Origin of the sequence: Pseudomonas graminis (assembly GCF_013201545.1) — a bacterium.
GTDB lineage: Bacteria > Pseudomonadota > Gammaproteobacteria > Pseudomonadales > Pseudomonadaceae > Aquipseudomonas.
In genome coordinates this window covers 3,477,843-3,535,513 of the sequence record NZ_CP053746.1, presented here as the reverse complement: position 1 = coordinate 3,535,513, position 57,671 = coordinate 3,477,843, and the positions used below count along the sequence as shown (strand labels likewise).

At 60.7% G+C, this 57,671-nt stretch carries 48 protein-coding genes and 2 pseudogenes (2 of these 50 cut by a window edge); 18 read left to right on the top strand and 32 right to left on the bottom strand.

From position 1 onward, the window contains the following. Both FX982_RS15720 and FX982_RS15715 read right to left on the bottom strand, forming a co-directional pair. Positions 1 to 519, bottom strand: the 5' portion of a protein-coding gene (locus tag FX982_RS15720) for a glutathione S-transferase family protein (protein ID WP_122535146.1). The gene continues 84 nt to the left of window position 1, outside the view; the window shows 519 of its 603 coding nt (coding positions 1-519); its start codon is at positions 517 to 519; its stop codon lies off the left edge, out of view. A 60-nt stretch (positions 520 to 579) separates the two neighbouring features. Then, positions 580 to 1,746 carry a PLP-dependent aminotransferase family protein gene (locus tag FX982_RS15715; protein WP_172613070.1) on the bottom strand — a complete coding sequence of 389 codons (1,167 nt, stop codon included), beginning with the start codon at positions 1,744 to 1,746 and terminating at the stop codon, positions 580 to 582. 81 nt (positions 1,747 to 1,827) lie between these two features. On the opposite strand from FX982_RS15715, the gene FX982_RS15710 reads away from it, so the two are divergent. Together FX982_RS15710 and FX982_RS15705 are read left to right on the top strand one after the other, a co-directional pair. Beyond that, positions 1,828 to 2,271 carry a MarR family transcriptional regulator gene (locus FX982_RS15710; RefSeq protein ID WP_172611549.1) on the top strand — a complete coding sequence of 148 codons (444 nt, stop codon included), beginning with the start codon at positions 1,828 to 1,830 and terminating at the stop codon, positions 2,269 to 2,271. A gap of 128 nt (positions 2,272 to 2,399) precedes the next feature. Further along, entirely contained in the window at positions 2,400 to 3,590 is a 1,191-nt protein-coding gene (locus tag FX982_RS15705) for a benzoate/H(+) symporter BenE family transporter (protein WP_172611548.1), read from the top strand. A gap of 38 nt (positions 3,591 to 3,628) precedes the next feature. On the opposite strand, the gene FX982_RS24840 is transcribed toward FX982_RS15705, so the two are convergent. The 3 genes and pseudogenes from FX982_RS24840 to FX982_RS15695 form a co-directional block, all read right to left on the bottom strand. Beyond that, the gene (locus FX982_RS24840) at positions 3,629 to 4,333 is read right to left on the bottom strand and encodes a methyl-accepting chemotaxis protein (protein ID WP_438826332.1); all 705 of its coding nucleotides are present in this window, start codon (positions 4,331 to 4,333) and stop codon (positions 3,629 to 3,631) included. A 204-nt stretch (positions 4,334 to 4,537) separates the two neighbouring features. After that, positions 4,538 to 4,627, bottom strand: a pseudogene (locus tag FX982_RS24835) (HAMP domain-containing protein); the annotation flags it as partial. 1,137 nt (positions 4,628 to 5,764) lie between these two features. Further along, complete coding sequence (locus FX982_RS15695) at positions 5,765 to 6,694, bottom strand: S66 peptidase family protein (RefSeq protein ID WP_172611546.1); 930 nt, start codon at positions 6,692 to 6,694, stop codon at positions 5,765 to 5,767. 585 nt (positions 6,695 to 7,279) lie between these two features. Here FX982_RS15695 and FX982_RS15690 point away from each other — a divergent pair. From FX982_RS15690 to FX982_RS15680, 3 genes are all read left to right on the top strand, one after another. Continuing rightward, on the top strand, positions 7,280 to 9,049 hold the full coding sequence (locus FX982_RS15690) for a GmrSD restriction endonuclease domain-containing protein (RefSeq protein ID WP_172611545.1): 1,770 nt from the start codon (positions 7,280 to 7,282) through the stop codon (positions 9,047 to 9,049). A gap of 439 nt (positions 9,050 to 9,488) precedes the next feature. Beyond that, positions 9,489 to 10,097, top strand: coding sequence for a hypothetical protein (locus tag FX982_RS15685; protein ID WP_172611544.1), 609 nt, complete (start codon positions 9,489 to 9,491; stop codon positions 10,095 to 10,097). Positions 10,098 to 10,452: 355 nt separating this feature from the next. After that, entirely contained in the window at positions 10,453 to 12,180 is a 1,728-nt protein-coding gene (locus FX982_RS15680; RefSeq protein WP_172611543.1) for a hypothetical protein, read from the top strand. 275 nt (positions 12,181 to 12,455) lie between these two features. On the opposite strand, the pseudogene FX982_RS15675 reads toward FX982_RS15680, so the two are convergent. From FX982_RS15675 to FX982_RS15665, 3 genes and pseudogenes are all read right to left on the bottom strand, one after another. Continuing rightward, positions 12,456 to 12,889: pseudogene (locus tag FX982_RS15675) on the bottom strand (GNAT family N-acetyltransferase). 151 nt (positions 12,890 to 13,040) lie between these two features. Next, the gene (locus tag FX982_RS15670; protein WP_172611542.1) at positions 13,041 to 13,679 is read right to left on the bottom strand and encodes a hypothetical protein; all 639 of its coding nucleotides are present in this window, start codon (positions 13,677 to 13,679) and stop codon (positions 13,041 to 13,043) included. A gap of 109 nt (positions 13,680 to 13,788) precedes the next feature. Continuing rightward, positions 13,789 to 14,181 (bottom strand): SseB family protein, encoded by a 393-nt coding sequence (locus tag FX982_RS15665; protein WP_254074805.1) that lies wholly within the window; start codon positions 14,179 to 14,181, stop codon positions 13,789 to 13,791. A 260-nt stretch (positions 14,182 to 14,441) separates the two neighbouring features. Here FX982_RS15665 and FX982_RS15660 point away from each other — a divergent pair, with 260 nt between their 5' ends. After that, the gene (locus FX982_RS15660) at positions 14,442 to 16,640 is read left to right on the top strand and encodes a TonB-dependent receptor (RefSeq protein ID WP_172611541.1); all 2,199 of its coding nucleotides are present in this window, start codon (positions 14,442 to 14,444) and stop codon (positions 16,638 to 16,640) included. 197 nt (positions 16,641 to 16,837) lie between these two features. On the opposite strand, the gene FX982_RS15655 is transcribed toward FX982_RS15660, so the two are convergent. Together FX982_RS15655 and FX982_RS15650 are read right to left on the bottom strand one after the other, a co-directional pair. Continuing rightward, positions 16,838 to 18,310 (bottom strand): mechanosensitive ion channel domain-containing protein, encoded by a 1,473-nt coding sequence (locus FX982_RS15655; RefSeq protein ID WP_172611540.1) that lies wholly within the window; start codon positions 18,308 to 18,310, stop codon positions 16,838 to 16,840. 91 nt (positions 18,311 to 18,401) lie between these two features. Continuing rightward, positions 18,402 to 19,163, bottom strand: coding sequence for an SDR family oxidoreductase (locus tag FX982_RS15650; protein ID WP_172611539.1), 762 nt, complete (start codon positions 19,161 to 19,163; stop codon positions 18,402 to 18,404). A gap of 267 nt (positions 19,164 to 19,430) precedes the next feature. Here FX982_RS15650 and FX982_RS15645 point away from each other — a divergent pair, with 267 nt between their 5' ends. From FX982_RS15645 to FX982_RS15635, 3 genes are all read left to right on the top strand, one after another. Continuing rightward, positions 19,431 to 20,435 (top strand): NADP-dependent oxidoreductase, encoded by a 1,005-nt coding sequence (locus FX982_RS15645; RefSeq protein ID WP_172611538.1) that lies wholly within the window; start codon positions 19,431 to 19,433, stop codon positions 20,433 to 20,435. A gap of 136 nt (positions 20,436 to 20,571) precedes the next feature. After that, complete coding sequence (pssA, locus tag FX982_RS15640; RefSeq protein WP_122624121.1) at positions 20,572 to 21,915, top strand: CDP-diacylglycerol--serine O-phosphatidyltransferase; 1,344 nt, start codon at positions 20,572 to 20,574, stop codon at positions 21,913 to 21,915. A gap of 5 nt (positions 21,916 to 21,920) precedes the next feature. Next, positions 21,921 to 22,577 (top strand): TetR/AcrR family transcriptional regulator, encoded by a 657-nt coding sequence (locus FX982_RS15635; protein WP_122535128.1) that lies wholly within the window; start codon positions 21,921 to 21,923, stop codon positions 22,575 to 22,577. A 229-nt stretch (positions 22,578 to 22,806) separates the two neighbouring features. Here FX982_RS15635 and FX982_RS15630 read toward each other — a convergent pair whose 3' ends face one another. The 4 genes from FX982_RS15630 to FX982_RS15615 form a co-directional block, all read right to left on the bottom strand. Then, positions 22,807 to 26,388: a molybdopterin cofactor-binding domain-containing protein gene (locus FX982_RS15630; protein WP_172611537.1), complete on the bottom strand. Its 3,582-nt coding sequence runs from the start codon at positions 26,386 to 26,388 to the stop codon at positions 22,807 to 22,809. Then, positions 26,385 to 26,903 carry a (2Fe-2S)-binding protein gene (locus tag FX982_RS15625; RefSeq protein WP_172611536.1) on the bottom strand — a complete coding sequence of 173 codons (519 nt, stop codon included), beginning with the start codon at positions 26,901 to 26,903 and terminating at the stop codon, positions 26,385 to 26,387. Before FX982_RS15625 ends, FX982_RS15630 begins: the two co-directional genes overlap by 4 nt. 139 nt (positions 26,904 to 27,042) lie before the next feature. After that, positions 27,043 to 27,501, bottom strand: coding sequence for a MarR family winged helix-turn-helix transcriptional regulator (locus FX982_RS15620; protein WP_172611535.1), 459 nt, complete (start codon positions 27,499 to 27,501; stop codon positions 27,043 to 27,045). Between the two features lie 228 nt (positions 27,502 to 27,729). Next, positions 27,730 to 28,779, bottom strand: a complete 1,050-nt coding sequence (locus FX982_RS15615) for a 2,5-dihydroxypyridine 5,6-dioxygenase (RefSeq protein ID WP_172611534.1) — start codon at positions 28,777 to 28,779, stop codon at positions 27,730 to 27,732. A gap of 344 nt (positions 28,780 to 29,123) precedes the next feature. Here FX982_RS15615 and FX982_RS15610 point away from each other — a divergent pair, with 344 nt between their 5' ends. From FX982_RS15610 to FX982_RS15595, 4 genes are all read left to right on the top strand, one after another. Then, a complete protein-coding gene (locus FX982_RS15610; RefSeq protein ID WP_172611533.1) occupies positions 29,124 to 30,272 on the top strand; it encodes an FAD-dependent monooxygenase in 1,149 nt (382 codons plus the stop codon). Beyond that, entirely contained in the window at positions 30,269 to 31,087 is an 819-nt protein-coding gene (locus tag FX982_RS15605; RefSeq protein WP_172611532.1) for an alpha/beta fold hydrolase, read from the top strand. Before FX982_RS15610 ends, FX982_RS15605 begins: the two co-directional genes overlap by 4 nt. A 35-nt stretch (positions 31,088 to 31,122) precedes the next feature. Then, positions 31,123 to 31,770, top strand: coding sequence for an N-carbamoylsarcosine amidohydrolase (locus FX982_RS15600; RefSeq protein ID WP_122624115.1), 648 nt, complete (start codon positions 31,123 to 31,125; stop codon positions 31,768 to 31,770). A 161-nt stretch (positions 31,771 to 31,931) separates the two neighbouring features. After that, positions 31,932 to 33,245 (top strand): MFS transporter, encoded by a 1,314-nt coding sequence (locus FX982_RS15595; protein ID WP_172611531.1) that lies wholly within the window; start codon positions 31,932 to 31,934, stop codon positions 33,243 to 33,245. A gap of 90 nt (positions 33,246 to 33,335) precedes the next feature. Here the strand turns inward: FX982_RS15595 and FX982_RS15590 are convergent, their stop codons facing one another. After that, positions 33,336 to 34,313, bottom strand: coding sequence for an aldo/keto reductase (locus tag FX982_RS15590; RefSeq protein ID WP_172611530.1), 978 nt, complete (start codon positions 34,311 to 34,313; stop codon positions 33,336 to 33,338). A 689-nt stretch (positions 34,314 to 35,002) separates the two neighbouring features. Here FX982_RS15590 and FX982_RS15585 point away from each other — a divergent pair. After that, positions 35,003 to 35,338, top strand: a complete 336-nt coding sequence (locus FX982_RS15585) for a hypothetical protein (protein WP_172611529.1) — start codon at positions 35,003 to 35,005, stop codon at positions 35,336 to 35,338. Positions 35,339 to 35,417: 79 nt separating this feature from the next. Here FX982_RS15585 and FX982_RS15580 read toward each other — a convergent pair whose 3' ends face one another. Further along, positions 35,418 to 35,759, bottom strand: coding sequence for a carboxymuconolactone decarboxylase family protein (locus FX982_RS15580; RefSeq protein ID WP_122624893.1), 342 nt, complete (start codon positions 35,757 to 35,759; stop codon positions 35,418 to 35,420). 112 nt (positions 35,760 to 35,871) lie between these two features. Between FX982_RS15580 and FX982_RS15575 the strand changes: the two genes are divergently transcribed. Next, on the top strand, positions 35,872 to 36,795 hold the full coding sequence (locus FX982_RS15575; protein ID WP_172611528.1) for an AraC family transcriptional regulator: 924 nt from the start codon (positions 35,872 to 35,874) through the stop codon (positions 36,793 to 36,795). An 8-nt stretch (positions 36,796 to 36,803) separates the two neighbouring features. Here the strand turns inward: FX982_RS15575 and ligD are convergent, their stop codons facing one another. Together ligD and FX982_RS15565 are read right to left on the bottom strand one after the other, a co-directional pair. After that, positions 36,804 to 39,479 (bottom strand): DNA ligase D, encoded by a 2,676-nt coding sequence (ligD, locus tag FX982_RS15570; protein WP_172611527.1) that lies wholly within the window; start codon positions 39,477 to 39,479, stop codon positions 36,804 to 36,806. Positions 39,480 to 39,539: 60 nt separating this feature from the next. Continuing rightward, positions 39,540 to 40,457, bottom strand: a complete 918-nt coding sequence (locus FX982_RS15565) for a Ku protein (protein WP_172611526.1) — start codon at positions 40,455 to 40,457, stop codon at positions 39,540 to 39,542. Between the two features lie 279 nt (positions 40,458 to 40,736). Between FX982_RS15565 and FX982_RS15560 the strand changes: the two genes are divergently transcribed. After that, positions 40,737 to 41,921, top strand: a complete 1,185-nt coding sequence (locus tag FX982_RS15560; RefSeq protein WP_254074804.1) for an MFS transporter — start codon at positions 40,737 to 40,739, stop codon at positions 41,919 to 41,921. Positions 41,922 to 42,022: 101 nt separating this feature from the next. On the opposite strand, the gene FX982_RS15555 is transcribed toward FX982_RS15560, so the two are convergent. Genes FX982_RS15555 through FX982_RS15505 form a run of 11 tightly spaced genes read right to left on the bottom strand, consistent with a single transcriptional unit; the run spans position 42,023 to position 53,012 of the window. Next, complete coding sequence (locus tag FX982_RS15555) at positions 42,023 to 42,193, bottom strand: hypothetical protein (protein WP_172611525.1); 171 nt, start codon at positions 42,191 to 42,193, stop codon at positions 42,023 to 42,025. Between the two features lie 33 nt (positions 42,194 to 42,226). After that, positions 42,227 to 42,817, bottom strand: coding sequence for an N-acetyltransferase (locus FX982_RS15550; RefSeq protein WP_240356720.1), 591 nt, complete (start codon positions 42,815 to 42,817; stop codon positions 42,227 to 42,229). A gap of 25 nt (positions 42,818 to 42,842) precedes the next feature. Next, the gene (gene metC / locus FX982_RS15545) at positions 42,843 to 45,596 is read right to left on the bottom strand and encodes a cystathionine beta-lyase (protein WP_172611524.1); all 2,754 of its coding nucleotides are present in this window, start codon (positions 45,594 to 45,596) and stop codon (positions 42,843 to 42,845) included. A gap of 31 nt (positions 45,597 to 45,627) precedes the next feature. Then, complete coding sequence (locus tag FX982_RS15540) at positions 45,628 to 46,224, bottom strand: cysteine dioxygenase family protein (protein WP_172611523.1); 597 nt, start codon at positions 46,222 to 46,224, stop codon at positions 45,628 to 45,630. Positions 46,225 to 46,263: 39 nt separating this feature from the next. Continuing rightward, positions 46,264 to 47,103: an amino acid ABC transporter ATP-binding protein gene (locus FX982_RS15535; RefSeq protein WP_172611522.1), complete on the bottom strand. Its 840-nt coding sequence runs from the start codon at positions 47,101 to 47,103 to the stop codon at positions 46,264 to 46,266. Beyond that, positions 47,090 to 47,878: an amino acid ABC transporter permease gene (locus FX982_RS15530; protein ID WP_172611521.1), complete on the bottom strand. Its 789-nt coding sequence runs from the start codon at positions 47,876 to 47,878 to the stop codon at positions 47,090 to 47,092. Before FX982_RS15530 ends, FX982_RS15535 begins: the two co-directional genes overlap by 14 nt. Further along, positions 47,868 to 48,602, bottom strand: a complete 735-nt coding sequence (locus FX982_RS15525; protein ID WP_172611520.1) for an amino acid ABC transporter permease — start codon at positions 48,600 to 48,602, stop codon at positions 47,868 to 47,870. Before FX982_RS15525 ends, FX982_RS15530 begins: the two co-directional genes overlap by 11 nt. Continuing rightward, positions 48,599 to 49,816, bottom strand: coding sequence for an aminotransferase class I/II-fold pyridoxal phosphate-dependent enzyme (locus FX982_RS15520; RefSeq protein WP_172611519.1), 1,218 nt, complete (start codon positions 49,814 to 49,816; stop codon positions 48,599 to 48,601). The genes FX982_RS15525 and FX982_RS15520 overlap by 4 nt, the downstream gene beginning before the upstream one ends. Continuing rightward, positions 49,813 to 51,252, bottom strand: coding sequence for an FAD-binding oxidoreductase (locus FX982_RS15515; protein ID WP_172611518.1), 1,440 nt, complete (start codon positions 51,250 to 51,252; stop codon positions 49,813 to 49,815). The genes FX982_RS15520 and FX982_RS15515 overlap by 4 nt, the downstream gene beginning before the upstream one ends. Before the next feature lie 16 nt (positions 51,253 to 51,268). Then, positions 51,269 to 52,117 (bottom strand): transporter substrate-binding domain-containing protein, encoded by an 849-nt coding sequence (locus FX982_RS15510; protein WP_172611517.1) that lies wholly within the window; start codon positions 52,115 to 52,117, stop codon positions 51,269 to 51,271. Between the two features lie 52 nt (positions 52,118 to 52,169). Continuing rightward, a complete protein-coding gene (locus FX982_RS15505) occupies positions 52,170 to 53,012 on the bottom strand; it encodes a transporter substrate-binding domain-containing protein (RefSeq protein WP_172611516.1) in 843 nt (280 codons plus the stop codon). 397 nt (positions 53,013 to 53,409) lie between these two features. On the opposite strand from FX982_RS15505, the gene FX982_RS15500 reads away from it, so the two are divergent. Then, positions 53,410 to 54,264: a LysR substrate-binding domain-containing protein gene (locus FX982_RS15500; RefSeq protein ID WP_122535107.1), complete on the top strand. Its 855-nt coding sequence runs from the start codon at positions 53,410 to 53,412 to the stop codon at positions 54,262 to 54,264. 23 nt (positions 54,265 to 54,287) lie between these two features. Here the strand turns inward: FX982_RS15500 and FX982_RS15495 are convergent, their stop codons facing one another. From FX982_RS15495 to FX982_RS15485, 3 genes are all read right to left on the bottom strand, one after another. Further along, positions 54,288 to 55,010, bottom strand: coding sequence for an alpha/beta hydrolase (locus FX982_RS15495; RefSeq protein WP_172611515.1), 723 nt, complete (start codon positions 55,008 to 55,010; stop codon positions 54,288 to 54,290). A gap of 126 nt (positions 55,011 to 55,136) precedes the next feature. Then, a complete protein-coding gene (locus FX982_RS15490; protein WP_172611514.1) occupies positions 55,137 to 56,462 on the bottom strand; it encodes an LLM class flavin-dependent oxidoreductase in 1,326 nt (441 codons plus the stop codon). A 15-nt stretch (positions 56,463 to 56,477) separates the two neighbouring features. After that, the gene (locus FX982_RS15485; protein ID WP_172611513.1) at positions 56,478 to 57,419 is read right to left on the bottom strand and encodes an aliphatic sulfonate ABC transporter substrate-binding protein; all 942 of its coding nucleotides are present in this window, start codon (positions 57,417 to 57,419) and stop codon (positions 56,478 to 56,480) included. A gap of 208 nt (positions 57,420 to 57,627) precedes the next feature. On the opposite strand from FX982_RS15485, the gene FX982_RS15480 reads away from it, so the two are divergent. Further along, on the top strand, positions 57,628 to 57,671 hold the start of the coding sequence (locus FX982_RS15480) for a hemerythrin domain-containing protein (RefSeq protein WP_172611512.1). The gene runs 400 nt beyond the window's last position; 44 of the gene's 444 nt are visible here — the first part of the coding sequence; it begins with the start codon at positions 57,628 to 57,630; its stop codon lies off the right edge, out of view.

Genomic DNA, 57,671 nt, shown 5'->3' with positions numbered 1-57,671 from the left:
GCCGCCCTGATCGGCCACGTGAGTGTAGGCATACAGCGCAATGTCGGCGATGGAGAAACTATCCCCTACCAGAAACGGCGTGCGCAGCAACTGCTGCTCCATGACTTTCAGGGCCTTATTACCGCGCCGGTGCAGCGAGTGGTATTCCTCCATCCGCTCTTCTGGCAGCCCCAGGTAAAACTGAATGAAGCGCGCCACCGCCAGGGTCGGCTCGTGGCTGTATTGCTCGAAGAACTGCCACTGCAGCATTTGCGTGCGCAGGCGCGGCTCGGTCAGCAGGTAAGGCGTGCCTTCGGCGAGGAAATTGAGAATCGCGTTGGACTCCCACAAGCAGGTGCCGTCCTCGAGCTCAAGCACCGGAATCTTGCCGTTCGGGTTCTTCGCCAAAAACGCTTCGGTTTCGGTCTCGCCCTTGAGGATGTCCACCGGGACCCACTCGTATTGAGTGCCGAGCAGGTGGAGCATCAGCTTGATCTTGTAGCAGTTGCCCGAGTTGTAATCGCCGTAAACCTTGTACATCAACCCTCTCCCCTCAATCGTGTGCCGTCAGTCGTGCCGGTCGTGCGTGTGCGCAATGTATCAGGCCGCCTGTGAAAGCTGTGTGTGCCGAATGACGGCGGCGAGTCGTTTCAAGCCTTCGTCGAGGCGCTCGGGGTCGATGTGACTGAAGTTCAGCCGCAGATAACCCGGGTTCGCGTCCGGATCGGCAAAGAACGGCTCGCCCGGCATGAACGCCACGTTCTGCGCCAGGGCACTGTCGAGCAACGTGCGGGTGTCGATTTTGTGCTTGAGCGTCAGCCAGAAAAACAGGCCGCCCTGGGGACTGTTCCACTCGGCCAGATCAGCAAAGTGCCGTTGCAGCGCGGCCTCGAACGCATCGCGACGGGTGCGATAAAAGCTGCGCAGTTCCAGCAGATGCTGCTCATAGTGCTCGCTGCCGATCCACTGCAACGCCTGCCATTGACCCACGCGATTGGTGTGCAGATCAGCCGATTGCTTGAGCTTGAGCAGATGCGGGAACAGATCAGGCGTGGCGATCAGGTAGCCCACGCGCAACCCCGGCATCAGGGTTTTCGACACGGTGCCGGTGTAGATCCAGCTGGCTTTTTTCAGGCGGCTGACGATGGGCCGGGCGCTGCCGCCGTCGAAGGTCAGCTCGCGGTACGGCTCGTCTTCGATCAGGGTGACGCCAAATTCGTCGAGCAACGCCGCTACCGCATCCCGCGCGGTTTCGCTGTAACGCACCGCCGACGGATTCTGGAAGGTGGGAATCAGGTACGCGAACGACGGCGAGTGCTGCTCCAGTCGCTGACGCAGTGCGTTGAGGTCCGGGCCTTCGGCGAGCAGCGGCACGGTCAGGCAGTCGGCGCCGAACAACTGGAAGATCTGCAGCGCGGCCAGATAGGTCGGCGCTTCGAGCAGGATCTCGGTGCCCTTGTCGATGTACAGCTTGGCGGCCAGATCCAGCGTCTGCTGGGAACCGCTGACGATCATCACCTGACTCGCGTCGCAGTCGATGCCCAACGCCCGCGCCTGAGCGGCCAGCGCCTCACGCAGCTGCGGCTCGCCTTCGCTCATGCCGTACTGGCCGATGCTGCGCGGCATGTCAGCCCACTCGCTCTTGGGCAACATGGCCTCGGCCGGCAATCCGCCTGCGAACGACATCATCTCCGGGCGCTGGGCGGCGGCGAGGATTTCGCGAATCAGTGAACTCTTCAAACGGGTAACGCGTTCGGAAAATGGCATCGGATCACCGCTGGCGGAGAGAAAGGGGAATACGTCAAACTGGTTGACCGAAATTACGATGCTGCGCACGGATACGTCAATATGCTTGACCTTAAAAATTCATCGACCCAGCAAATTGCCATGGAAGCGTTTTTCTTCGGCTACCAGGCGTTCACCGCCAAGGCCGATGAAATGCTCGACCGTCGTGGATTGAGTCGGGTGCACCAGCGCATTGTGTTTTTCATCGCCCGCTATCCGGGCCTGAGCGTGAAGGAACTGCTCGGCAAGCTGGGGGTGAGCAAGCAGGCGCTGAACACGCCGCTGCGGCAGTTGATCGAGATGGAGCTGGTGCTCAGCGTCGCGCCCGAGGACGACAAACGTAAGCGCCTGCTGGAGCTGACCGCCGAGGGACGCAAATTTGAAGAGTCGTTGCGCCGCGAGCAGGTCAAGCTGCTGCAGCGGGTGTTTGCCGAAGCCGGTCGCGAAGCGGTGGATGGCTGGATGGCGGTGAATCAGGCGCTGGGCAATACGATGGCCCGCGGCTGAACCGCCGGTTTACAGACCGCGGCCGAAACTGTGCCGACCATTGCGCCGATGGCTGTATTGCAACGGGGCATGACCACTGCGTATAGGCTGGCGGTTCTGTTCAACCGTTGCGCCAAGGATAGACCCGCATGACTGAAGTGCCCCTCGCGCCATTGCGACCGCTGACCGACTCTTCGCCCTCCGCCATCGTCGCCGGCTTCATCGCCATGATGACCGGCGTCACCAGTTCGCTGGTGCTGATGTTTCAGGCCGGTCAGGCCGCCGGGCTGACCTCGGCGCAGATTTCCTCCTGGATCTGGGCGCTGTTCATGGGCATGGCGGTGTGCAGCATCGGGCTGTCGCTGCGCTATCGCTCGCCGATCACGGTGGCGTGGTCGACACCGGGCGCTGCGTTGCTGATCACCAGCCTGGGCGGCGTCGCCTACCCCGAAGCGATCGGCGCGTTCATCACCTGCTCGGTATTGGTGATTATTTGTGGGGTCACCGGCAGCTTCGAACGGCTGGTCAAGCGCTTGCCCACATCACTGGCGGCGGCACTGCTGGCGGGGATTCTGTTCAAGATCGGCAGCGAAATCTTCGTCGCCGCACAACACCGCACCGGCCTGGTGCTGGGCATGTTCTTCACTTACTTGATCGTCAAACGTTACTCGCCGCGCTACGCCGTGCTGGTGACGTTGTTGGTCGGTGTCGCGCTGTCGGGCATGCTCGGCCTGCTGAATTTCAGCGGCTTCGCCCTGGAAGTGGCGATGCCGGTCTGGACCACGCCGTCGTTCTCTATCGCGGCGACCGTCAGCATCGGCATTCCGCTGTTCGTCGTCGCCATGACCTCGCAGAACATGCCGGGCGTTGCGGTCCTGCGCGCAGACGGTTATCAGGTGCCGGCCTCGCCCCTGATCACCGCCACCGGGATTATCTCGCTGATCACCGCACCCTTTGGCGCCCACGGCATCAACCTCGCGGCCATCAGTGCCGCCATCTGCACCGGCCCCCACGCCCACGAAGACCGCGACAAGCGCTACACGGCGGCGATCTGGTGCGGGATTTTCTATGCCACCGCGGGGGTGTTCGGCGCGACGCTGGCGGCACTGTTCGCAGCGTTTCCAAAGGAACTGGTGCTGTCGATTGCGGCTCTGGCGCTGTTCGGCTCGATCATCAATGGCCTGACCGTGGCCATGAACGAGCCGAAGGAGCGCGAAGCGGCGCTGATCACCTTCATGGTCACCGCATCGGGGCTCACGCTGTTCTCCATCGGTTCAGCGTTCTGGGGGATTGTCGCGGGGGTGTTGACGCTGCTGATTCTCAACTATCGCAACGCCTGAGGATCATGCCGTGCGGCCCGAAGAACGGGCCGCCGATTTCACAGTTTGAAATGCCCCACCATGCCTTTCAATTCCATGCCCAGCGACGCCAGCTCGATGCTGGAAGCCGCGTTGCCCTGCATCGCCAGCGCGGACTGGTCGGCACTGGCGCGGATGCTGGTGACGCTGCGGTTGATCTCTTCCGCCACCGAACTCTGTTCTTCCGCCGCAGCGGCAATCTGCTGGTTCATTTGCTGAATCATCGACACCGCCGCGGCAATGCTGCCCAGCGCGCTCTCGGTCTGCAGCGCATCGCTCACCGCCAGCTTGACCAGCTCGCCGCTGCTCTGAATCTGCGCCACCGACGCCTGGGCACCGCTTTGCAGACGGCTGACAAGGCGCTCGATTTCTTCCGTGGACTGTTGCGTGCGCTTGGCCAGCGCGCGGACTTCATCGGCCACCACCGCAAAGCCCCTGCCCTGCTCACCGGCCCGTGCCGCTTCGATGGCCGCGTTCAGTGCCAGCAGGTTGGTCTGCTCGGCGACGCTTTTGATCACGCCGAGCACTGTGCCGATGTTCTGGATTTCCGCGCTGAGGTTCTCGATGGAGTCGCTGGCGGAACGAGACGACGAGGCCAGCTGTTCGATCCGCTGCATGCTCTGGCGCACCACGGTCTGGCCCGAGTCGACCTTGGCGTCGGCGGTCTGCGCCGCGAGCGCCGCTTCTTCCGCATTGCGTGCGACATCGTGAACGGTGGCAGTCATCTGGTTCATCGCCGTGGCCACTTGCTCGGTCTCCTCCTTCTGGCTGCTGACTTCCAGATTGGTCTGCTCGGTCACCGCCGACAGGGAATGGGCGGACGTCGCCAACTGCTCAATGCCCGCCTGCAGGCCGCTGACGATGGTGCTCAACCCCGCGCCCATCTGCTGCATCGCTTGCATCAACTGGCCGATTTCGTCCTTGCGGGTGACATTCACGGTGCGGCTCAGGTCGCCGGCTGCAATCCGCTGAGCCGTGGCAATGACGCTGCGCAGCGGCGCGACGATCAGGCGCGTCATCACCAGCGCCGCGATCAGCCCGACCACCAGCGCCAGCACGGAAGAGGCGATGATCATCATCGAGTTAGCCTGCAACTCGCTCTGCATCGACTGGCCTTCGGCGTCGTAGGCCTGATTGACCTGCTGCACCACGGCTTTGGCGTTGCTCGCCAGTTGCTGCGAGACCTTCGCTTCCGACTCCAGCAGCCCGGTGTATTCGTTGAGCTTGTCGCTGAAATTGCTGATGTGCCCGCCCACTTCGGTCAGCACCGTGAGGTAACCGGCGTCCTTGATCACGCCCTTGAGCTGCTCGGCCAGTTCCTGCGCCTGAACCGCCTGCTCGATCTTGCCGGTCTTGACCTCCTCGCCCGAGCCCGTCTTGCGGCTCTTGTCGAGGCGCACCCGGGCCTCGTCCATGGCCTGCATCATCAGTTTGGACACCTGGCTGACCTGACCGGCCTGCTCGATGAACTCCGCGCCCTGCTGGCCCTGGGAATCCTTCAGCGTGTAGGCGCCATCATCGGCCAGCCCCGCCTGCAACACGTCGAGGTTATTGGCGACGCTGGACACCGACCAACTGGCCATTTCCAGCGCCAGGTCCTTGCTCTGACTGATGCTGACGAACTCGTCGAAAGAAGCACGATAGGCCGCCAGCGCCTGTTGCACCTGGCCCATCACCTGCTCGTTGATCGGCGCACCCGCCTTTAGCTGCTCCGCCTGGGCATTCAGGCCATCGAGCCCGGCGTGAACCTGATCGACCACCTTCGGATCGCCGTGCAAGGCGTAATCCTGCTCCAGCAGCCGCACGCGATTCACGTCACCGTTGAGAGTGGTCATCGCCTTCAGGCTGTCGAAATGCGCGCTGATCGAGCGCAACGACCAGACCCCGATGGCCGCGACCAGCGCCGTCAACAGCAGCACCAGCACGAACCCGATGCCCAGCTTCTTGGCCATCCCCAGATTGGCGAAACGCGTCTTCACGGCAGACATCATCAGTTTCCGCTCCACAGCTTGAGGGCGCACATGGCAAGGCCATCCGCGCGCGGCCAATCAATATCCGTGGAGATTCGCAATGCCCAAGGGGCAAAACAAGGTGTTGGCGCCTGAATGATGGCAAATAGCTAGAGCGAGGTCGCTTACAGAACGGTGATCGTCGTACTAGCGCGTGGCCGGGGCCACCGTCAGGGTGCCCGCCTCGGTGTCGAGCACCGCACGAGTGCCCAACGCCACCGCCAAGTTGCGGTCGCCATGGCCGATGGACAGACCGCCCAAGACCGGAATGCCCAGATCGCCCAGGCGCTCAATCAAGACATCGGGCGGCCGGATCGGGTTATTGCCGTGACCCGGCTCGCTGAACTGACCCAACGCGATGCCGCCAAGCCGTTGCAGAATCCCGCAATTGAGCAGATGGGTGATATTGCGATCAACCCGATACGCCAGCTCGCCAACGTCTTCGAGCAGCAGGATTGCGCCTTCCAGATCCGGCATGAACGGCGTGCCGATGCAGGTACTCAGCATGCTCAAGTTGCCGCCGAGCAGCACGCCCTCGACGGAGCCGGACGTGCGCACGCTGAAGGTGGGTTCTGCCGGGGCGGCATGGATGACGGAAGGCTCGGTGCTCATCAATGCCTGCTTGAGCGTGCTTGCGAAGATGCCGCCCTTCTCCAACTGCGCCGCCACCGGGCCGTGAACCGTGGCGAGACTCGTGTGGGTCCAGAGTGCGGCGTGCAAGGCAGTGATGTCCGAGAAGCCGACCACCAGTTTTGGATCACGAAGCACCGCGTTGTAGTCGAGTTGGCCGAGGATGCGTTGAACGCCGTAGCCGCCACGGTTGCACAGGACAGCGCGGATTTCGGGGTCGGCCAGGGCGTCGTTTAGATCGGAAATGCGATTGGCGTCGGTGCCTGCCAGGAACCCGATGTTGTCCAGAGCGTGGGGGTAGACGCGGGGGCGTAATCCCCAGGAGGTGAGTTCCCGTACGGCTGCCTCGACCCGGGCTGCGGCGACTGGGCCGGCTGGGGACACCAGCGCTACGGCGTCGCCAGCGCGAAGGACTTTAGGGTGGAGGGTTGGGCGGGAGGCAGGCATTTTTGGGGGCTCGGCGGGTGTTTGGTGATGGGTGCAATGTAGAGCACTGGGGGGAGTGAATCCAGTGGAGGGTGCGCATGTGGTGTGCAGGATAGGCTTGTCAAGGGGGAATTAATGGAGGCGCACCGTGGTGGTTTTTAAGGACTCACCGCTGTCGCCGCGTGTATTGAAGATCGCGGCACACAGCTTTATTGAGGGGGTTTAGATGAAGTACTGACGCTCTAACCACGCGCATGCCTGACTGATAGTTAGTGAAGACTCACGTCTCATAGATGCTTGGCTGGCGTACGGCGCGCAGCTGCTTTGCGACCCAATGCGAGCGGCAGCTATCGACCCATAGCAGCTCAACGACAACGGGAGAAATCGGACAGCAGATGGTCGTATTCACCTCTTACAGCAGCCATTGACACCGCGAAGTGCTTGCGTGATGGAACAGAAGGCGTGGTGGATATCGGCACTGGGCGGAGTGCCTGACCTACTGTCGATTAAAATATCTCGCTCCCTTCGGTACACGGTTGCCTTCACTCCATGATATTCACTATGCTGCGATACCCAGTCGAGAAGTATTTTTAAGGGCAAGGACGAATGGCAGACTTAGCTTCGCAACAAACCCCTATCCAGTCGGTTTATAATTGGTATCGGGAAGATAAGCTGTACGTAAATCGGCGATATCAAAGAAAGCTAGTTTGGACGCTAGAAGAGAAACAAAAGCTGGTAGAGTCAATCATCAAAAAGTACCCTATTCCAGCTATATTATTAGCCGAAAGAGAGGAAGAGCCAGGTACATACGAAATTATTGACGGACTGCAGCGCCTCCATGCGATAGTCTCGTTTATAGAGACAGCGTTCCCGACCCTTGAAGGGAATCATTTCGACCTTACTTACTTCCCTACCGCTAAAGCGCATGCGGATGCTGGCGATTTTACGCCCGAGGAAGCCCAGTCTTATATCGGGCAAAAAGAGATTGGTACATTATTAGATTATCCTTTGGCACTTTCAGTTATGCGCAAGGCCACGGATGCTGAAATCAATGACGTTTTCGACAGAATCAATACCTACGGTCATCGGCTAAGCGATCAGGAAAGGCGGCAAGCCGGCGTTCAGAATGATTTGTCAGATATGGTGCGCTTGGTGGCATGCAGTTTGAGGGGCGACGAGTCTTCAAACACTCTTGTGCTTCGAGCTATGCCTTCAATAAGTATTGATCTCCCTAAAACTAAGCATGGCTATGAGATTCAAGCTGATGAGGTTTTCTGGGTCGCTCAGGGCATTCTAAAGTCCACCGATCTACGCGATAGCATGGATGAACAATGCATAGCGGATGTGGCCGTTTGTATTGTGAGCCCTGCTTTGATTGAGAGATCAAAGGACGCTTTAGATAAAATATATACTGCCAATTCGGTAGAGAGCAATCAGGCTCTTGCTGCTGTTGAGGTTTATGGAACTGAGCGTTTTGCTCATGAGTTCAAATACTGCGTAGACGAGATTTTAAAAATTTGCCAGGTCCATCCGGTGGCAAAACTGAGAACCATTGTTTTCGAGACGAGTAGTACTAATGCTTTCCCATCTTTTTTTGCAGTAATTATAATTGCAGTACATGAACTGGTATTTAAGGAGCATCGGAAAATATCCGATTATGCTGCGGTACGGAAGGCTATTACTAACCTTAACGGACGAATCTCTACGGGTAGGCAATCGACTTCATCCGACGAAAGAAGAATTAGTGTAAATACAATCAAGACATTGATAAATCCACACTGTGTGGACATGGGTGCAGACCGGCCAGTTTTTGGTGGGCACGCTACTGCTGATATCGATGCTGTGATTAGGCGCTCAGAGATTGAACTGTCTAACTATGAGCTGAAGCAAGGCATGCTCTCGCTAGCTGATGACCGCCATATCGATGAAAACCTGATACAGAAGGTCGTAAAGACAATCTGCGCTATCGCAAATAACGGTGCAGGCCAGTTTGGGAAGCTTATCCTTGGCGTTACTGATAAGGTCGCAGATTCTGAGCGGGTACTAAAACTTGATGGCGTTCAGGCAGTCAAAGTAGCCCGCCGCCATATTGTTGGAATTTCCAGAGAAGCTAAGCAGCTCGGGATCAGCGTCGAAGATTATTATGCGCGATGGAAGTCATATATAAGCGATTCTGATTTATCAGAACCATTGAAAACATCTGTGCTATCTAATATCGATTACAATACGTACTTTGGGCTCGGCGTAATTGTGATTACGATCCCACCGCAAGGAGAACTGTCGTACTATGGAGGTGATGTTTACTGGCGAGATGGAGATGAGACAAAGCTAGCCGAGGATTCTAGACGTGTTGCCTCTTTAGCAAAACGGTTTTAAGTAGCAACTCTCGTTAGTGCAAGTGGTTTATTAACGATCGGAGATTGCCGCTGCGAAATGCGGCAATTTCTTTTCGATATGAATTGCACGCGAACTTTTCGTCTGACTTGAACCCGCGCGTGCTTAACGAATTTTAGCGATCACCGGATCGTGTATACACGGGCTCACCCGAACTGTATTTAATCTGAGTTAAGCGACAAGCCTGGGGAGATCAAATATGCAATGTCGGCTGTGTCAATCAGAAGCTAAGCTCATCAATAGTCATCTAATTCCGAAAGCCGCCTACAAATTTGTGAAAAACTCACCTGCAGAGGGTGGGGATCCACCCGTGAGAATTGACACGCAGATAGGCTCTGCGAATTATAACGAGAAACAGATTACGAGCTTTCTCCTCTGCGCAAACTGTGAGGATCTGTTCTCCAAGAATGGGGAGAAAGCGATGGGTAACCTGTGGGCCACTCACACCAAATTTCCTCTTTTAAATATGTTGAAACAACAAGCGCATATTGTTACTGGGAAAAGAATTGGCGTATACGATTCGTCAAAAATCGATAAAAAAATACGAGATGCGCTGTTCTATTTTGCTGTGAGCATATTTTGGCGAGCTCAAGTTTGGGATTGGACAAGGCAAACTGATACGTATAGAAAAGCTTTGGGATCCAAATACGAATTGGCATTTAGGCGCTACCTATTAGGAGTTGCCGAACTACCTAACGTAAGGTTATTGGTGATCTTAAATAACTCCACCACCTTGAACGGACTTATTTCGCTCCCGTATGCGGGCAAAACTAAAGGCTGTTATGTTCACAACTTCGATATGCTAGGAATGAAATTTTCACTGGTTGTTGGAGGGCATCCGCCGACAATTTTAGAAGCTGCATTTGATCATTTCAGTTCGAACGTCATTTTTCTATCCTCGGACTTCGAATTCTCACCGGATTTTCTGCAGATAGCCAAGACAGTTCAGACGACAGTTGCACCGAAAGGGCGTCTAGCGTTGATGGAGCCCGATTTCGGCATAGGTGTAGCACCACGGAACGGACCGTGATGCAGGATTGGCAAAATTAGGACGATAAGGGTGCATATTTATTCCAAGAAAATAAATCTTTTTCCTTACCTTCGTCTCTCATGTGCAAAAAGGCCCTGAACCACACTCTTGTCATCTCCGGTTCCTTTATAGGAAGTCCTCCCGTAACTGCATCTGCGTGGGAGTGACGCTGGACCGGGCTCTGTTCATGGGCCCTTTCATCGAAAGCAAAACGTCATCACTCTGAAACACAAACGTCAAATACCGCCGTTCCAACAGGAACCGGAACACCGCATTCAGCCACACACCCTCTGGAAAACCATCCTTGATAGCAGCGATGTCGTACTGCATCCCTATAACCAGAGAGGACCTCCCTATGCGCGTGTCTGGCCAGCAACCCCCCGTTTCTTCCTCCATCGAACTTCAGCAACGGTCAAATTCAACGGCTGCCACCGGCCAAGCTTCCGTCGAGCAGGGTCATCCTCAATCCGCTGAGGTCAGCGCAGCGGCGCTGAACCAGGCCCAAAGCATGAAGCATTTGCTCACTACCTATGTGAGCAGTCAGTTCCAGCCCTACAAAGATCGCCTGGATCCTGAATCGGGGCACCGGGGGGAGATCGATCGAATCGTAGAGAGCCGAGTCAACAAGCTGATGGAGGAGAACATCTCGTTCCAGGAGCTTGGAACGTTGATGGAAAAAGCCCAGAAAATGGACCGCAACGCTTCAATGGTGTCGGGGACGGCGGGCGGGGTGCCGTTCGCGGTGGCGTCGTCGCTCCAGGCGGCCATTCCCGTGATCACGGGGATTGGGGCAAACATACAGAACCCGGTAGCAAAAGCGGCAGCCCTGGGGACGATTTCACTCGCGGCGGCGTCAGCGATGGATCAGGTCGGCGGCGCTTCCATTAAAAAACTTCGAGAAGACGCGTACTACCTGCATGCGCCTGCGGACAAACTGCATGATTCGTTGAATGCCGCGCTGGAGACTATCGATACCACCGCGAACCTGGCCATCCAGAACGCCAAGGAGGCGCAGACGTTCACGATGCGAAACGCACTAAGGACGGTTGTCAGCCCAGTGGTGGCGGCGATCAATCCGAAGGCCGAGCCCATTGTGGACACAGCCATTGCCATTGCGGGTGGACTCGCTGCCGGGACCGGCACCGGGTACCTCGCCAACAGTCGGCGCACCGAACAAGGCACCAGTGGCCCTGCGCTGCTGCTGGGACGGAGAGATGCCGAGGCCAAAGAGGATCTGAGTCAGGAAACAGAATGGATCGACACGTTGAAGGCACTGCGGGACGCGAAAACCATTCGTACGCCGCTCGCCAATGGAGTGGGACGTCTGGCCGACGCCGGCCGCACCTTGGTAACCGATCCGCTCGGAGCGGTATCGAGAACCGCCAAAGCCACCTTCACCCCTTCCGGCGCCGCTAATGTCAGCACGCTGACCGCTGGCTTCACCGCACTGGAAGCCGGTAAAGGCGCTGCGGTCAATGCCTTGAGCGCGCAGCACCCCGCGCTGAGTTCATTTGCAAAACACGCCGTCAATACAGTGGGCGGCTCGGTCGTGTTCGGCAGCAACGCTGCAGGTGTGGCAGTCGGGGACAAGCTGGTTGACGACTTCAAATCGCGACGCAAGACAGCGGCGGAACCCACGACGGGCGCTACCGAGACCGCTCAATCCGTGCATGAAGATCCGACCGACGCTGCCGGCGAGACTCCCGCCGACGAGGCAACCCGCACCAGTAGACCGTCCAGTCAACGATCCCAGCGGGCGGCGTCTGACTCGAATTCTCTTCCACGAACCAGCCTCACCGGCAACCGGATCACGAATGCCGAGAACCCGGCGCCCTCCTCTACCAAGTCTCCAGCAGGCAGTCTTCGGGCTAGCCTCAAGGGTGAGCAGGCGCAGCCCACGATCAGCGGCGGCCCCTCCAGCGAAGCAGCGCGGCCAGGGTCGAGGTCTTCGGCGGCACCTGCCCCCCTTCAGGTTCAAACCCCGGTGCCGGTGGATGATTCCTCGGATGACGACGCCAGCTTCCACACTGCGACGTCGGATAACGGATCCGTCTACCACACTCCGCCGCAAAGCCCGGTTTGAGGGGGTGGGACGATAAGGTGTGAAATCGCCGGCCGCCGTCGTCGGAGACGAGGATAATGCGGCCGGGACTTCGCATGTGATTTCGCCGTGGATGAACGACTGCAGTCATCGGGTTTAATCCACAGTTGCCTGAGTCAGATAAGGATCGATGACGAACGCGCGTCTACCTTTGCCAGGTGTTGGAGCACACTCACCTGCGCACCAGTGCAGCCTTTGCGCTCCGGGGCGTTGAGCGTAAACGTCCTGATCTGGGTCAGCTGACTTCTCCAGCCCCCTCAAGCATCACTCCCCCGATCCAGTGTTTTTAAAAGTGTGTGACGACTCCACGGCCCGCAGTATCCCGGAAGATGTGCAACGACTTGGTAACCGCAACGTTTATACCAGTCAGCCACGCCATCATCGAGGGTCTCAATAACTGCATCCCGTCAGCCACGCGCTCGAGCCAGGGCCTCAAGTCGGTGCAAAAGCTCAGTGCCGATTTTCCGCCCTCGCCAAGCTGCATCCACCCACAGGTATTGATAAAAAGACGGTCGAACTCGGTGCGGCCGGTAACGCCACCTATTAAGATTTCATCATCCAACACCGTACAAGCGATAGGGTTCGCGACACCGCCCTGCTCACGGGACAAGTTCTGACCATGATTTATGACGCCATCAGAAACGGCTTGCAGATGCTGTACGTGAATGCCGCAGGTTCGCCATTCCTTCATGTCATTTCCTTATGTCCGGCGTACCACGCGATCTTGCGCAAGTGCCGTGCCTATAAGCGTTCGATTGGCTGCTTATGGTCAGGAGTGGCTGATGGCAGCCTGCGCCACTTAAGCTGCAGCGGACCTTGAGTGATGACTATTCGCTTAACTGTTACGGCGAAGGTGCTGCGTTGGCCGTATACCAGCCCGACGGTGTCTTTGCACATACTTGCGGTCTTAACGGGGTTTCGACGGTAGTGTCGGCCTGAGTGGATAGTTGTCGAACGGCAATCACGCAGCCTGCTTTCCACGTGCTGACTTTCATTATTTGAAGTTCCATTTCATAGTCTTTGCCGGGTTCGGGAATGAACGTGACAGGTGCGGGAAAGCATGACATCTGCGAGCCGCCCATGCCGAATCCTGCAATAAAGGGTTTTCCAGCCGGGATGACATGCTCGTCAAACACCTTGGATGACTGATTGATGGCTTTGCTCGCCTTACTTGCAGGCATGCCAACCACGCTGTTTTGGCTGTCTGTCGCCCGAAAAGGGTAGAGTCCGGCCGAGTCGACATGCGCCGTTTGCCAACCTGCTTCTTCAGGCGTTTTGGTGAGCAGGGAATCGTTGTAAAACGCCTCGCAGGTCTGGCCGCTGATGAAGCCCGCATGGGTGGTGTCGCCCGTGATCAGGCGCACGCGAGCAGTGTTAGACGGGTCATATTGGCTGATTTGTGCTTCGTTGCGGACATCGGTCTTAGTACTGGCGCAGCCGATAAGGGTCAGGCTTACGGCCAGCGGCATGAGTAAACGCATGGGTAATATCCATATTCTGCGATGGTTGATGGCCGCAACCATACTATGAAGGGACTGTGCTCGCCCACTTCGGGGTAGGCATCTGGCCATCCTAACTACCGACCCGCTGTCATGGCTCCATTCCCCCGCTCCCGTTTCCATACAGCGCGCGCAACGGTAAAGCCGGGTTAAGGAAAAGAGGCGCGCCCAGTGTGATTTCAAACAGCGATCTGGCCGGGATTTCTACGTAGGATTCTTCGCTGTCTATGGACCCTTGCAATACGTTCAACGAAGAAAAAAACGGGATGACAGGTGAGCCGTCAGCCTTCTGCCAATTCGCGATGCTGATGTTGCTGCCCGCCTCGAGCGTTACATGACCTTTGCCAGTCCCGGCAGTGCCAAGCACATAGACAACTGAGTTCAGCAGCGTGTTGAAAAACTCAGGTCGATGGGCCGGCTCATCCGCCGCCAGCCTGAGTGCTTGTTCGAGGGCGTTTTCTTGCTGGTTGTTCATGATTTCCATCCGTGGCTCCATCAAAACAGACAAGAAATGAGTGCAAAGCGCGCGTAGTTTTCCACGGGAGTGTGAAAACAGGAAGGACAGGCGGCTCTGCTGATGGCAGCGCTTTGCATTCGACATCGTCAGGCGTTTCACACGATGTGAAAAATGTGTCGTCAGTGGCAACAAACTTAAAAGCACTCTGATATCATTCTCACCTGCGAATACTTCGCATTGCCAGGGAGGCGTCAACCCGTTCTGATCACTTTGCTGGGTAGCCCGTAATGTTCCTTTCGCATCCGTTTCGCCCCACCCTGCTTGCGCTTTGCTGCTCTGCGAGCTTCATCGCCAATGCTGCCGATTCGGCGCTTGAGCTCGGCGCTACTGACATAAACGCGGATGCCGTCAAGGCTAATTCCAACACGCTGCCTGAGGTCTACGCAGGTGGTCAGGTCGCTCGTGGCGGGCAGATGGGTGTTCTGGGTAATCAGGACAACATGAACGTCCCTTTCACCATGACCAGCTATACCTCCCAGCTTATCGAGGATCAGCAGGCTGAAGATGTGGGAGACGTACTCCTCAACGACCCGTCGGTGCGCCAGTCTTACGGCTTCGGTAACCAGTCGCAGATATTCGTGATCCGCGGTTTGCCGTTGGCAGGCGACGATATCTCGTACGGCGGTTTGTACGGGGTCCTTCCTCGGCAAATTCTCTCCACGGACGCCATTGAGCGGGTGGAAGTATTCAAAGGTCCCAACGCGTTTATCAACGGCGTGAGCCCCACCGGTACGGGCTTGGGTGGCAGCGTGAATTTGCAGCCCAACCGTGCTGAAGACGTGCCGACTCGCCGTTACACCCAAGACATCAGTTCTGACGGCCGCGTTGGTGAGCATCTGGACCTTGGCCAACGCTTCGGCGAGGGCAACCGATTCGGAGCGCGAGTCAACCTTAGCCAACGCGAAGGCGACACTGCGATTGATGACGAAAACCAGCGCACCAAGTTGTTCGTCGCGGGACTCGATTATCGGGGTGACACCTTTCGCGTCTCTACCGACTTTGGCTACCAGAAACAGCGCATCAACGGTTTACGCAACACCGTGCAATTGGGTAATGCGACAAAAATCCCGACCGCCCCTGACGCCAGCCACAACTACGGCCAGGATTGGACTAATGCCGAAACCGAAGACACGTTCGGCATGATGCGTGGCGACTGGGACCTGAATGAAAACTGGACTGCCTACCTTGCAGGGGGCGCCAAGCATACGCGTGAAACGGGCGTATACGGCACGCCAACCCTCGTAGGTAATAACGGAGTTGCAACTGTCGGCGGCTCTGAGATCCCGCACAATGAGGACAACACCAGCTTTGCAGCGGGGCTTAACGGTCATGTTCAAACCGGGCCGGTGAGTCATCAGATCGCGATTGGCGCCTCTACCATCTGGACCCAGCAAGAGAACGCCTACACCTTCTACCGCCCGGTCACCGGGAATACCAATATCTACACCACACCTAGTCTGCCCAAGCCAACGGCGGTCTCCAGCACTGGCGGCGATATGGGCGATCCGGGTGTCACCGGCAAAACCCGCAACCGAAGCCTGGCCGTTTCCGACACAGTTGGCTTGTTCGACGACAGTTTGCTGCTGACCTATGGCGTACGCCGTCAGCAGCTGCGCGTAGAGAACTACTCATACGACGGCACCACTTCCAACGGAGCGGCTAACGCGGCCAATGACGGCAGCCGTACTTCACTTTACGACGAATCCATCACCACGCCGGTGTACGGCATCGTCTATAAACCGACTGACACCGTTTCCCTGTATGCAAACCGCATTGAAGGCTTGGCCAAAGGGCCGGTCGCATCCGGTACCGTCACCAACCTTGGGGAGGCTTTCCCGCCTGGCCGCACCAAGCAACTGGAAGCGGGTATCAAGCTGGACATGCAATCGTTCGGCGCAAATCTTGGTGTGTTCCGAATCGAGAAGCCCAGCGATGGCTACGTCGATGCTACCCAGCGCCTCTACATTCGCGACGGCGAGCAGGTGAACAAAGGGGTTGAGCTGAGCGTGTTTGGTGAGCCCATCGAAGGCCTGCGCCTGATGGCAGGCGGCACGCGCATGACCTCGGAGCTGAAGAAGACTGCGGGCGGGCTCGCTGATGGCAACCATGCCATCGGGGTGCCCACCTTCCAGCTAAATGCGAGCGTCGACTGGGACGTTCCTGGCCTGGAGGGAGCTGCCCTTAGCGCCCGTATGCTTCGTACTGGAGGCCAGTATGCGGACCAGGCCAATAACCTGAGCCTTCCCACCTGGAATCGGTTCGATGCCGGCGCGCGCTACACCTTCAAGGTCGATCAAAAGGACCTGACGTTGCGCGTCAATGTGGAGAACATCACCGACAAGAACTACTGGGCCTCAGCCAACGGCGGCTATCTCAGCCAGGGCGACCCGCGTCTGGTCAAACTCTCAGGCACCATAGACTTCTAAATCAGAGCTCCCAAGGAATAGGCATGATCATTCCCTTGGGAGCAAGTGTCTTTAGACGAGTCGAATTCAGGTCAGCCAGCGGACAGACCCAAGCGCCCAAGGCATAGCTCAGGTCAAGCGTTCAGCAGCGTCTAAGGTACGCCTCGGGGTGTCGGTTGCCTGGGAGAGTTTTACCTCTCGATAACCCGCTCTCTTTTTCAGCGCTTCTTGTCATCAGATCCCGGGCCCCGCGTCACCTCAAACCGCCTCACATTCTTGCGCAACCAACCCAGAAACCCATTGGCATCCGCCACCACCGGCTTGGCCTCCAGCATCGCCGCCCTCGCCTTCGCACGAAACTTAGCCAACCCTGCCAGCGCCCCAACCAATTCCGGATGCTCCGCCAACCACGGCTCCAGATCGGCCTTGTCGATCCGGTAAATCATGCAGTCGGTGTACGCACAAAAGCGCCCAAGCGTCGGTGCTCCATCAACAAACCCACTCTCACCCAGCAACTCCCCCGGCCCCATGCGCCCTACTTCAAGCCAGCCGTCCGGCCTTTGCAGCGACACTGAAACGACGCCTGACTCGATGATAAACAGCGCATCAGGCACCACGCCCTCGGCCAGCACGATGTCTTTCGCCGGATAAGCGCCCAGGCGCATGTGCTGTTCCAGTTGCGCGCGGTCGGCGTCGCTGAGCATGCGCAGCGCATTCACGGTATTCAGTACGGCAGACTGCCGCGTGGCAGGGCGTTGCTGGTCCTGGCGGGTTTCGGTGGACGCCAGTTGTCGGTGAATCAGGTCGAACAACTGGTTGCGCACCGCTGAACTTCGGTCCCGGGATTTCACGTAGCCGGTGACCTGGTATTCGGCGATGCGCAGGCCGGACTTGACCACCACTGCCGATGGCGCGGGCTGGGCCAGTAATTCGCGGCAGCCGAGCAGCGCTTTCTCCAGGGAGTCCAGCACCAGGCTGGGTCGCAGGCGGGTCGACAGTTCGATGGACAGGGTGACCGAATGGAAATGGTCCGGCCGGCTGAAGTTGACGATGCGGGTCTTGGCGGCCATGGCGTTGGGGATCACCGCCATGCTGCCCTCGGAGGTCAGCAGGTGGGTGGAGCGCCAGTCGATTTCGATGACTTTGCCTTCGATGTCGTCGACGCGAATCCAGTCGTCCACCCGAAACGGCTTGGTCGCATTGAGGACGATGCCGGAGAACACATCGCCCAGGGTGCTTTGTACGGCGAGCCCCAGGATGATCGCCACGGCGCCTGAGGTCGCCAGCAGCCCTTTGACCGGCATGTCGAGCACGTAAGCGGCCGCCGCCACGGTTGCAACAAGGAAGATGATCGCGCCCATGACGTCTTGCAGCAGATGGCCCTTGCCGCCGATGCGCGGCTCCATGACCACCACGGCGAGCACGGTCAGGGTTCGCGCGCCGTAGAGCCACCAGGCGATGGTCAGAATGGTCGCCAGCACATGTCGCGGAACGGACCAGTCGGCGGGCACCGGATACAGCGGACTTAGCCCGCCATCAAGCAGCGCCATGCTGAACAGCACAAACAGCACCAGCCGGCACACCAGCTTGCGCCGGCGCCAGCGCGGGTGCAGCCACTGCCAGAGCGTGAGGTCGATGACCAGCAGCACGGCAGCGCTGATCAACGGATAGGCGAACCACAAATGATCCATCGACATTCCCTGAGGGTGGACAGCCCGTGGAGCTTAGCTGAATACCTCGCCGGAAGTGCCGGTCTGCTTTTCGCTGAAACGGTCTGGCCGATCAGAACGCCGTGACGCCCCCGTCCACCGCCAGCGAGTGCCCGGTAGTGAACGCGGCGCCGTCGCTGCACAGGTAGAGCACGGCGGCTGCGATTTCTTCGACTTTGCCGATCCGCCCGACCGGGTGCATGGTCGCGGCGAACTCGGCCTTGCGCGGGTCGGCCTCGTGGGCGCGGCGGAACATGTCGGTGTCGATCACCGCGGGGCACACGGCGTTAACCCGGATGTGCTTCTTGGCGTATTCGATGGCGGCCGATTTGGTCAAGCCGATCACCGCGTGCTTGGACGCACTGTAGATGCTCATCTTCGGCGCCGCGCCCAGCCCGGCCACCGATGCGGTGTTGACGATTGCCCCACCACCCTGGGCCATCATCAGCGGCAGCTGGTATTTCATGCACAGCCAGACGCCCTTGACGTTGACGCCCATGATCGCGTCGAACTCGGCTTCGCTGCCTTCGGCGAGGCGGCCTTTTTCGATCTCGATGCCGGCGTTGTTGAACGCGTAATCCACGCGACTATAAGCGTCCACGGCCTGGGTCATCATCTGCTGCACCTGAGCGTCTTTGGTCACATCACACGGCAGAAACAGCGCTTCGCCGCCCGCCTGACGAATCAGCTCGGCCGTGCCCTCGCCGCCCGCGCTGTCCAGATCCACCACCAGCACTTTCAGGCCGTGTTCGGCGAAGGCTAGCGCGGTGGCTCGGCCGATGCCCGCGGCGGCGCCGGTGACCAACGCGACCTGGCCGGAAAACGTCATGCTCATGGTTTCGTCCTTTTGTACTGATTGATGGAAGGCTCGGCACAGGCCGGCGATGGGCCGCAGCTTAGCGGTCACGACACAATCAACGTCAGCACTATCAAAAGGCCGGTTGCCGGGCCATTGGTGGCGATGATGATCAGCGGAGAACGCCATCATAAGCATGGATCGACGAGCATTCCGTACAGCGGCAATCCTTGCCGTCCGGAACGTTACGGTCTATCACTGCTGCGATCCCTAAAACCTTTCAGCCACTCCAACCGAGAGCCTGCCATGACCGCCTTGAACAACCGCCAATTCCTCCTCGCGCGCCGCCCGGTCGGTGCTGCCAGCCGTGAAGATTTCACCTTCCAGACCGTGCCCGTTGCGGAGCTCGCCCCGGGACAGATCATGGTGAAAAGCGAATACCTGTCCCTGGACCCGGCCATGCGCGGCTGGATGAATGAAGGCAAGTCCTACATCGCGCCGGTCGAGCTGGGCGCGGTGATGCGCGCGCTGGGGGCGGGCAAGGTGATCGAGTCGCAACACCCGAAATTCGCGGTGGGCGATTACGTGCAGGGCGTGCTCGGCGTGCAGGATTATTTCGTCGGCGAGCCCAAGGGCTTCAACAAAGTCGATCCCAACCTCGTGCCGCTGCCGGTGTACTTGGCCGCATTGGGCATGACCGGCATGTCGGCGTACTTCGCTCTGCTGGAAGTCGGCCAGCCCAAGGCCGGGGACACCGTGGTGATTTCCGGCGCGGCCGGTGCGGTGGGCAGCATTGCCGGGCAGATCGCCAAAATCAAAGGCTGCCGGGTCATCGGCATTGCTGGCGGCAAGGAAAAGTGCCAGACCCTGATCGATGAATTCGGCTTTGACGGCGCCATTGATTACAAGAACGAAGACATCCACGCGGCGCTGAAACGCGAATGCCCGAAAGGCGTGGACGTGTATTTCGATAACGTCGGCGGCGACATCCTCGATGCGGTCCTGACCCGCCTGGCGTTGAAGGCGCGGGTGGTGATCTGCGGCGCCATCAGCCAGTACAACAACAAGGAAGCCGTCAAAGGCCCGGCCAACTACCTGTCACTGCTGGTCAACCGCGCGCGCATGGAAGGTTTCGTGGTCATGGACCATGCGGAACACTTCGCCAAGGCCGGGATGGAAATGGCCGGCTGGCTGGCCCAGGGCAAGCTGAAGAGCAAAGAGCACATCGTCGACGGCCTGGAAACTTTCCCCGAAACCCTGCAGATGCTGTTCAAGGGCGAAAACAGCGGCAAGCTGATTCTGAAGGTATGAGGTGCAGGCGAGACCGCAAGGGGTGAGCCGTCGCTGATAATCCGCTGAACAACTCACGGATAACGCTGCCAAAACCACCAGAGGGCGCACTCTGGTGTAAGCTCGTGCGCTGTTGATCCAACCCATCGAGAGGCTTATGCGGGCTCCCTTCCGACGTTCTACCCTTGCAGCGCTGCGCGGTTTTGAATCCTCCGGCACGGCGATCACGATTCTGCCGAGTGCAGCCGACTATCGGCAGACACTGCTGGCGAAGATTGCCGCCGCCACCCGGCGGATTTACATCGTTGCCCTGTACTTGCAGCAGGATGAAGCCGGCCAGGAAATGCTCGATGCGCTGTATGCCGCCAAAGCTGCGCGCCCGGAGCTGGACGTCGTGGTGCTGGTCGACTGGTTCCGTGCCCAACGCGGCCTGATCGGCGCGGGCAAGCAGGCCGGGAACTCGGCGTGGTATCAGGCGCAGAACCTGGAACACGATCAGGAGGTGCCGGTGTATGGCGTACCGGTGCAAACCCGCGAGCTGTTCGGCGTGTTGCACCTCAAGGGTTGCGTCATCGACGACTGCGTGATTTACAGCGGCGCCAGCATCAATAACGTTTATCTGCACAAACTCGGCAAATACCGGCTCGATCGTTATCACCTGATCGACAGCAAAGGCCTGGCCGACTCGTTCCAGCGTCTGGTGCAGCAGGACATTCTGCCGTCCGACGCCGTGCATCGCCTCGACCTGCCCTCGCCGCCCAGCTCTCGCAGCCTGCGCGGGGAGATTCGTCAGTTCCGCCAGCACCTCAAGCGCGCCAGCTACGACGTCAACGATGGGGTGCGTGACAACGGCGAGCTGCGTGTCATTCCGCTACTGGGCATCGGCAACAAGAATCCGCTGAGTAAAACCCTCTGCGATCTCATTGCCGCCACCGATGAGCAACTGACGCTGTGCACGCCGTACTTCAACATGCCGCTGGTGGTGAAACGCGAGATCAATCGCGCGCTGAAGCGGGGCGTGAAGGTCGACATCATCATCGGCGACAAGACCGCCAACGACTTTTTCATTTCGCCGGAGGAGCCGTTCAAGGTGATCTCCGCGCTGCCGTATCTGTATGAGATCAGCCTGCGTCGCTTCATGCAGAAGCATCAGACGGCGATCGCCAAGCACCAGTTGAATATTCATCTGTGGAAAGACGGCGACAACACCTATCACCTCAAGGGCCTGTGGTCAGATGACCGCTACACCCTGCTGACCGGCAACAACCTGAACCCTCGAGCCTTTCAGCTGGACCTGGAAAACGCCGTGCTGATCGATGACCCCAAGGGTGAATGGCTGAAGCCCCGCGCGGAAGAAATCGCGCTGCTGATGCGCAATACCCATCGGGTCGGCAAGTTCGACGAGCTCGATACCCTGAGCGAATACCCGGTGGGCGTGCGCACCTTTCTGCGCCGGGTCAGCCGGGTCCGCGTCGAGCGCCTGCTCTACCGGATTCTCTGACGACCATGGGCAAAAGCACTGGCGTTCGCGCGCAACAGGCCGATCAAACCCGCGCGCGCATTCTTCAGGCGGCGATCACGGTGTTCACCCGCGACGGCTATTCCGGCGGGCGCATCGAGAAGATCTCCGCCGAAGCCGAATCCAACGACCGGATGATTTATTACTATTTCGGCAGCAAGGAGAAGCTGTTCGTCAAAGTGCTTGAGCACACCTACGAGCAGTTCAACCGCGCCGAAAGCCTGCTGTCACTGGACCCGTCGACGCCGGTACAGACGCTGCGCCAACTGGTGGCGTTCGTCTGGGACTATTACGTCAGCCACCCGGAATTCGTCGCCATCCTCAGCATCGAAAACCTGCACAAGGGCAAGCACGCGCGCCAGTCCGGGGAGCTGCGACGCCTGTCAGGCGAAGCCGTCGGCGTGCTCAGACCGATCATCGACGCCGGTCAAGCGCAGGGTTTGTTTCGGCAGGACCTGGACATCAAGCACGTGTATTTGATGATCGCGTCGCTGTGCTACTTCTATAACTCCAACCTGCACACCCTCAGCTCGTTCCTGGGCCAGGACATGGCCGCAGAGGGCGAGCGCACGGACTGGCTGGCGTTTATTCAGGACCTGGTGATGCGGGGTGTGGCGAAGGCCCCTCAGACGCCACAAGTCTAAATTGTGGAAGCGAGCTTGCTCGCGAAGAAACCAGTACATCCGCCAGATATTTCGCGGTTGAAATGCAGTCTTCGTGAGCAAGCTCACTCCCACAAAGGCCAGTACATCCGTTAGATATTTAGCGGTTGAAATGCAGTCTTCCTGAGCAAGCTCACTCCCACGGGACCGTATTTTGCCGGGCGTCAGCGTGTTGCCTGAAGCGAGATGCCACCCAAAGAGGCTCGCCGAGTCAGTGCGTTCCGGGATTGGCTTTCAAATGCGCCACTTTCTCTGGCAACCCCGTCCACTGCCGCTCATTCGGCGCAAAGCGGCTGCGCAGGTAGGCGGCCAAATCGCTGATCTGGGTATCGGACAGGCTGTCCTTGAAGCCCGGCATGTAACCCAGATCTGCCGTCGCCGGCTTGTCGATCCCCTGCTGAATGACCTTGATCAGGTTGTCCGGCAGCGCGCTGTGGACGTTGGTATTGGTCGCCAGCGACGGGCTCACGCCAAACAACTTCGGCCCCAGACCGTCGGCATGACATCCCTGGCACGAGCCTTCGAACACTCGCTGGCCATTGCTCAACGACTGGGGCGAAACGCTCGGCTTCTCTGCCAGACGGGTCGCCGTCGCCGGACCGACATCAGCGCTGCCAGACGCAGGCTCATTCAACGCCGCGAGATACACCGCCATCGCCCGCACATCGCTCTTCGGCAGTTTCGCCAATTCCGACACCACCGGCCCCATTGGTCCCGCCGCGACACCGTGGGCATCGGAATACCCGCTGCTCAGGTAATTGAACAACTGATCCTCGGTCCACGGCGTCGGCGCTTTCGACAGGCTGTTGAGCGCCGGCGCTTCCCAGCCGTCCACCATGCCACCCGCGAGAAACGACGTGCCGCCCTTCTCCGCCCCCAGCAGATCCCGAGGTGAATGGCAGGCAGCACAATGCCCCAATCCATTGACCAGATACTGGCCGCGATTCCACTGCGCGCTTTGCTGGGGCTGCGTCTGCACCTCGCCTTTGCGCAGGTACAGCGCGTTCCAACCGGCCATCAACGGTCGCACATTGAAGGGGAAGCGCATGTCATTGGCGGGCTGCACCTGTTTCACCGGGGTTTGCGACATCAGGTACGCGTACAGCGCCTGCATGTCGGCGTCCTCGATATTTCTGAACGCCGTGTAGGGAAACGCCGGATAAAGGTGTTTGCCATCGCGACTGATGCCGTCACGCATCGCCCGCTCGAACGCTGGATACGACCAGTTACCGATGCCAGTCTCCGGGTCCGGGGTGATGTTGCTGCTATATACAGTGCCGAATGGCGTCTGCATCGCCAGCCCGCCGGCATTGCTGGCGCCATTCGGGGCGGTGTGACATACCGCGCAGTCGCCCACGGCCGCCAGTAACCGCCCGCGCTCCAGGGTCGCCGACGACCAGGTGCCCGCTGCGGGCGGCGTGATGGGCGCGATTTCCGCACGCCAGGGCAATGCGGTGGCCGCCATGCCGAGCAACGCGCCGAACGCTGCAAACAACGAACCGAACAGCCATTTCGAACGTTTGGCTGTTGGCGATTGCGGCGGTTGGCTATTGGATTGCGTGCCTGCGCTGTTCAATGCAGCAAGGATGCGCTCGGCGGTAATCGGCAGTTCGCGAAAGCGAATCCCGGTCGCGTCGTACACAGCGTTGGCAATGGCCGCTGCGCTCGGCACCGATGCCGATTCCCCGGCGCCCATGGGCGGCTCGGCCTGGCGCGGCATCATCATGACGTCGACCTTCGGCACTTCCGGGAACGTCAGAATCGGGTAGCCGCCCCACTCCTTGCTCGCCACCGTGGACTCCTCGAACGTCACTCGCTCCTTGAGCACGCGGCTGGTGGACTGGATGACGTTGCCGTGGATCTGATGCTGCACCCCGGCCGGGTTGACCATCATCCCGGCGTCATGGCCGATCACCACACGGGTTACCGACACGTCGCCGGTGTGCTTGTCGATCGCCACGTCTGCGACCCACGCCGCCCACGCCGCGCCGAAGCCGGGAAACTTGCTGTGGATGTAGCGCGCGTAGGCAAAACCGCGCCCGCGCAAGACGCCGTCTTCTTCGGGAATCTGCATAGGCTCGGTGCGCGGCGTCCAGTCAGCCCGCGCCGCCGTGGCACGAACCAATTCAGCGGCGCGCTCGTCGTGCAGATAACGCAGGCGGTATTCGACGGGGTCGACGCCGGCGGCGAACGCCAACTCATCGATGTAGGACTCGTGAGCAAACGTATTGGGAAGCGCCGACACGCCGCGCATCCACGACGCCCGCACAATCGGCGCCATGTCGTGAATGGTGACGCGCATGTGCTCGATGTCGTAGGGCGGGATCGACGTGCGATCGCCCATTTCGAACATCGTCGCCACCGGTTCCACGCGCCCGGTCAGCAGCAAGGCCAGCGTCGGCGAATTGTTCGACGGATAATGGGTGCTGAAGTCGTAACCGGCGATGCCGCCATCGGCGTTGAGCCCGCCGTCGACTTCCATCAACTGGGCGGTGCCTTTCGGCTCCCACGCGTGTTCCTGCTCGCGGGTCAGTTGCACGCGCACCGGCCGACCCACGGCGCGGGACAGCAACACGGCATCGGCGCAGACGTCGTCAGCGCAGTTGCGCCCGTAACAGCCGGCCGCCTCCATGCGGATGATGTCGATCCGTTCTTCGGGGTATTCCAGCAGCCAGGCCAGATCGGCGCGGAGCATGTGGGGGTTCTGCGTGCCGGACCAGACCCGAATGCCTTCTTCGCTGTAGTCCGCCAGCCCGCACGAAGGTCCGATGGAGCCGTGAATCTGGTAGGGCCACAGATAGGTTCGCGTCATTCGCTCGCTGGCCTGGGCCAACGCTTCTTCGACATTGCCCTGATCGAGCACCACCCGCTGAATGCTCGGGTTGTCGCGAATCGCCTGCTCGATGTTGCTCATGTCCGGCAACTGATGCTGCCACGGTTTCCAGGTGACCTTGAGCTCGCGCGCCGCCTTGGCCGCCTGCTCTTCGCGCATCGCGACGATGCCGACGAAATCGCGAATCACCACCACGCGGACGATGCCGGGAATGTGGGCGATGGAGGATTCATCTACTTCCAGCAAGCTGGTGCCGACAAAGTCGCCCGTGTCGTAACCGGCATAGGGCGGCCGTACGACACGGCCATGGAGCATGTCCGGCAGACGCATGTCGTGCACGTAGGTCAATTCGCCGGTCGCCTTGCCCGGAATGTCCACCCGGGCGGCGCCCTGCCCCACCAGCTTGTAGTCTTCCAGCCGCTTGAGTGGTGCGTTGCCGGAGATGCGCAACTCGACACGCTGATCAACCAGCAACTGGCCAAAGGTCAGTTCGCGACCGTCCTGCGCCTTGATCACGCCGCTGTCGATGACCAACGAATCCACATCGACCGACCACTGCTGCGCGGCCTGTTGCAGCAAATAGCGCCGCGCCTCGGCGGCCGCGTTGCGCAGGGGAATGGCGGAAATCTGCAGCGTGGCGCTGGCGATGGTCGCGCCCTGATTCGGCGCACGTTCGGTGTCGCCCAGGATCATCGTCACCTGATCCATTTGCAGGTCCAGCTCTTCGGCGACGATCTGCGTCAGCGAAGTGCGAATGCCGGTGCCCAGATCGACGTGGCCGTTGAAGGCGTAGACGCGGCTGTCCTGATCGATGGCAATGAACAGCCCCAATTCCACGGGCCGGACGGTGGGGGTGCCGCCTTTGGCGACCGGACCGGATGGCGGCAGGATGTCGTCGACGATCAACAGCACGCCGTTTTGGGCGAGCAACTCATCGCGCGTGGGCAAAGTCTGGGTCATTGGACGGGATCCGGGCTGGGCTGATGACGCGCGGCACGCAGGACCGCGCGGAGAATTTCCAGGTGCGTGCCGCAGCGGCACAGGTTGGCCGACAGTTCGTTGCGGATCTGCGCTTCGGTGGGGTGCGGGTTGCGGTCGAGTAACGCTTTGGCGGTCATGATCATGCCGTTCATGCAGTAGCCGCATTGCGCGGCCTGTTCGTCGATGAAGGCTTGCTGCACTGGATGCGGGCGGTCTCGCGAGCCGATGCCTTCCAGCGTCGTGATCTCACGCCCTTGTGCGCCCGTCAGCGGAAACACGCAGGAGCGTGCAGCGACGCCATCGATGATCACCGTGCAGGCGCCGCACTCGCCCAGGCCGCAGCCGTATTTGGGGCCATTAAGGTGCAGGTCGTTGCGCAGGATCAGTAACAGCGGCGTGTCAGGCATTGCCGTGACGCTCGTCGCCTGACCGTTGACGTTCAGGGTCACGGTCTTCTCTGCCGCCCGCTGTGGCTCGCTTGTGTCAGCCGTCATGTGTTACCTGCTGTACCTTGCATTTGATGAAGTGATTACTTCATGAAACGAGAGCAGGAAGCATGCCAGCGGAGAAAAGGCTGTAGGACGATGGAGTTTTCGGGAGGGAGATGACGCCTGGCGAGAGGGTCAGGCGGCGTTATTCATCGCCCTCATCGATCAGTTTGCGCAGCAGAAACAGTACAGCCACGCGTTCGGCAGGGTTGAGTTTGCTCAGGGTCAGCTCACTGATCTGCGCGGCGCGGGGCACGGTTTCCTGCACCCGTTGCAGGCCGCTGTCGGTCAGGCTGCAGATGACTTTGCGGCGATCCTGCGGGTCCGGCTCAAGACTGATCAAGTCCCGGGCTTTCAGGCGATCGACGATGCCGCGAATGGTCGCCTGATCCACCGCCGTGGCCTTGACCAGCTCGGTCTGCGAGCTGGGGCCGTGATCGCGCAGCGCGCACAGGGTCACGAACTGCACCGCCGTGAGCTGCGAATCACCGACATTCTGCTGGAAGATCGCCAAATGCCGCTGGTAGGCCTTGCGCAGCAGATGGCCGACCTGCTCGGAGAAGGTGTAGGACGGATTGTTATCGGAAGGGTGGTCAGTGGACACGGATGGCTCGTTCGACAGGATCGGAGAAATGGTGGCTACAGTAACGTTTGCGTGGCTTGAGGGGAATCTCGTTCAACCGGGCCAGAGCTAAATGGACCGGGCATCCCCGAACTGTAGGAGTGAGCTTGCTCGCGATCCCGGGGCGTCATTTACCCCTACATTGCCCGAATGAACGCGATCGCGAGCAAGCTCACTCCTACAGGTCTCACCGTCGCCTGAAGATTTGCCTCAGGCCTTTGACGCTTCGGGCGCCACCACTTCTCCCGCCAACACCACGGCCTGATCATCGAGATATATATCGCAACGACGCAGCGGGATATCCAGATGGCACGGGGTTTTGCGGGTGCCGCCGACTTCGGTATTCGGCCCTGTAGAAAACAGGAAATTGCCATAGAACGCCCGGGCGTCCATGCACATGCCGTCGTTCTTCTCGTGCAGGCCCATGGCCGTCCACTGTGCGCGCGGTTGCAGGCCCCAGCCGATGTGGGAAATGCCGTAGACCTCCGGGTCGTTGAAGTACTTCAGGTATTCGCGCAGGTACTCCGCCTCGAAACCACCGTGAATCCCGGTGATAAACCCCTTGTCGATCTCCAGCGTGATTTGCTCGCGGGAATAGGTTTTGAACGGCAGCACGATGTCGCCGACATCAATGACCAGCGTGCCCTCGGCGGTCTCTTCGTTGGGCCAGGAGAACAGAAAACCGCTGGGCCAGTGATCCCAGCGGCCCGGCTCGTCGGCGAAACCGTACTCGGTCACTGAAGGGTATTGCCCCAATTGCGCACGGAAATCGCTGCCGGCGCGGGACTTTACCTGAATCGACCGGGCCGCCTTCAGCACCTGTTCGGCGGCCAGCACCCGCTCTTTGTCCGCCACCGTTGGCAGCATCCGCGCCAGCACTTCCGGGGGTTCCACCGCCAGCAGAATCCGCGTGCCGGTCTTGAGGATCTGCTCCTGCTCCGGCGAGTGCAGCAGCATCATCGTGTCGACGATCAGGTCCGCCGCCTCAAGGGCACGTTGTGCGGCAATGTTGCCGGTCAGCGCGGTGTCGCCGCAGTAGGCGGTCATGTCGTTGCCCATGGCTTTGGGGTGATTGAACGACGGCAGCTCCACCGCATAAACCTTGGCGCCCAGGCGTTGAGCAGCGTCCATCGCGGCGCGCACCGTACGCGCATTGGAGTAGTGGCTCTTGAGCACTGCCACGCTCTGGGTCGCGTCCACTTTCGACAGTTTCAGGACGTGCTCGAACATCTGGGTCAATTCGCAATCGCTAACCGGCATCTCTTTTCTCCTCTGGGGCGGATGACGAGCCGGATGCACCATTGCAAGGCGTCGCGCATCAGACCAGTGCATTTTTTAAAGCGTACACACTTATTAAAAGCGATAAGACATCAATCCGTGCGCCGCTGCAATAGGCACGCCATTCTGTTACCCAACCACACAGACACCGGCATATATGGGTTACAGCGAGTGACATGCCTGTTTGCGACACCGCCGGCCGTTTCTGGAAATATCGGTTCACTTTTGAAAATATCAGCGTATACACTTTAAAAACCCAGCGATGCGATAGACCCTTTTCGCCTCGTCGTCATCCAGAACTCATGAAACACGAAGGAATGCGCGCCATGCCTACCACGCAAAAAATCGCCATCGTCGGATCCGGTCTGGGGGGCGCTGCGGCTGCGACGCTGTTGCAGAAAGCCGGTTTCCACGTCGACATCTACGAACAGGCCCCTGCGTTTTCACGCATCGGCGCCGGGATCCACATGGGCCCGAACATCATGAAAATCTTCCGGCGCATGGGGATCGAGCAACAGCTCAGCGACATGGGTTCGCACCCGGATTTCTGGTTCAGTCGCGACGGTGCGACCGGCGACTACCTGTCGCGCATCGCCCTGGGCGAGTTTTCACTCAAAGAATACGGCGCGGCCTACATCACCGTGCACCGTGGCGATTTGCACGCACTGCAGATGTCGACGCTGGCGCCGGGCAGCGTGCACTTCAGCAAGTGCCTGACCACCCTGGAGGAACGCGAAAACGGCGTGCGTCTGAATTTCGCCGACGGCACCCATGCCGACGCCGACATCGTGATCGGCGCCGATGGCATCAATTCCAGGATTCGCGAAGAGCTGTTGGGCCACGAGAAACCGCTGTACAGCGGCTGGGTCGCCCACCGCGCGCTGATCCCCAGCGAGGTGCTGACCAAGTACGACGTTGAGTTCGAGAACTGCGTGAAGTGGTGGAGCGAGGACCGCCACATGATGGTTTACCACACCACCGGCAAGCGCGATGAGTACTACTACGTCACTGGCGTGCCCCATGCAGCGTGGGACTTCGAGGGCAATTGGGTCGACAGCAGCCGGGACGAAATGTACGAAGCCTTCGCCGGGTATCACCCCACCGTGCAGGCCCTGATCGAGTCCACTGAAACCGTGACCAAGTGGCCGCTGCTTAACCGCAACCCACTGCCATTGTGGAGTCGCGGCCGCCTCGTTTTGCTGGGCGACGCCTGCCACCCGATGAAGCCGCACATGGCCCAGGGCGCCGGCATGGCCATCGAAGACGCCGCGATGCTCACCCGCTGCCTGCAGGAAACCGGCCTCAGCGACTACCGCACCGCGTTCCAGCTCTACGAAGCCAATCGCAAGGAGCGCGCCTCTCGCGTTCAGGCGGTTTCCAACGCCAACACCTGGCTGCGCACCCAGGAAGACCCGGCCTGGGTCTACGGTTATGACTTGTACGGCCAGGAGCTGAAATCGGGGGTGGCGGCATGAGCACCTTCATTCAGGGTGGTAACGTTCAGGCCAGCGGCATCCGTCAGCATTACCTGCGCTACGGCGGCGACATTCACTCCGGCAAACCGGCGCTTATCCTGATCCCGGGCATCACCAGCCCGGCGATCACCTGGGGGTTCGTCGCTGAACGCCTGGGCCAGTCTTTCGACACCTACGTGCTGGATGCGCGCGGTCGCGGGCTTTCTTCCACGGGGCCGGATCTGGATTACAGCGTCGACACCTGCGCCGATGACATCGGTGCGTTTGCCGCCGCCATGGGCATCGACAGCTATCACTTGGCCGGTCACTCCATGGGCGCGCGTTTTGCCGTTCGGGCTTCGATTCGTTGCCCCCAGGGCCTGAAAAGCCTGGTGCTGATTGATCCGCCGGTGTCCGGGCCGGGCCGTCGTGAATACCCGGCGAAGTTGCCGTGGTACGTCGACTCCATCCGCCAGTCGCAACAGGGCATGAGCGCCGAACACATGCGCGCGTTCTGCCCGACCTGGACAGAGGAACAACTGCAACTACGCGCCGAGTGGCTGCACACCTGCTACGAGCCCGCCATCGTCCGCGCCTTCAATGACTTCCACGACGTGGATTTCCACCAGGACCTGCCGAACCTTCCGGTCCCTGCCCTGCTCATCGTCGCTGGCCGCGGCGGCGTGATTCAGCCGGAAGACGAAGCCGAAATCCGACAGCTGCAACCGAACATCCTGATCGCGCGAGTGGAAAACGCCGGACACATGATTCCGTGGGACAACCTGCCGGGCTTCTTCGCCGCGTTCGGTGACTTTCTCGGTACGCCGCTGACCTGACGGTCCTTGCTTAAAACGATGAACAGGAGAACGCAATGACCGACCCACAAAGCGCGGACGCCAACTATCAGGGCGTCTGGGGCAATCGCATCGGTTTTGGTGCGAAACCGGCCTTGCTGATGATCGATTTCATGCAGGGCTACACCCAACCCGGCGCGCCTTTATATGCGCCCGGCGTGGTCAGTGCGGTGGCCGAAAGCGTCGAGCTGCTGGCCTGCGCGCGGGAACACGGCATCGCGGTGGTGCACACCAACATCCGCTACCACCCCACGCATTTCGCGGACGGCGGCATGTGGGTGAAAAAAGCGCCGGTGATGAAGGACATGGTCGAAGGCAACCCGCTGGCCGCGTTCTGCGAGGCCGTGCAGCCATTGCCCGAAGAGGTCGTGATCAGCAAGCAGTACGCCAGTTCGTTCTTCGGCACGTCACTGGCATCAATGCTGCACGCCCAAGGCATCGACACCGTCGTGCTGGCCGGTTGCTCCACCAGCGGCTGCATCCGGGCAACGGCGGTGGATGCCGTGCAGCATGGTTTCCGGACCATCGTGGTGCGCGAATGCGTGGGCGACCGTCACCCCGATCCCCATGAAGCGAACCTGTTCGACATCGACAGCAAGTACGGGGATGTGGTTGGTAAGCAGGAGGCTATGACGCACATGCGAGCGGCAACCGGTAAGCGATGAGCTGCAAGCTACAAGCGGTAAGCCGCAAGTGAAGAGCACGCGGTCCCCTCTTGCAGCTTGAGGCTTACCGCTTGCCGCTTCTTCCCCCATATGACAACACCGCAAACGCAGGCAAAATCAGCCGCCGCGCTCACCGGTCGTAGAACCGCCAGGAGACACCCATGCCCTCTGCGAATGTAGAAACCTCCGCGAACTTAGCCGCGGACCCGATCAAGGCGCTGTACAGCAAGATCACCTGGAAGCTCATTCCCTTCCTGTGCTTCTGCTACCTGGCCGCTTACCTGGACCGCATCAACATCGGTTTCGCCAAGCTGCAGATGCTCGACCAGCTGCACTTCAGCGAGACCGCGTTCGGGCTGGGCGCCGGGCTGTTCTTCGTCGGCTATATCCTCTTCGAAGTGCCGAGCAACCTGGTGCTGGAGAAGGTCGGCGCGAAAATCTGGATCGCGCGGATCATGATCACGTGGGGTTTGCTGTCGTCCTGCACGCTGTTCGTCAGCACGCCGACGCAGTTTTACGTGCTGCGGTTTTTGCTCGGCGCCGCTGAAGCGGGCTTTCTGCCGGGCGTGTTGTTCTACCTGACCACCTGGTTCCCGACCTATCGCCGTGGCCGCATCATCGCGTTGTTCATGATCGGCCTGCCGCTTTCCAGCGTCATCGGCGGCCCGCTGTCGGGCTGGATCATGGGCCATTTCGACCAGACCGCCGGCCTGCGCGGCTGGCAGTGGCTGTTCCTGATCGAGGGCATTCCCAGCGTGCTGCTGGGGGTGATGACGTTCTGGGCGCTGCCGAATAATCCGAAAGAAGCCAAATGGCTGAACAGCACAGAACAAACGTTGCTGGAAGGCGAACTGCGCCTGGACGATGCCGAGGGCAAAGACAGCAAGCACAGCTTTCGTGACGGCTTTTTCAATCTGAAAGTGTGGATGCTCGGCGGCATCGATTTCTCGATCCTGCTCAGCGCCTACGCCATGGGCTTCTGGATGCCGACGTTCATCAAAAACGCCGGGGTCACCGACACCTTCCACATCGGCGTGCTGACCGCATTGCCCAGCGTGGCCGCGTTGATCGGCATGCTGATGATCGGCGCCAGCTCCGACCGCCGGCGCGAACGTCGCTGGCACATCATCGTGCCGTTCTGGATCGGCGCCGTGGCCATGGCCGCCAGCCCGTTCTTCACCCATAACTTGGTCGTGACCGTCGCGCTGTTCGCCGTCGCTTCAGCCGCCATCATCGGTGCCGTGCCGGTGTTCTTCAGCCTGCCGGCCACGTTCCTCAAAGGCCGGGCGGCGGCCACAGGCTTTGCTTTGGCCTGCTCGCTGGCGAACATTGCGGGATTGGTGAGCAACTCGATGATGGGCATTGCGATCGACGTCACTGGCAGCAGCGCCGGGGCGTTGTGGTTCTTTGCCGGGTGTTTGATGTTGAGCAGCCTGCTGGTGGTGGCGTTGCCGGCGAAGCTGGTGAATAGGTAATGACGGGGCCGGTGTCGGCTAAGCCTCCTGACCGAGGACCGATTGATTGACGCTGAAGCGTTGTAAATAAATCAGCCCCCTGACGGGTGCTCACCCCACCAATGCAATCAGCTGTTGCCGCTGGGCGTCGGTGAGCAGCGGACCACGCGCAGCTTCGGCGTTTTCCTTCATGTATTTGGGATTGCCCGTACCAGGGATCGCGCACGTCACTGCCGGGTGTGAGATCAGAAACTTCAGCGCCAGCTGCGCCCAGCTCCTGGCCTGAACCTCCCCCGCCCAGCCCGGCAGCGGCGTGTTGCGCAAGCGGCCGAGCAGACCGCCGCCACCGAACGGCCGATTGCAAATCACCGCCACCCCGCGCTCGCGACAAAGCGGCAGCAGCCGTGCCTCGACGGCGCGATCGTCCAGTGCGTAATTGATCTGCAGAAAATCAAACGCCTCAGCCTTCAGCGCAGCTTCGACCTCGTCGTAGGCCGATGGGGTGTAGTGCGTGAGACCGATGTAACGAATGCGCCCTTCCTCTTTCCACTGACGCAGCGTCGGCAGGTGGGTCTTCCAGTCCAGCAGGTTATGGATCTGCATGAGGTCGATGCGCGCGGTTCGCAATAGCCGAAACGACGCTTCCATCTGGGCAATGCCTTCGTCCCGTCCTCGTGTCCAGACCTTGGTCGCCAGGAACGCTGGCGATGACGGCTGATGGATCGACAGCAACTCGCCGGTGGTTTCCTCGGCGCGGCCGTACATCGGTGAACTGTCGATCACCGTGCCGCCCGCCTGAAACAGCTGGTCGACCACGGCGGGCAGCAGTTTGTACCCGTCGCTCGCGGGTTCGACATCGAACCCGCGATAGGTGCCAAGTCCGATCATCGGCAAGGCTTCGCCGCTGGATGGAATGTCTCGCGTGAGCATGTTCCGCTCTCCTGTTTGACCGGGGGATGTGCCGGGTGGTGGGGCTTCGAATGCCTGCGCACGGCGCCCGAACGCGTCAAGAGCAAGCGCCGCCCAGGCACCTGCTGCCAGAGTGATCAGTCTTCTGCGGGTGAGCGGGCGTGGGTCGGTCACGGGCATGTCTCCGGGGCGGGCTGACGTGAACGCACAGTGGTCGACCCCACGCAGGCGGCCTCGGTTCAAGTCCGCACGACCATCTGCGCAGATCGCGGGTCTGCGCTGGAACCAAATCATTCCCCTAACTACCCGGAATGACGCAGAGCGTCTCTGGATGCATTCCCACGCGGAGCGTGGGAACGATCAAACATCAGCGCCTGGACTGGCCTCTTCCCGGCTGAAGCCGGTCCCACTAAAAGCACTGCGTGCAGTCAGTGAAACCCCCTCCCCCCGTAGGACCGGCTTTAGCCGGGAAGCTGTTGCCCTGCTTTTGCCCTGCTTTTGATCCTCGTACGCAGCAATTCCAGACGACACAAAACGCGACTTTGGTGCAGGCTGAACGCAGGTCTCGCTCCGTGGGCCGAGCGGCATGGATGCCGCGAGAGCCGCCCCCCGCCATGGATGGCGGATGGCGGCGGGCCCACGGAGCGAGACCGGAGTGAAGGAACCCTGACGAAGGAAGGGCCAAACCGAGAGCAGGCACTTTTGCTTACTTTTGGTGCTTTTCAAAAGTAAGTCGCCGAAGGCGAAACAGTCTGCCCCCAGGCAGACGCTCTTGATCTCGGCAAATACCGCGACCACCTGCGCAGATCGCGGGAACGCTGGGCAGCCCCATGCGTCACAACTCCATCTTGAACACTGGAGGACACCAAATGAAAACCGTCATTACCCTAAACGAACTCGCCAACGCCGACCTGCGCCCCTACACCGAAATCTGGCTGACCTCGCCGACCGCCGTTCGCGAACCCGGCCACACCGATGACGAACTGTGCCTGTGGCGCGCCAACCAAGTCTTCTCCCACGACATGCTCAGCGAAGGCACCCATGGTCAGAACGTCATGCCGGTCTGGCTGGTGGTTGACGACATCGACGACTCTGAGCAGGTGCTTGAAGTCGAAACACAAGTGCGTGAACGCCTGCTGACCGCAGGGCTTGAAGGGGAGTTCTACCCGGCGGAAGTGGGCGAGCGGACTGACGGGGTCAAGTGATCTAACCAAGTGCGGAAGCGACGCGTAAGACCGGCAGGCACCCTGCCAGCCTTTGCGTATCGCCGCGAGCTAACGCGATTTATGACTTCAACGCGTCATACGCTTCCAGCGCGTGCATCGAGTAGATGTACGCCGCGCCTGCGTTCAACGAGATCGCGGTGGCCAGGGCGGCGGCGACTTCTTCGCGGGTCGCGCCAGCGGCAATCGCGGCCTGGGCATGGGTGCCGAGACAGCCGTCGCAGCGAGTAGTGACGGCAACAGCGAGGGAAATCAACTCGCGGGTCTTGGCGTCGAGAACATTGTTCTCTGCGGCGGCTTCGCCAAGGGCCATGTAGGCCTTGACCATTTTAGGGTTGGATTTGGACAGCGCACCAAACGACTGCTTGATGGTGGAAACCAGATCGGGCCAATTGCTGAACATGATGGTATCTCCTGAGGGCGGCGACTAGACTGCGCCGGAACACCTTCAGTCTCCGCCAGTCACGGCGCGGCGACTTGCTCGTTTGGCTCATTCTTTTGTCCGAAAGTCGCCTATGAATGCCATTGATACGCTCATCGCCCTCGCTGACATCCGCGGCAGCCTCGACCTTCGCTGTCAGTTTCAGGGTGACTGGGCCCTCGACCATGCACAGGAACCCGCCGGCACGTCGCCCTACCACATTGTGCTGGCCGGGCACTGTCACGTTGAGATGGCCGATCGACAACGATTGACCCTGACGGCAGGGGACATTCTGGTTCTGCCGCGAGGCAGCCAGCACCTGTTGTTGAGCCCCGGCCAGCGCGTGACGCCTTCCCGGCCCCAGCGCCGGACTGACGCAGGCTTACTGCCGATGCAACGCTTCGGCGACGGGGTCGAGCTGGATTTACTGTGCGGCCGCTTCATCCATCAGCCCCACGCGATGCTGTTCTCGTCCCTCCCCGATCATATGAAGGTCTCGACCCAGGCGCTGGGCAGCAGCGATCCGGTGCCGGCGCTGGTCGCGCTGTTGCGCAGTGAAGCGGACGCCAACCTGGCGGGGGGCCAGTTCATGGTCAATGCATTGACCTCGGCGCTGTTCACCCTCGTCTTGCGCGAGCACCTTGGCCAGTTCCCGCAACACACCGGCAGCCTCGCGCTGCTGACAGACAAACGGCTGGGTCGGGCGTGGCAGGCAATGCTGGAAAATCCGTCCCATGACTGGAACGTCGACGCCTTGGCTGAACGAGCGAACATGTCCCGCGCGACCTTCATGCGCGCGTTCACGAAACTCAGCGGCAGCTCGCCGTGGACGTTGCTGACCCAGGTTCGCATGCAACGGGCCTATGGGTTATTAAGTGCGTCGAAAGAAGGCCTGAGCGACATCGCCGCCCAGGTCGGCTACCAATCCCAGGCGGCGTTCAGCAAAGTCTTCAAGGACACCTACGGGATAGCGCCCGGTCAGATGCGGCGCAGCCTGATCAGCGCTGTCGGCGGGTGACCCATGCTTCACGCCGGCGGTGTGGCGCCCAGGCGTTTCCACATCGGTTTGGTCAGCCGCTGGGTGTTCTTGTAACCGGCCCACGGGTCAGCCTTCAGCTTGCGCAACCGCTGCTGCAGATTGGCGATGTTCCACTGCGCCGAGGACTTCACCTCGGTCAGCTCGTCACGGCTGATCGGCACCGACACCGGCAACCCCGGCCGCGCCCTCGCCGAATAGGCCACCACGGTGCTGGCGCCCCGGCTGTTACGCAGGTAATCGATGAAAATCTTTCCGACGCGGTTCTTCGGCCCGGACGTCGCAGTGAATCGGTCCGGCAGCTCCCGCGACATGAATTGCGCCAGCGCCTTGGCGAAGGCTTTGACCGACTCCCAATCCGCCCGGCGCGCCAGCGGCACGACGATGTGCATGCCCTTGCCGCCGCTGGTCTTGACGTACGCATCCAGGCCCAGCTCGTCGAGGGTCGACAACGTCAGTTGCGTGGCTTCGATCATGCTGCGCCAGGGCAACTGGTCGTCCGGGTCGAGATCCAGGACGAAGTGGTCCGGCAGCTCGATCTGATCGTAGGTCGCGCCCCAGGTGTGCAGTTCGATGGTGCCCATCTGCGCCGCACCGACCAGTGCCTTGACGCTGTCGATCTCCATCAAACGCGCGTGGCCGGGGTCGAGCTTGGGGTCCAGCTGCTTGATGTTGGGGATCGCCATGCGCTCGGAATGTTTCTGGAAAAACTGCTCGCCCTCCACGCCTTCGGGGCAGCGCAACAGCGCCACGGGCCGATGGTCGAGGTGCGGCAAAATCCAGTCCGCCACCGATTCGTAATACTGCGCCAGCTCGATCTTGTGCAGACCGCTTTCGGCGTCGATCACCCGTTCGGGGTGGCTGACCATCACGCCGGCCACGTCGATGCGGTCCTTGCCTGCACGCTTGCTGGCCGGCTTTGGCTTCTCGGCTGAAGGATCGGCGCGGGTCGCGGATTTCTTGCTCGGCGCTTTGGCTTTGGCGGCGCTGGGTTTGAACGGTGCTTTGATGTCTCTCGGCGTCCTGGGGTATTCGTGGACCACTTCACTGGCCGGCTTATCGCTGCGCAACGAGACAAACGCCGAGTGACGAATGATGCCGTCACGGGTCCATTCGCCGAACTCGACCTCCGCCACCAAGGTCGGCTTTATCCAGTGCACACCCCGGGCCTGGGCGCTGGTCACTTTTTTCGCCAGCGGCGAGGCGTCCTGTTCCAGCGGTTTCATCTGCTCAAGCAAGTCGCCGAGCATCTGCTGATTGAACCCCGTGCCGACCCGACCGGCATACACCAGACCCGCGCCCTCCTCGTTCACCGCCAGCAACAGCGCGCCAAAACCATTGCGCGCGCCCTGAGGTTTGGTGAAGCCGACGACGACGAACTCCTGCCGCAGCTTGCACTTGAGCTTGATCCAGTCGGCATTGCGTTTCGACTGGTACACGCTGCCGGCCCGCTTGCCGATGACGCCTTCGAGGGACATCAGACTCGCGCTTTCGATGATGTCGCGATGGCCGGCGGAGAAGGCTTCGGAGAATCGCAGCAGACCCTTTTTCTGTCGCCCCAGCACTTTCTTCAGCGCGGCGCGGCGTTCTTCCACGGGCGTCTCGCGCAGGTCTTCGCCGTTCAGGAACGGCACGTCAAACAGGTAGTAGATGATGTCCATGCTGCGGTCGATGTCGAACGCATTCTGCAGCGCTTGAAAGTCCGGCAACCCGGCGTCGTTGAGCACCACGACTTCGCCGTCCAGCCAGCTGTTGTCCAGTTTCAACTCACCGACGGCCTTGGCCTGCAACGGCAGTCGCTCGGTCCAGTCATTGCCGTTACGGGTGAAAAACTTCACCTCGCCATCAATGATGCGAGTCAGAATCCGGTAGCCGTCGTACTTGATTTCGTAGAACCACTTGCCCTCGGGCGGGGTGTCCATGAGCGTCGCCAACTGAGGCGAGAGCTTGGCCGGCACGACACTTTTCTTTGCGCCAGGCGTCTTCGCTTTTTTCGCCGAAGGCTTTTTTGCAGGCTTATTCCCGGTCGACGTTTCAGTGGCGGGCTCAAACGCTGCCGATCGACGTTTGGCGGTCTTGGCCGGCGCGCGCCCCTCGCCCACCGTCGCGCCACTGACCACGCTTGCCGGCTTGTCAGCCACGATGTCGTATTCCTCGCCCGAGCGCACAGCGTCGTCCTTTTCCTTGATCAACAGCCACTGCTCCTTGCCGCTGTTGCCCGGCAAGCGGGTCCGCACCAGCGCCCAGTCGCCGGTGAGTTTTTCGCCGATCAGGGTGAATTTGAGCTTGCCGGCCTTGTAGGTTTCCTGAGGATCGCCGTGGGGCTGCCAGATGCCGCGGTCCCAGACGATCACATCGCCTGCGCCGTATTCGCCCTCGGGAATGCTGCCCTCAAACGTGCCGTAGCCCAGCGGGTGGTCTTCGACGTGCACCGCCAGGCGCTTATTCTTCGGGTCCAGGCTCGGTCCTTTCGGCACTGCCCAGCTTTTCAGCGTGCCATCCAGCTCAAGGCGAAAGTCGTAATGCAGATTGCGCGCGTCGTGCTTGTGAATGACGAAACTCAGCGCCTTGCCTTTCTTGCTTCGCGTCTTGCCCTCGCTCTCGGCCGGCTCGGATGTGACATCGAAGTTGCGCTTGCGGGTGTATTCACTCACAGGTTTTGTCATGACGATGAACCTCTGCGCATTGGAACGGTGCATCTTTTAACGCTACAACAGGACACGCGTTCAAGAGGCCTTGGTGGTCTTCTTCCGGGGCGGCGCACGGCGTTTCGCTGGCGCATCGTCCTTGGACTCGGCTTTGCTCTTGCTGGCCGGTTTGGCTTTTGCAGGCGCCTTGGCCGCACCACTGCGCCCGCCCAGGCTGCGCTTGAGCAGCTCGGTCAGGTCGATGACGTCCGCCGACTTACGCTCGGTGTCGCCGGCGTCTGTCTCCACATTCTCGATCTTGCCTTCGCGGGCCTTGGTTTCCACCAGCGACATGATCTGGTCCTGGAAGGTGTCGCGGTACTCTTCGGCGTCCGGCGTCCACTCGGTGCTCATGTCCTTGATCAGCCGCTTGGCCATGTCCAGCTCACTTTTGCTGAGCTTGACGTCAGTGGCCTCCTTGGGCAGCTCGAGGCTGTCGAGCCCGCGCACTTCCGAGGGCCAGCGCAACAGTACGAGTACGATCGCAGAGTCGAGCGGCATCACCGCCGCCAGGTGCTGACTGGTGCGAATCACCACATGGGCCAGCGCCACCTTGCCGGTGTCGACCAGCGCTTGCCGCAACAGGGCATACACCTTCTCGCCGCGCTTGTCGGGGGCAAGGAAGTACGGCGTGTCGATGTGCTGGAGCGGAATCTGGTCGCTGTCGACGAAACCGAAAATGTCGATGGTCTGGGTCGATTTCGGGTGCGCCGAGCGAATCTCGTCCTCGCTGATAACGACGTAGCGCCCCTTCTCGTACTGCACGCCTTTGACGATGTTTTCTTTATTGATCTCCTTGCCGGAGACCTTGTTGATGCGCTTGTAACCGACCGGGTCCATGCTGCGTTTGTCCAGCCAGTCGAAGTCGACACCTTGCCGCGACGTCGCCGACACCAGCGCCACAGGAATATGCACCAGCCCAAAACTGATCGCGCCTTTCCAGATTGCCCGAGGCATAGTTTTTATTTCCGATGGGTGTGAGAAGGGGTATGTGTAAGCAGTGACCGAAGCGCAGGCGGAAAAGTTTCGGCCGAGCGACCGGAACGTCGCTATTGTCGTGGGCTGCACGGCGTTGGTGCGGGTAAGGCGTCCGGCCATATTCGCGCTGACCAACGCTGCGCCATTCCCCTACCCCTCTTCTTAACGCAACGAAAAAGCGTTAACCTCGCGCCACTCTTTTCTGCGCGCCGTAACAGAATCGTTTCTGCCAGGCCTGCAACCTCTCCGGGTATTCCCATGACGTCCATTTCTCCCGCAACCCACGCCGCCACCATGACCAAGGGCCTGGCGATGCTGTTCGCGTTCTGCTGCGGCGCAATCGTTGCCAACCTGTATTACGCGCAACCCATCATTGGCTTGATTGCGCCGGACATCGGCCTGTCCGGCACACTCGCCAGCTTCATCGTGTCACTGACCCAGATCGGATACGCGCTGGGCCTTTTCTTCCTCGTGCCACTGGGCGACTTGCTGGAAAATCGTCGCCTGATGATCGTGACCACCGGCGTCGCCATTCTCAGCCTGCTCAGCGCCGCATTCGCGCAAACGCCCAATCTGTTCCTGGTCGCCTCGCTGCTGGTGGGTTTCAGCTCGGTGGCGGTACAGATTCTGATACCGCTGGCCGCCAACCTCGCGCCGGAAGCAACACGCGGGCGCGTGGTCGGCAGCATCATGGGCGGCCTGCTGCTGGGCATCCTGCTGGCGAGACCCGCCGCCAGTCTGATCGCTGACCACTTTGGCTGGCGCGCGGTGTTCGGCACCGCCGCCGTGATGATGCTGCTGATCAGCGTGGTACTGGCGACCACCATTCCGAAACATCAGCCGGCCCACACCGCAACCTATGGTCAGTTGCTCAAATCGTTGTGGACCCTGCTGCGCAAACAGCCAGTCCTACGCCAGCGCGCGTTTTATCAGGCCTGCATGTTCGCCACCTTCAGCCTGTTCTGGACCGCCGTCCCGCTGGAACTGGCGCGCAACCACGGCTTGTCGCAAAGCCAGATCGCCCTGTTCGCCCTGGTGGGGGCCATCGGTGCCATCGCCGCGCCCATTGCCGGACGCCTGGCTGACGCCGGCCACACCCGCGTCGCCAGCCTGTGCGCCATGCTGTTCGCCGCGCTGAGCTTTCTGCCCAGCCTGATTGACCCTGCCTACGCCGTGATCGGCATGGCAGTCACCGGCGTCATCCTCGATTTCTGCGTGCAGATGAACATGGTCCTCGGCCAGCGCGCGGTCTACGCTTTGGACGCCAAAAGCCGCAGCCGGCTTAACGCTCTGTACATGACCAGCATCTTTATCGGCGGCGCGATCGGTTCGGTGGTGGCCAGCGCGCTGTATGACCATGGTGGCTGGGTGTGGGTTGTCATTGTCGGGAGCGCTTTTCCGGTGCTGGCGTTGGTGGGTTTTTTGAAGAACTCACGGCCATGAAGAACGGAGCGCGGCACTCAACGGATGCTCAGGCCATTAACGTGAGACGCTGATCGCCGCCCAAGAAAAAACCGCCGATATCGGCGGTTTTCTTTGAAGGTTCAGCCCCTGAACCCAGCCATTGGACCGGCTGGTTCAAGGTCTCTTCCAATTTCGATCGCTACGCGCAGAAAGTGCAGCTGAGCTTGGGCATACTCCGCAGCACGCTTGTGCGCTTCGGCACTGAATTCCGTCATTTCCCGAATCTTGGCCTTGCGTTTTTTGATATTCATGAGCACCTCCCTGCTGTGGTCTTGGGGGACATCCTAGAAACGATCGGCTGAAATAACAAGGCATCCAGCCGTGTCGAACTCGAACCCCAGTGCCTGATAGTAGTTCACCACGCCTGGCTCGGGGCGTTCGATCTGGATGACTTTGCATCTCAGCAACTGCGCGTAAACCCTTACCGCCATCAACATCAATGGGGCAACCGACCCTTTCAGGGGATGACTCTCGGTCGGTTGACCTTCCAGCAAGATAATCTTGATCCGCAAACGGCTTCGACGAGGTGTTGCGTAACATAAACCGCAAAGCTCCTGAGCATGCCACAGGGCGAGGTCAAGACCTTTCGGATCTTTTAGCTTCCACTCAGGCACCGCTCGCCAAGGATAATGGCAGCGCTCCCAGCCATCGCTGATTGCGAGCGCCGCGGGATCAATAGGTAAGAATTTCACTGCCTCGCCGTTGATACCGAGTGATCGTACTCCAGCGGACTTCTCGACGGTTTGATTAACCAATTCGCGCGCTTTCGACTTGAGGACCTGATTGCGCAGGTCAGTCCCCTTTCCCTGTCTCCTCATTGCCAAATTCACCGCATACCAAAGCAGCGAATGATGACGGAGGTATCCGCGCCACATGCGTTACATATTTATAGCTACCAATTTAATGTCGCCTATCAACCATCGCCGCAAACCCCCTCCGCAAATCCTCAATCAACGCCTCCACATCTTCCAGACCAATGTGCAGCCTCAGCAACGGGTTCAAGGATTTATCCGACGCGTTGTCACGATCACCCACGTTCGCGACGATGATCAGGCTTTCGAACCCGCCCCATGACGCACCCAGGCCGAACAGTCGCAGCGCGTCGATGAAGCGTTCCAGATGGCGGGGGTCGGTGTCCGCGAGTTCGAAGGTGAGCAAGCCGTTGCTGCCGTTGAAGTCGCGCTTCCAGAGAGCGTGGCCCGGATGGTGGGGCAGCGCTGGATGGAACACGTTTTTGACCTGCGGCTGTTGCTGGAGCCAGTGCGCGACCTGCAAGGCCTGACGCTCATGGACGTCCAGCCGCGCGGCCAGGGTACGGGCACCGCGCAGCACCAGATATGCATCGTCCGGACTGACGGTATTGCCGAAGGTGTCGGTCATGACGGCCAGACGCTGCCAGACGGCTTGGGTGGTACAGACGCTGCCCATGACCACATCGCTGTGACCGCACAGGTATTTGGTCAGGGCCATGATGGAAATGTCGGCGCCCAAGGTCAGCGGCCGGTACTGATACCCGGAGCCATAAGTGTTGTCGACCGCCAGCAGAATCCCCTTCGATCTGCACAACGCGGCAATCGCCGGAAGGTCGCACAGTTCATACAACAGCGAGCCGGGAACCTCGGTGTAGACCATTCGGGTGTTGGCTTGCAGCTGTAGTTCCAGGCCGCTGCCGTCGGCAGAAAAGTAGCTGTACTGAATACCGAACGGCGCAAGGAATGCTTCGGCGATTTGCCGCACCGGTGAATACACCGCGTCGGTGATCAACACATGATCGCCCGGTCGCAGGTAAGCCAGGAATGTCTGCGCCACCGCCGCAAGGCCAGTGCCGAACAGGCGTGTGCGGTAGCCGCCTTCAAGCTCGGTGATCAGGTCTTCCAGTTCGAACGCGGTCGGGTTCCCTCGCGCGCCGTAGCTCAACACGCGCTCGGTGTCGCGACGCTTTCGTGCGTCGCGCATGTCGCCAAGGCTATCGAATAACACGGTGCTCATTCGCGTGACCGGCGGGTTCACGCCGCGCGGCCCGTCGCCCTTTGCGCCTCGGGCGGCATGCACCAACCGGGTACGAACGCGATCTTCCTCCGCAACGGCCAACAAGGGCTTGATACTGGCGATCTCCTGCTCGGTCATTTGCCCCAGCAGGCCGATCTCCCACGCCAGGTACTGCCGAGCCGCCGCTTTGTTGCCCGAATGACGGTCATGGGTGAAGAACAGAAAATCAATGCAGTCCTCGTCAGGCGGATCACCGGCGCTTTCGCTGAGGTTGAAACCTGCCGTCTGCCATGCATTGAGATCCAGCCAGCGCACCGAGCCGCGCAACTCCTCCGGCAACTCCAGTGCAGCCAGCGCCGCCACGGCAGATTGCTCCGCCACCAGCACGACAGGTTTCCCCTCCGAGAGCACGTCCGCAGCCAGCCGAGGGCGAATCGACCAGCGCGCCCCCTCGATGTGGCCTTTACGAAACGCCATGCTACCGCGCAGATCGATCAGCGTGACCGCGTTGTCTCTGAGCGCCTCCGCCAGTTCGGCGGCTTCTATTCCAGCCAGGGCCGGGACAGCCCCTGAATTGTCGATCGGCAGGTGCAAGCCGCTACTCAACCCGCCTTCAAGTACATAAGCGTCGTGGCCCAGTTGACGCAGCCAGGCGGCGACGATGGGTGCGCGCACGCCGTCATTGTCCACCAGCACCAGCCGCGCCTGACGCACGCCGATATACAGGTCGGTGCTCTGGATCAACTGCCCACCCGGCGTGTGTTGCGCGCCAGGCAAACTGCCGAGCGCAAATTCTTCAGGGGTACGCACGTCGCACAGGAACAGGCTGCGGGACTCTTCGGCAAACCATGCAAGAACCTGCGCCGCGTCCACCGCCTGCACCCCGGCGCGCCGGGCGAACTGTTGAGCTGCCTGACGCTGGCTATCCAGCGACGCGCCGACCGGGACATTCGGGTATCGGCGATCACTGCCGTGCTCCAGCGGCAAGTCGGCGAGATACCAGCCTTGGGTGCCGTTTTCGAGGGCGTAGACCGGATTTTTCACCCCCAGGTCGATCAGCGTCTGCGCGCCGATGATGCTGCGCGTGCGGCCGGCGCAGTTGACCACGATAGGCGTGGTGTCATCCGGCACCAGCTCGGTCAGCCGATAGCCCAGCTCACCATTAGGGCAGCAGATGGAACCGGGAATGGTCATCTTGCGGTATTCATCGAACGGCCGGCCGTCCAGCAACACCAGCGGCGTGCCACTGGCTTGCATCGCCGCCAGCTCGGAGGCGCTGATATGCGGCGTATGGCGGGCCTCTTCGACCAACTCGCCAAAGGCCTTCGACGGCACATGTACCCCGGCAAACAGCTCCCGCCCCGCGGCGCGCCAGCCATCGGTGCCGCCCTCGAGAATGTGCACACCGCTGTAGCCCAGCGCTTCAAGACGCTGCGCGGCACGTAAGGCGAGGTCGCCATCATCGCGGTCGTAAATCACCAGACGGACCCGAGGGTTGGGGGCCAGGCGATGCACGTCCAGCTCGAGGCGGCTGTACGGCAGATTCACCCCGTGAAACAGGTGCGCTTCACCGTACTGGCCATGTTCGCGGACGTCGAAGACGGCGATTTCCTGCCCGTCGAACAGCCAGGCGTGTAATTGGTGCGGGGTAACTTTCTGGCTCATGACGTTCTCGTGATCCTTTTGTAGAGCGCCATCAGGCATAGGCCTTGATCGACGGGGCCATTTGCGAAGCGTTGTAATTCAGCACCTTGCCTTCCTGGTTCACGCCATAGCGCCCGTTCAAGGATTCCAGCGGGCGCCCGTACAAGTGGAAATGCAGGGTCGGCTTGTCGCCCTCGACCTTGATGCCGTGCAGGTCTTCACCGAGGAAGCTGATGGGCGTTCCGGGTTGCACCACCACTTCCTTTTCCAGCGCCAGCCGGGCGAAGGCCGGATCGCTGCCGTCGTCCGTGCGCGCCCACACGTAATTGATCTCCTGCCCCTCGACCGCAACGATCACCGCCCAGGTTTCATGGTTGTGGGGCAGCGTACTTTTGCCCGGCAGCAGTGAGTTCATGTACAGCGTCGGGGTCTCGCCGTCGTCGTTCAGACGGTACCGGAACGCGGTGTCGCCCTCCCCCGGTACGGGTGCAGGAAAGGTGTCGAAGTTGAACAGATCACGACGCTCCGCCAGTCCCTCGAGTAGCGTGACGATGCTTTTCAATGCCTCGCGATCGACGCCGCGCTGGTGAATCGCGCGTATCTGTTGCAGAAAGGCTTCGACGACTTGGCTGCGGTTCTCGATGCTCATCAGGTGCTCCTTATGTGGGTTCAGGCCAACAGGTCCGGCTCAGACCGACAGGCTGTAACGGCTGATATTGCTCAACAGAAGCGGATCGCCACTGGCGACCGGACGGCGTCCGGCGTCGCCCAGGGCATGGCGCAAAAACGTCTGGGTCCGCTCATGGGTCGGGCGCTGGAAGATGTGTTCGGGGCTGCCGTGCTCGACGATCAGGCCGTTTTCGGTGAAATACACGACATCGCTGATGTCCTCCGCGAAACGCATTTCGTGGGTGACCAGCACGCAGGTCATGCCCTCTTCGGTCAGCTCGCGAATCACCGTCAGCACTTCACCGACGGTCTCCGGGTCGAGGGCCGACGTCACTTCATCGAACAGGATCAGTTCCGGCCTCATCGCCAATGCCCGCGCAATGGCAACGCGTTGCTGCTGACCGCCGGACAGCTGACCCGGATAGGCATCGGCCTTGTGTTCCATGCGCACTTTGGCGAGCAGTTCGTGCGCGTGCTTTTCAGCGTTGGCCGCTGATTCGCCCAGCACTTTGCGCGGCGCGATCACCAGATTTTCCAGCACCGACAAATGCGGGAACAGGTTGTACTGCTGGAACACGAAGCCCACGCGCTTGCGCAGTTCGATGCGCTGCGCCTCGGTCTTGAGCGTGTGCACATCGGTGTCGCCCACGCGGATGCTGCCGCGCTCGGTCTGCAGCAAGCCGGTGATGCAGCGCAGGATGGTCGACTTCCCGGAACCCGAAGGGCCGATGATCGACACCGCCTGGCCGCGCTGCACGTCCAGGTCGATGCCCTTGAGCACCCGATTGCTGCCAAACGACAGGTGAATGTCGCGCAGACTGACCAGCGGTTGCTCGGCGCGCGTGTCAGGAGAAGGCATAACGTCGCTCCAGGAATTGAGTGAATCGGGAAATCGGATAGCAGTAGGCGAAAAACAGGGCCAGCACGCTGAAGTAGATCAGCACCGTGAAGCCGGTCCGGTTGACCGTATTGCTGGCAATCTGCGCGGTGTCGATCAGGTCATGCACACCCACCAGCGAGGCCAGCGCGGTGCCCATGGTGATCACCGCGTAGAGGTTCATCCACGGCGGCAACATGCGCTTGAAGCACTGCGGCAGGATGATCGAACGGAAGATCTGCCCGCGTGTGAAGGCCAGCGAGCGGGAGGCTTCCCACTGCGTACCGGGTATCGAACCGATGGCGCCGCGAAAGATTTCCGCGACGTTGGCGCTGGCGGGCAACGCCAGGCCGAGGGTGACTTTCACCCAGTCCGGAAACGAGATCCAGGACGTACCGATGTGCAGCTCGAACGGAAACACGTAAGTGGTGAAATAGATCAGCACCAGCCACGGCGCGTTACGAAATACCTGCACCCAGATCTTCGCGGGCAGCCGGGTGATCCACAGCGGCGACACCGCCAGCGCGCCCACCAGCAGGCCGAGCACGGAGCCGATGGCAATCGCCAGCAGGCTGATCAGAATGTTCTGGGCAAAGCCCGTCGCCAGCGCTGGCGACCACTCCCGGAGCGCCGCAAACACCGGGCTTTTCGGGGCGCCGAAGACCAGCCAGAGCAGCACCGCGGCCAGCAGCGCCAGCGTGCCCGGATGCCGACGCGGCCACCCGGCCAGCACGCGCACAGACGAATCAATGGCCATAACCGGGCATCCTCAATTTGGCTTCGAGGGCACGGCCCACGCAATTGACGACGAAGCTGAGCAGGCCGAAAAACGCCAGCAGCAGAATCATCAGTTCCAGCACGTTGTCGCTCTGGGTCCAGATCATGATCGAGGCGTAGGTGATGTCGCCTACGGCAATGGCCGACGCCACCGCCGTCATTTTCACCAGATCGATCAGGTTGTTGATCAGCGACGGGAGCGCGAAACGCATCGCCAGCGGCAGTTGCACGTTCCATAGCAACTGGCGGCTGCTGAAGGCCAGGGAGCTCGCCGCTTCCAGCGTCACGCTCGGCACCGCTTCAATGCCGGCGCGCAAGGCTTCGGCGTGGAACGCGCCCTTGTGCAGGGAGATCACGATGACCACCCAGGCGAACGGCGTCAGCGGGTTCGCAGCGCCAATGGCCTGAGTCAGCAGCATGTTCAGCACCAGGAACGCGCAGTAGAGCTGCACCAGCGTCGGCGTGTTGCGGGTCACTTCGATGAACGCCCGCGCAGGTCTGGCCAGATAGGGCTTGCCGCTGGTCAGCATCGCGGCAAGCGCAAGACCTGCCAACAGGCTGCCCACGATCGTGAATGCGCACAGCAAGACGGTGGTCAGCGCGCCATTGACCATCGAACCGCGCTGATAGGCGTCCAGCAAAAAGCTGTAGTTCAGGCCGAACGCGGCCGTCCAGTGCACGAACCCTTCAAGCCAATGACTCATGCCAGCGCCTCGACCCGCAACCGGGCGCAGGCGTTGGCGATGCGCCGTCCAGCCTCGATGACGCTGCTGGTGGCCGTTGCGATGGACAAACGGAACCACGGAGACAGACCGTAAGCACTGCCGGCCACCCCGGCCACGCCCTGCTCCAGCAGGTAATCCACCACGTCGTTGTCGTTAGTCAGGCGCTGGCCATCGGGACGAACGCGTCCCAATAATCCGGCACAGCGGACAAAGACAAAAAATCCACCTTCGGGTATGAGCACATCAAGGCCGTCTACGTCGGTCAACGCGGCCACCAACAGATCGCGGCGTTGCCGGTAAGCCTGGATCTGGTCCGGCAAGAAAGCCAGGCCGCCTTCGAACGCTGCCAATGCCGCCGCCTGCCCCACCGACGAAGCGCCGGACGTGGATTGCGACTGCATGACCGTCATCGCGCCGGTCAGGGCTTGAGGGCCGGCGCCGAAGCCGATGCGCCAGCCGGTCATGGCATAGGTCTTGGAAACCCCGCCGATCAACAGGGCACGGGATTGCAGGTCCGGCGCGACGTTGAGCAGGCTCAGCGCAGATTGACCGTCGAAACGAATGTGCTCGTACAGCTCGTCCAGCAGCACCAGCACGGGGGGATGACGACGTAAAACGTCGGCCAGCGCCAGCAGCTCCGCTTCGCTGTACACCGCGCCGCTCGGGTTGCCGGGGCCGTTGATGATCAGCCAGCGGGTGCGCTCGTTGATGTGTTGTTCCAGTTGCGCGGGGGTCAGTTTGCAGCCCTGTTCCAGGCCGCATTCGATGAACACCGGCTCGCCGCCGTTGACCCGCACGATGTCCGGAAACGACGGCCAGTAAGGCACCGGCACCAGCACTTCATCGCCTTCGTCCAGAGTCGCGGCGAAGGCGTTGAAAATGACCTGCTTGGCGCCGTTGCCGATGACAATCGACGGCAGCGCATAGTCCAGACGGTTCTCACGCTGCAACTTGCGCTGCACGGCTTCACGCAGCTTCTTAACCCCCGGCGTCGGCGTGTACTTGGTCGCACCGGCGTCGATGGCTGTGTACGCCGCCTGCTTAATGTGCTCGGGCGTGTCGAAATCCGGCTCGCCGGTGGTCAGGTCAAGGATGTCGTGACCGGCCTCACGCAAGGCGTTGGCCCGGGATTTGGCCGCCGCGTTGGCGGACAGCGAAACGCGCTGGATACGCTTGGACAAACGAACACTCATGGGGCGGTGCTCCGGCTTTCGACGCTCGCCAGGACCTTGCCTGGATTGAGCAGATTGAGAGGGTCCAGCGCCTGTTTAACGCGGCTCATCAGGTCCAGTTCGACGGCGCTTTTGTAGCGCGGCAGCATGCTCAGTTTGCGTTGGCCGATGCCATGCTCGGCGCTGATCGAGCCGCCATGGGCATGGGCGCTGTCGTGCACCCGCTGGCTGAGTTCGGAGTAGCGGGTCATGTGTGCCTCGACGGTGGAGTCGAGTGGGTGGGCGACGTTGTAATGCAGGTTGCCGTCGCCCAGATGACCGAAGGTGAAATTGCGCACACCGGGAAAGTGCTGTTGCAGCATGGCGTCGGTGTGTTCGACGAATTCGACGATGCGCGAAATCGGGATCGAGATGTCGTGCTTCATGTTGCGTCCGGCCCGCTTCTGCGCGTCGCTCATGTTCTCGCGCAGCAGCCACAGCGCCTCGCTCTGGGCCAGACTTTCGGCAATCAGCGCATCAGCCAGCAGGCCCTCTTCGAAGGCGCTGCCCAACACGTCCTCGAACGCCTGACGGGCATGGGCTTCGCTGTGGTTATCGGACAGTTCCAGCAAAGCGAACCAAGGTTGAGCGGCATTCGAAAACGGCTGCGGACCTTCGGGAAACTGCTCGCGCAGCAGCGCCAGGCAATCGGCGGTGAGCAGTTCGAATGCGGTCAGGCTGGCACCGAAACCGGCGCGGGCATGGGACAGGAAACTCACCGCCTGGGTCAGCGAATCGAACGCCAGAAACGCGGTACTTTGCGCTTTGGGCAGCGGAAACAGTTTAAGCGTCGCCGCCGTAATGATGCCTAAGGTGCCTTCGCTGCCGATGTACAGGTCACGCAGGTCGTAACCGGTGTTGTCCTTGCGCAGACCCCGCAGCCCATGCCAGATCTCGCCTTCGGCGGTGACCACTTCCAGGCCCAGGGTCAGCTCGCGGGTGTTGCCGTAACGCAGCACCGCGGTGCCGCCCGCATTGGTACCGAGGTTGCCGCCGATGGTACAACTGCCCTCCGCGCCCAGGCTCAGGGGGAACAGACGCCCCGCTTCCCGGGCCACCTCCTGAATGTTCTGCAGGATGCAGCCGGCCTCGACCGTGAGGGTGTCGTTGTCGGTATCGATCTGGCGCACGCGATTCAAGCGGTCGAGCAGCAACAACACCGAACGCCCGCTGGCATCCGGGGTTGCCGCGCCCATCAACCCGGTGTTGCCGCCCTGCACCACAATCGGTGCCCTGTGGGCGACACAGGCGCGGACCACCGCCGCGACCTCGTCGGTGTCGGCCGGACGCACCACAGCGAGTGCCTGGCCGACGTAACTGCCCTGCTTGTCGGTCAGTTGCGCCGCAGATTCGGCGCCCGGCCGCACATGGCTGGCGCCGATCAGTTGCTGCAACGTCTGGAACAGATCGCTGTTCATCGCTGGCCTCCTGGGGTCATTTGGTGGCAAGCGGCGCTGCGCTGCGGAACTGTTCGTGCAGGTCACGCAGGGCTTGAGAGGAGGCCATGCCAGTGCGTTCGCCGAGTTCGATCAGCCAGCCGCTGCGGTGCCAGTCGCGAATGATCGCGTCGATTTTTGCCTGGGTATCGTGCTCGCCCTTGCGCACCCAGATCACCGATTTCGACGGGATCAGGTCGTTGGCCAGCGGGAGGTTGTAGTCGGCCCACTCCGGATCATCCAGCAGCGCATGCATGGTCGGACTGACGTGCACGGCGGCCACGCAACCGTTGCCACGCAAGGACAACAGCGACTCGGACTGGCTGCGGAACGCCTTGATTTCAGCGCCGTAGGTTTCCTGCAATGGCTTGATGAAGTTGCTGCCCTGAGACACGCAAACCGGCTTGCCCTTGAGGTCTTCCCATTTGCTGATGCCCGCGCCCTTGCGGATCAGCGCGGCGCCACCGACTTCTTCGTAGGGCGTCGGCGCGTAGTCGAGAATCTCGGCGCGCTCATCGGTGTACTGCATGTTGGCGATCAGGATGTCGACCTTGCCCTGCTGTAGAAACTGCACGCGGTTGGGGGCCAGCACGGAAACGGTTTCGACTTCGACGCCGAGCTTCTGTGCGATCCCCTTGGCCAGCTCGACGTTGTAGCCCAGGTGCTCGCCGGTCTTCGGATCGATGGTGCCAAACGGCGGGCCGCTGAGGATCACGCCGATGCTGATTTTGTGGCGCTGATTGATCTTGTCCAGCGTCGCGTCGGCGTGGGCCAGGGTCGCCCCCATTGCCAGGCCGATCGAGAGGCCAATAGCGGACAGGGTCTTGCCGATGGAAAAGCTGCTCATGAACGAATGCCTTGTAGGAAACCTGAAAAACCGGGCGAAAAAGAGCAGCAACTCAGGCGCCCGCGGCCTGGAACTTGTCGTGCAGCTCGACCAGCGCTGGCGAGGCCGGGGTGATGTGGTGGCGCTTCTCGGCGTCGATCAGCCAGCCGGTGCGGTGCCAGCCTTTGACGATGGCGTCGAGTTTGGCCTGGGTGTCGGTCTCGCCGGGGCGGGTCCAGATCACAGACGGCGCAGGATTGAGTTCGGGACTGAGGGCGCGGTAGTTCTGCCATTCCGGGCTGTCGGCCACCAATGGATTGATCAGCGTCGCGTCGTGCACGGCCGCGACGCAGTTGTTGCCCCGCAAGGCGAGCAACGACTCCGAGGAGCTTTTGAATGCTTTCAGTTCAGCGCCGAATTCGGTGAGCGGCTTGACGTAGCTGCTGCCCTGGGACGTGCAGACCGGTTGGCCTTTGAGGTCTTCCCAGCGGGTGATCTTGCTGTCTTTGAGCAACGCTGCGGTGCCGCCGACGCGATAGAACGGCGTGGGTACGAATCCCAACTGCTGGCCGCGCTCAGCGGTCCACTCCATGTTGGCGATCAGCAGATCGACCTTGCCCTGCTGCAGGAACTGCACACGGTTGGCGGGCAGCACGGACACCAGTTCCACTTCGGCGCCGAGCTGACGACCCACGTCTTCGGCCAGGTCCACGTTCAGGCCCTCGGGTTTCTGCGTCGTCGGGTCAATGGAGCCAAACGGGCCGCCGGACAGCAGCACCCCCACCACCACACGGTGGCGCTGCTCGATCTTGTCCAGAGTGGCATCGACCTGCGCCGCAAAACTGGCGCCCAGCGTCACGGTGGCGCCGATCATCAGCGGCAGGATACGAGCAAGTGGCGAACGCGTGGACGGCATGGACTTCCCCTCAGATGGACATCGGCTCGGCGCGTGCGACGGGTAATGCGTCAGCGCCTTGTAATGAGCTGCATGCTAGGGAGGGAACTGCCGGAGCGGAAATGCAAATATCAAATATGGTTATAACTTTCTGGTTTCGGCCCTTAAAGCAAAAAAGCATAAGCACTGTTTTATTGAGCTTTATCGACATTTTTTGAGACTGGGCTTTCCCCATTCATAAAAAACCGTAATGTATTTGCCCGTTCAGCTGATGTAATACAGGCGTGCAGGAGTGAGCTTGCTCACGATTGCTGTGTATCTGCGCCGATGATTGGCCTGACAGATCGCGATCGCGAGCACGCTCACGCCTACAAGCAATGGCGCTGCGGGTAATAAACCGTTCAAACGAGTAAACACGATGTCCTCTACCCTAGACCTCGAACTGCTGCGCACTTTCGTCGCCGTCGTCGATCACCACAGCTTCGCTGGCGCCGGGGCGCATCTGTCACGCACGCAGTCGTCGGTTACCCAGCACATGCAGCGTCTGGAGCAACAGATTGGCGTCAGTCTGTTCCAGAAACAGGGCCGTCAGAAGCAACTCACCGAACCCGGTCGACAGCTGTTACGCCATGCCCGGCAGATGCTTTCGCTGAACGACGACGCGCTCAACTCCCTTCGCGAAAGCAGCATGAGCGGCGTGCTGCGTATCGGCTCGCCCCACGACATCGCCGACACCATCCTGCCGCCGATCCTCAGCCACATCGCCCGTTCTGCGCCGAAGCTGCGACTGGAGATCGACGTCGGTCGGAGCCCGTTTCTGATGGAGGATTTGCATCGCGGCAAGGTCGACATGGTGATTTCAACCCGCGAGGATCCGGCGCTGGAAGGGTTCGCCTTGCGCACGTCGCCGGTGTGGTGGATCTGCTCGGCGCAGTACCTGCACGTTCCTGGAGAACCGATACCGCTCATTCTGGTGGACGAGCCGAGTATTTACCGGCGCTATGCCATCGAAGCACTGGAGCGCGCCGACATCGAATGGCGTCAGGCGTACCTGGCGTCGAACCTGATCGGCATCAAGGCCGCCACGCGCGCGGGCCTCGGGGTCACGGCGCGAAGCATGGAAATGCTCGGGCCGGACATGCGGGTGCTGGGGGAAGCCGACGGTCTGCCGAGAATGCCCGACGTCACTTATTACCTGTGGATTCGTCCCAATACGGTGAATCCGCTGGCGCGCCGGGCGTATGAGCTGATTCGTGGCAGTCAGGGCCTATAGCGGCCCTGGTCTCTTCCACGGGGTTATTTCTGCAGTTGCGCTTCCAGCCAGTGCCTCAAGTCCGCCACTTCAGCCGTTGTAATCGTATGCCCTGCTCCCGCGTAAGAATGAAACTCGGGAACGATCAGCAAATTCTCCAGCACCGCTTTGGCGTCGGTTGCACCCGAGTAAGCCACGCGGGTGTCGGCCGAGCCGTGGCCGATGAACACCTTCAGTGGTTTCAGACGCTCATCGGGTTTCAGGCGTGAATGGATGGACGCGAGAATCTTGCCGCTCAAGGGCGCGATGCCGTGCACCAGTTCCGGATATTGCAGGCCGATCTGGTAACTCATCATCGCGCCCTGGCTGAAGCCGACCAGGATCACTTTGTCGGGCTGGGTCTGGTATTTCTCGGTGGCCTGCTGGATGAAAGTCCGCAGCAGGTCGGTGCTTTTGTCGACATCGCTGGTCACGCCTTCGTATTCGGCCTGATCGGTGTCCTGGGTGAACCACTTGTAGCCGCCGCCGTCGACTTCCTGCGGCGCCCGCACGGAGAGGTAGGTGTAGCTCGGAGAGAGATCGTTTTTGATGTCTAGCAGGTCGCGCTCGTCGCTGCCGTAGCCGTGCAGGAAAATGATCAGGGGCTTGTCTTTGGATTCAGCGGACGCCGCCGCCAGGTACGGCAGCGCAAGATCGGTGAGCAGCGCGGGTTCTGCGTGGGCCATGCCGGTAAACACACACAGCAGCGCGGCGAAAAACTTCATCATGAGCGTGAGCCTTTTGCGAAAAACGTCGGGCTCATCATACGCAGCATGTCGCGAATGTCAGCCCGTCAATGATCGCGCAAAGCTGTCAGGTGGCTGTACGGAGTATGAATTTCTCAGGCGCAGGGTTCAGGAGTCCAGCGCCTCCAACCCCAGATGCTCACGCAGGGTCGAGCCTTCATAGGCTGTGCGAAACAGCCCTTTGCGTTGCAGGTGCGGGATGACGCTTTCGACGAATTCGCTGAACGAGCCCGGCAAATACGCCGGAGAAATCACGAACCCGTCGCAGCCACCCAACGTGAACATCTCCGCCAGTTGATCGGCGATCTGCGCCCCCGTGCCGACCAGTTGCGGCACCCGGACGCTGCTGGCGAAAATCCGGCCCAGTTCCTCCAGCGTCGTGTCCGGCCCCTGCATCAGCAGCTTCTCCGCCGCAGCAGGCGGTATCGACGGCGCGCGTGCGATCTCCGCCAGGGTCGCCGACAGCGGAAACGGCGAGAGGTCCACGTTCAGTTGCGACGCCAGCGTGACCAGCCCCAGTTCCGGGCGCGCCAATGCGTTGTGCTTGTCGCGCTTGGCCCGCGCCTCGGCTTCGCTGCCACCAATAAACGGCATCACAGCCGTCAGCACTTTACAGCTGTCGGCGTGGCGGCCTTGCGCGACGACCTGTTCGCGCACGTCCTGGCGAAACGCGTGCATGGCTTTGAGGTGCGGGTGAATGGTGAAAATCGCCTCGGCCCAGCGCGCGCCGAACCGCCGTCCTCGGCCCGAGGAGCCTGCCTGAATCAGCACCGGCCGCCCTTGCGGCGTACGCGGAATGTTCAGCGGACCTTCGACCTTGAACCATTCGCCATGATGCTGCACCGAAGTGATCTTCGACGGGTCGGCCAGCACGCCGCTTTCCCGGTCCAGCTTCAACGCATCCGGCGCCCAGCTGCGCCACAACTTCAGCGCCACTTCGACGAACTCGTCAGCGCGGTCGTAACGCAGGTCATGCTCAAGGTGTTTGTCCTTGCCGAACAGGCGCCCTTCGCTGTCGTTCATCGACGTGACGATGTTCCAGGCAGCGCGGCCTTTGGACAGATGATCGAGCGTGGCGAACTCCCGGGCGATGTGCGCCGGCTCGTAATACGTCGTCGAGCGGGTAGCGCCCAGGCCCAGCTTGCTCGTTTGCCCGACCAGATAGGACAGAATCGGCAGCGGGTCCAGCCGCGTCGCATCCTGCGCACCGTAACGCAGGGCCAGGTCGCGCGAGCCGCCCATCTGATCGCCCACCGCCAGCCGGTCGGCGAAGAACAGGAAATCGAACAGCCCCTCCTCCACCACCCGCGCCGTGCGGGCGTAATACTCGGGATCAAGGTAATGGCCGACCGTCTCGGGATGGCGCCAGACCGCATGACTGTGAATGACCGGCCCGGTCAGCAGGAACGCCGACAGGTGAATGTGACGACTCATGATCGCGCTCCTGACTTAGTGGGCGTGCGGGGTCCAGACAGCGATGTCGGACACCTTCAGCGCTTTGGGGATCATCCCGGCCTCGAAATAGAAGTCGGCGATGCGCTGCTGTTCGGCCAGTTCATCCACCTTGACCGGGACGATGTCGTAACTGCGCCGGCTGTTGGCCAGCTCGACGGTCTCAGGCGGGATGTTGCCCCACAGCGGCGCCAGATTCGCCGCGGCTTCATGAGGATGACCTTTCACCCACTGCCCGGCATCGTGCAAGGTGTCGAACACCACTTGCAGCACCTCGGGATGGGCCTTGGCGAAACTCGTGTTGGCCACATAAAAACGGTTGTAATTGGCAATGCCGCCGGAGCCGTCGGTCAGCACGCGAACATGATGCTCACGCTGCTGGGTCGCCAGGAACGGGTCCCAGATCGCCCAGGCGTCAACGTTGCCGCTGGCAAACGCGGCGACACCGTCGGGCGCCTCCAGGTAAATCGGCTTGATGTCCTTGAGGGTCAGCCCGGCGCTCTTCAGGGCCGAAATCAACAGAAAATGACTGCCTGAGCCCTTCGACACCGCAACGGTTTTGCCCTTGAGGTCGGCAACGCTGTGAATCGGTGAGTTGTCCGGGACGATGATGGCCTGCGCCGTCGGGGAGGGATTCTCACGGCCGTAGTAGGTCAGCGGTGCATTCGCCGCCTGCGTGAACAAGGCAAACGCATCGGCGACGTCGGCGTGCAGGTCGACACTGCCGGCGTTCATCGCGCTGAGCAGCCCGCTGCTGAATTCATGCCAGTTGACGGTAAAGCCCAGCGGCTTGAGTCGTTCCTCCAACTGGCCGTCGTTCTTGAGCAGAATCCATAGCGTGGACGAACGCTGGTAACCGATGTTGATGACCTGCTCGGCGTGAGCGGTGACGGTCGCCAGCATTAATGCGGCGGCGACGATGATCTTTCGCAGGGGCATGAGGATCCTTGAACGGGCACAAGAGGAGCGCTCAGCACGAAAACGAACGAGCACATCGGAGCAGCTTCATTTTTATTATAAAAAACGGCGCAGGTTATGAAAGAAACTTATAGATCTATGCATATGCCCGAAGCGCAATGGAACGGCTGAATACCCGCTGCGGTCTAGGGAGAAGCACATCAGTCCGTTGCCGAACCCAGGAGCACCCGTGAACATTTTTGAAGCGCTGAGAGAAAGTCATGAACGGCAACG

Coding starts and splice junctions, on each gene's coding strand:
- FX982_RS15715 (WP_172613070.1), bottom strand. CDS start 1,746: ATGCCATTTTCCGAACGCGTTACCCGTTTGAAGAGTTCACTGATTCGC.
- FX982_RS15710 (WP_172611549.1), top strand. CDS start 1,828: ATGCTTGACCTTAAAAATTCATCGACCCAGCAAATTGCCATGGAAGCG.
- FX982_RS15705 (WP_172611548.1), top strand. CDS start 2,400: ATGACTGAAGTGCCCCTCGCGCCATTGCGACCGCTGACCGACTCTTCG.
- FX982_RS24840 (WP_438826332.1), bottom strand. CDS start 4,333: ATGACTGCCACCGTTCACGATGTCGCACGCAATGCGGAAGAAGCGGCG.
- FX982_RS15695 (WP_172611546.1), bottom strand. CDS start 6,694: ATGCCTGCCTCCCGCCCAACCCTCCACCCTAAAGTCCTTCGCGCTGGC.
- FX982_RS15690 (WP_172611545.1), top strand. CDS start 7,280: ATGGCAGACTTAGCTTCGCAACAAACCCCTATCCAGTCGGTTTATAAT.
- FX982_RS15685 (WP_172611544.1), top strand. CDS start 9,489: ATGGGTAACCTGTGGGCCACTCACACCAAATTTCCTCTTTTAAATATG.
- FX982_RS15680 (WP_172611543.1), top strand. CDS start 10,453: ATGCGCGTGTCTGGCCAGCAACCCCCCGTTTCTTCCTCCATCGAACTT.
- FX982_RS15670 (WP_172611542.1), bottom strand. CDS start 13,679: ATGCGTTTACTCATGCCGCTGGCCGTAAGCCTGACCCTTATCGGCTGC.
- FX982_RS15665 (WP_254074805.1), bottom strand. CDS start 14,181: ATGGAAATCATGAACAACCAGCAAGAAAACGCCCTCGAACAAGCACTC.
- FX982_RS15660 (WP_172611541.1), top strand. CDS start 14,442: ATGTTCCTTTCGCATCCGTTTCGCCCCACCCTGCTTGCGCTTTGCTGC.
- FX982_RS15655 (WP_172611540.1), bottom strand. CDS start 18,310: ATGGATCATTTGTGGTTCGCCTATCCGTTGATCAGCGCTGCCGTGCTG.
- FX982_RS15650 (WP_172611539.1), bottom strand. CDS start 19,163: ATGAGCATGACGTTTTCCGGCCAGGTCGCGTTGGTCACCGGCGCCGCC.
- FX982_RS15645 (WP_172611538.1), top strand. CDS start 19,431: ATGACCGCCTTGAACAACCGCCAATTCCTCCTCGCGCGCCGCCCGGTC.
- pssA (WP_122624121.1), top strand. CDS start 20,572: ATGCGGGCTCCCTTCCGACGTTCTACCCTTGCAGCGCTGCGCGGTTTT.
- FX982_RS15635 (WP_122535128.1), top strand. CDS start 21,921: ATGGGCAAAAGCACTGGCGTTCGCGCGCAACAGGCCGATCAAACCCGC.
- FX982_RS15630 (WP_172611537.1), bottom strand. CDS start 26,388: ATGACCCAGACTTTGCCCACGCGCGATGAGTTGCTCGCCCAAAACGGC.
- FX982_RS15625 (WP_172611536.1), bottom strand. CDS start 26,903: ATGACGGCTGACACAAGCGAGCCACAGCGGGCGGCAGAGAAGACCGTG.
- FX982_RS15615 (WP_172611534.1), bottom strand. CDS start 28,779: ATGCCGGTTAGCGATTGCGAATTGACCCAGATGTTCGAGCACGTCCTG.
- FX982_RS15610 (WP_172611533.1), top strand. CDS start 29,124: ATGCCTACCACGCAAAAAATCGCCATCGTCGGATCCGGTCTGGGGGGC.
- FX982_RS15605 (WP_172611532.1), top strand. CDS start 30,269: ATGAGCACCTTCATTCAGGGTGGTAACGTTCAGGCCAGCGGCATCCGT.
- FX982_RS15600 (WP_122624115.1), top strand. CDS start 31,123: ATGACCGACCCACAAAGCGCGGACGCCAACTATCAGGGCGTCTGGGGC.
- FX982_RS15595 (WP_172611531.1), top strand. CDS start 31,932: ATGCCCTCTGCGAATGTAGAAACCTCCGCGAACTTAGCCGCGGACCCG.
- FX982_RS15590 (WP_172611530.1), bottom strand. CDS start 34,313: ATGCCCGTGACCGACCCACGCCCGCTCACCCGCAGAAGACTGATCACT.
- FX982_RS15585 (WP_172611529.1), top strand. CDS start 35,003: ATGAAAACCGTCATTACCCTAAACGAACTCGCCAACGCCGACCTGCGC.
- FX982_RS15580 (WP_122624893.1), bottom strand. CDS start 35,759: ATGTTCAGCAATTGGCCCGATCTGGTTTCCACCATCAAGCAGTCGTTT.
- FX982_RS15575 (WP_172611528.1), top strand. CDS start 35,872: ATGAATGCCATTGATACGCTCATCGCCCTCGCTGACATCCGCGGCAGC.
- ligD (WP_172611527.1), bottom strand. CDS start 39,479: ATGACAAAACCTGTGAGTGAATACACCCGCAAGCGCAACTTCGATGTC.
- FX982_RS15565 (WP_172611526.1), bottom strand. CDS start 40,457: ATGCCTCGGGCAATCTGGAAAGGCGCGATCAGTTTTGGGCTGGTGCAT.
- FX982_RS15560 (WP_254074804.1), top strand. CDS start 40,737: ATGACGTCCATTTCTCCCGCAACCCACGCCGCCACCATGACCAAGGGC.
- FX982_RS15555 (WP_172611525.1), bottom strand. CDS start 42,193: ATGAATATCAAAAAACGCAAGGCCAAGATTCGGGAAATGACGGAATTC.
- FX982_RS15550 (WP_240356720.1), bottom strand. CDS start 42,817: ATGTGGCGCGGATACCTCCGTCATCATTCGCTGCTTTGGTATGCGGTG.
- metC (WP_172611524.1), bottom strand. CDS start 45,596: ATGAGCCAGAAAGTTACCCCGCACCAATTACACGCCTGGCTGTTCGAC.
- FX982_RS15540 (WP_172611523.1), bottom strand. CDS start 46,224: ATGAGCATCGAGAACCGCAGCCAAGTCGTCGAAGCCTTTCTGCAACAG.
- FX982_RS15535 (WP_172611522.1), bottom strand. CDS start 47,103: ATGCCTTCTCCTGACACGCGCGCCGAGCAACCGCTGGTCAGTCTGCGC.
- FX982_RS15530 (WP_172611521.1), bottom strand. CDS start 47,878: ATGGCCATTGATTCGTCTGTGCGCGTGCTGGCCGGGTGGCCGCGTCGG.
- FX982_RS15525 (WP_172611520.1), bottom strand. CDS start 48,602: ATGAGTCATTGGCTTGAAGGGTTCGTGCACTGGACGGCCGCGTTCGGC.
- FX982_RS15520 (WP_172611519.1), bottom strand. CDS start 49,816: ATGAGTGTTCGTTTGTCCAAGCGTATCCAGCGCGTTTCGCTGTCCGCC.
- FX982_RS15515 (WP_172611518.1), bottom strand. CDS start 51,252: ATGAACAGCGATCTGTTCCAGACGTTGCAGCAACTGATCGGCGCCAGC.
- FX982_RS15510 (WP_172611517.1), bottom strand. CDS start 52,117: ATGAGCAGCTTTTCCATCGGCAAGACCCTGTCCGCTATTGGCCTCTCG.
- FX982_RS15505 (WP_172611516.1), bottom strand. CDS start 53,012: ATGCCGTCCACGCGTTCGCCACTTGCTCGTATCCTGCCGCTGATGATC.
- FX982_RS15500 (WP_122535107.1), top strand. CDS start 53,410: ATGTCCTCTACCCTAGACCTCGAACTGCTGCGCACTTTCGTCGCCGTC.
- FX982_RS15495 (WP_172611515.1), bottom strand. CDS start 55,010: ATGATGAAGTTTTTCGCCGCGCTGCTGTGTGTGTTTACCGGCATGGCC.
- FX982_RS15490 (WP_172611514.1), bottom strand. CDS start 56,462: ATGAGTCGTCACATTCACCTGTCGGCGTTCCTGCTGACCGGGCCGGTC.
- FX982_RS15485 (WP_172611513.1), bottom strand. CDS start 57,419: ATGCCCCTGCGAAAGATCATCGTCGCCGCCGCATTAATGCTGGCGACC.